This is a genomic window from Vibrio sp. ED004 (assembly GCF_023206395.1).
Lineage (GTDB): Bacteria > Pseudomonadota > Gammaproteobacteria > Enterobacterales > Vibrionaceae > Vibrio.
The window spans coordinates 1-57,671 of the sequence record NZ_CP066149.1 but is presented as its reverse complement, the minus strand read 5'-3'; the positions used below and the strand labels follow the sequence as shown (position 1 = coordinate 57,671).

General features: G+C 45.6%; 50 protein-coding genes, 2 pseudogenes and 1 riboswitch (1 of these 53 running past the window's edge). Of the genes and pseudogenes, 31 read left to right on the top strand and 21 right to left on the bottom strand.

The features are described from left to right. Window positions 1–337, top strand: the 3' portion of a protein-coding gene (locus ITG10_RS00260; protein WP_017632522.1) for a LysE family translocator. Its footprint begins 299 nt before the window's first position; only the last 337 of its 636 coding nucleotides appear in the window; its start codon lies off the left edge, out of view; it ends in the stop codon at window positions 335–337. Window positions 338–469: 132 nt separating this feature from the next. Here ITG10_RS00260 and ITG10_RS00255 read toward each other — a convergent pair whose 3' ends face one another. The 4 genes and pseudogenes from ITG10_RS00255 to ITG10_RS00240 form a co-directional block, all read right to left on the bottom strand. Next, a complete protein-coding gene (locus ITG10_RS00255; RefSeq protein ID WP_017632523.1) occupies window positions 470–1,948 on the bottom strand; it encodes an aerolysin family beta-barrel pore-forming toxin in 1,479 nt (492 codons plus the stop codon). A 551-nt stretch (window positions 1,949–2,499) separates the two neighbouring features. After that, window positions 2,500–2,961 (bottom strand): hypothetical protein, encoded by a 462-nt coding sequence (locus ITG10_RS00250; protein ID WP_123286931.1) that lies wholly within the window; start codon window positions 2,959–2,961, stop codon window positions 2,500–2,502. After that, a pseudogene (locus tag ITG10_RS00245) lies at window positions 2,958–3,779 on the bottom strand (winged helix-turn-helix domain-containing protein). The gene ITG10_RS00250 and the pseudogene ITG10_RS00245 overlap by 4 nt, the downstream one beginning before the upstream one ends. Window positions 3,780–4,171: 392 nt before the next feature. Next, window positions 4,172–5,542, bottom strand: coding sequence for a sodium:alanine symporter family protein (locus ITG10_RS00240; RefSeq protein WP_017631341.1), 1,371 nt, complete (start codon window positions 5,540–5,542; stop codon window positions 4,172–4,174). A gap of 130 nt (window positions 5,543–5,672) precedes the next feature. After that, window positions 5,673–5,792: riboswitch (glycine riboswitch) on the bottom strand. A gap of 607 nt (window positions 5,793–6,399) precedes the next feature. Here ITG10_RS00240 and ITG10_RS00235 point away from each other — a divergent pair. Continuing rightward, window positions 6,400–7,134, top strand: coding sequence for a hypothetical protein (locus ITG10_RS00235; protein WP_017631340.1), 735 nt, complete (start codon window positions 6,400–6,402; stop codon window positions 7,132–7,134). 323 nt (window positions 7,135–7,457) lie between these two features. After that, window positions 7,458–7,634 (top strand): hypothetical protein, encoded by a 177-nt coding sequence (locus ITG10_RS00230; RefSeq protein WP_017631339.1) that lies wholly within the window; start codon window positions 7,458–7,460, stop codon window positions 7,632–7,634. Window positions 7,635–7,749: 115 nt separating this feature from the next. Here ITG10_RS00230 and ITG10_RS00225 read toward each other — a convergent pair whose 3' ends face one another. From ITG10_RS00225 to ITG10_RS00200, 6 genes are all read right to left on the bottom strand, one after another. Continuing rightward, window positions 7,750–9,291 carry an alanine/glycine:cation symporter family protein gene (locus ITG10_RS00225; RefSeq protein WP_026084300.1) on the bottom strand — a complete coding sequence of 514 codons (1,542 nt, stop codon included), beginning with the start codon at window positions 9,289–9,291 and terminating at the stop codon, window positions 7,750–7,752. A gap of 581 nt (window positions 9,292–9,872) precedes the next feature. Then, complete coding sequence (locus ITG10_RS00220) at window positions 9,873–11,078, bottom strand: ABC transporter permease (RefSeq protein WP_017631271.1); 1,206 nt, start codon at window positions 11,076–11,078, stop codon at window positions 9,873–9,875. Next, window positions 11,075–12,331, bottom strand: a complete 1,257-nt coding sequence (locus ITG10_RS00215) for an ABC transporter permease (RefSeq protein ID WP_026084291.1) — start codon at window positions 12,329–12,331, stop codon at window positions 11,075–11,077. Before ITG10_RS00215 ends, ITG10_RS00220 begins: the two co-directional genes overlap by 4 nt. Window positions 12,332–12,338: 7 nt before the next feature. Continuing rightward, window positions 12,339–13,313 (bottom strand): biotin/lipoyl-binding protein, encoded by a 975-nt coding sequence (locus ITG10_RS00210; protein ID WP_017631273.1) that lies wholly within the window; start codon window positions 13,311–13,313, stop codon window positions 12,339–12,341. A gap of 3 nt (window positions 13,314–13,316) precedes the next feature. Then, the gene (locus ITG10_RS00205; RefSeq protein ID WP_017631274.1) at window positions 13,317–14,756 is read right to left on the bottom strand and encodes a TolC family protein; all 1,440 of its coding nucleotides are present in this window, start codon (window positions 14,754–14,756) and stop codon (window positions 13,317–13,319) included. Between the two features lie 214 nt (window positions 14,757–14,970). Beyond that, window positions 14,971–15,198, bottom strand: coding sequence for a hypothetical protein (locus ITG10_RS00200; protein WP_008220782.1), 228 nt, complete (start codon window positions 15,196–15,198; stop codon window positions 14,971–14,973). 618 nt (window positions 15,199–15,816) lie between these two features. Between ITG10_RS00200 and ITG10_RS00195 the strand changes: the two genes are divergently transcribed. From ITG10_RS00195 to gnd, 5 genes are all read left to right on the top strand, one after another. After that, entirely contained in the window at window positions 15,817–17,469 is a 1,653-nt protein-coding gene (locus ITG10_RS00195) for a sensor histidine kinase (RefSeq protein WP_248386605.1), read from the top strand. A gap of 68 nt (window positions 17,470–17,537) precedes the next feature. Then, window positions 17,538–18,233: a response regulator gene (locus tag ITG10_RS00190; protein ID WP_017629468.1), complete on the top strand. Its 696-nt coding sequence runs from the start codon at window positions 17,538–17,540 to the stop codon at window positions 18,231–18,233. Between the two features lie 442 nt (window positions 18,234–18,675). Then, window positions 18,676–20,178, top strand: a complete 1,503-nt coding sequence (zwf, locus tag ITG10_RS00185; protein WP_017629467.1) for a glucose-6-phosphate dehydrogenase — start codon at window positions 18,676–18,678, stop codon at window positions 20,176–20,178. After that, window positions 20,175–20,891 carry a 6-phosphogluconolactonase gene (pgl, locus tag ITG10_RS00180; protein ID WP_017629466.1) on the top strand — a complete coding sequence of 239 codons (717 nt, stop codon included), beginning with the start codon at window positions 20,175–20,177 and terminating at the stop codon, window positions 20,889–20,891. Before zwf ends, pgl begins: the two co-directional genes overlap by 4 nt. A gap of 29 nt (window positions 20,892–20,920) precedes the next feature. Continuing rightward, entirely contained in the window at window positions 20,921–22,369 is a 1,449-nt protein-coding gene (gnd, locus tag ITG10_RS00175) for a decarboxylating NADP(+)-dependent phosphogluconate dehydrogenase (RefSeq protein WP_017059712.1), read from the top strand. Window positions 22,370–22,491: 122 nt separating this feature from the next. On the opposite strand, the gene ITG10_RS00170 is transcribed toward gnd, so the two are convergent. Then, window positions 22,492–23,652 (bottom strand): HD domain-containing phosphohydrolase, encoded by a 1,161-nt coding sequence (locus ITG10_RS00170; RefSeq protein ID WP_026084096.1) that lies wholly within the window; start codon window positions 23,650–23,652, stop codon window positions 22,492–22,494. A gap of 428 nt (window positions 23,653–24,080) precedes the next feature. Between ITG10_RS00170 and ITG10_RS00165 the strand changes: the two genes are divergently transcribed. Then, window positions 24,081–24,494, top strand: coding sequence for a VF530 family DNA-binding protein (locus ITG10_RS00165; protein ID WP_010438513.1), 414 nt, complete (start codon window positions 24,081–24,083; stop codon window positions 24,492–24,494). Window positions 24,495–24,679: 185 nt separating this feature from the next. Here ITG10_RS00165 and ITG10_RS00160 read toward each other — a convergent pair whose 3' ends face one another. The 5 genes from ITG10_RS00160 to ITG10_RS00140 all read right to left on the bottom strand — a co-directional run bounded on the left by ITG10_RS00160 (window position 24,680) and on the right by ITG10_RS00140 (window position 29,334). Continuing rightward, a complete protein-coding gene (locus ITG10_RS00160) occupies window positions 24,680–24,871 on the bottom strand; it encodes a hypothetical protein (RefSeq protein ID WP_017629464.1) in 192 nt (63 codons plus the stop codon). A gap of 257 nt (window positions 24,872–25,128) precedes the next feature. Next, entirely contained in the window at window positions 25,129–25,887 is a 759-nt protein-coding gene (locus tag ITG10_RS00155; RefSeq protein ID WP_017629463.1) for a sulfite exporter TauE/SafE family protein, read from the bottom strand. A gap of 195 nt (window positions 25,888–26,082) precedes the next feature. Further along, the gene (locus ITG10_RS00150; RefSeq protein WP_017629462.1) at window positions 26,083–27,603 is read right to left on the bottom strand and encodes a tripartite tricarboxylate transporter permease; all 1,521 of its coding nucleotides are present in this window, start codon (window positions 27,601–27,603) and stop codon (window positions 26,083–26,085) included. Window positions 27,604–27,613: 10 nt separating this feature from the next. Beyond that, window positions 27,614–28,114: a tripartite tricarboxylate transporter TctB family protein gene (locus ITG10_RS00145; RefSeq protein WP_017629461.1), complete on the bottom strand. Its 501-nt coding sequence runs from the start codon at window positions 28,112–28,114 to the stop codon at window positions 27,614–27,616. Between the two features lie 248 nt (window positions 28,115–28,362). After that, window positions 28,363–29,334, bottom strand: a complete 972-nt coding sequence (locus ITG10_RS00140; RefSeq protein WP_248386604.1) for a tripartite tricarboxylate transporter substrate binding protein — start codon at window positions 29,332–29,334, stop codon at window positions 28,363–28,365. A 582-nt stretch (window positions 29,335–29,916) separates the two neighbouring features. On the opposite strand from ITG10_RS00140, the gene ITG10_RS00135 reads away from it, so the two are divergent. The 10 genes from ITG10_RS00135 (at window position 29,917) to ITG10_RS00090 (ending at window position 42,543) form a co-directional block, all read left to right on the top strand. Further along, window positions 29,917–30,636, top strand: a complete 720-nt coding sequence (locus ITG10_RS00135; RefSeq protein ID WP_026084285.1) for a GntR family transcriptional regulator — start codon at window positions 29,917–29,919, stop codon at window positions 30,634–30,636. 37 nt (window positions 30,637–30,673) lie between these two features. Then, entirely contained in the window at window positions 30,674–31,570 is an 897-nt protein-coding gene (gene prpB / locus ITG10_RS00130; protein ID WP_017631236.1) for a methylisocitrate lyase, read from the top strand. A 147-nt stretch (window positions 31,571–31,717) separates the two neighbouring features. Next, complete coding sequence (gene prpC, locus ITG10_RS00125) at window positions 31,718–32,932, top strand: 2-methylcitrate synthase (RefSeq protein WP_017631235.1); 1,215 nt, start codon at window positions 31,718–31,720, stop codon at window positions 32,930–32,932. Window positions 32,933–33,010: 78 nt separating this feature from the next. Continuing rightward, entirely contained in the window at window positions 33,011–35,665 is a 2,655-nt protein-coding gene (gene acnD / locus ITG10_RS00120) for a Fe/S-dependent 2-methylisocitrate dehydratase AcnD (RefSeq protein ID WP_248386603.1), read from the top strand. A 9-nt stretch (window positions 35,666–35,674) separates the two neighbouring features. After that, window positions 35,675–36,847 (top strand): 2-methylaconitate cis-trans isomerase PrpF, encoded by a 1,173-nt coding sequence (gene prpF / locus ITG10_RS00115; RefSeq protein WP_017631234.1) that lies wholly within the window; start codon window positions 35,675–35,677, stop codon window positions 36,845–36,847. Window positions 36,848–36,962: 115 nt separating this feature from the next. Next, window positions 36,963–38,867, top strand: coding sequence for a propionyl-CoA synthetase (locus ITG10_RS00110; protein WP_017631233.1), 1,905 nt, complete (start codon window positions 36,963–36,965; stop codon window positions 38,865–38,867). Between the two features lie 162 nt (window positions 38,868–39,029). Further along, window positions 39,030–39,476: a hypothetical protein gene (locus ITG10_RS00105; RefSeq protein WP_017631232.1), complete on the top strand. Its 447-nt coding sequence runs from the start codon at window positions 39,030–39,032 to the stop codon at window positions 39,474–39,476. A gap of 236 nt (window positions 39,477–39,712) precedes the next feature. Beyond that, window positions 39,713–40,114, top strand: a complete 402-nt coding sequence (locus tag ITG10_RS00100; protein ID WP_017631231.1) for a glycine zipper domain-containing protein — start codon at window positions 39,713–39,715, stop codon at window positions 40,112–40,114. 186 nt (window positions 40,115–40,300) lie between these two features. Beyond that, entirely contained in the window at window positions 40,301–40,780 is a 480-nt protein-coding gene (locus tag ITG10_RS00095) for a GNAT family N-acetyltransferase (RefSeq protein WP_017631230.1), read from the top strand. Window positions 40,781–41,130: 350 nt separating this feature from the next. Continuing rightward, entirely contained in the window at window positions 41,131–42,543 is a 1,413-nt protein-coding gene (locus ITG10_RS00090; RefSeq protein ID WP_248386602.1) for a phosphatase PAP2 family protein, read from the top strand. A 79-nt stretch (window positions 42,544–42,622) separates the two neighbouring features. Here ITG10_RS00090 and ITG10_RS00085 read toward each other — a convergent pair whose 3' ends face one another. Beyond that, entirely contained in the window at window positions 42,623–43,432 is an 810-nt protein-coding gene (locus ITG10_RS00085) for a Cof-type HAD-IIB family hydrolase (protein WP_248386600.1), read from the bottom strand. 185 nt (window positions 43,433–43,617) lie between these two features. Between ITG10_RS00085 and queE the strand changes: the two genes are divergently transcribed. Continuing rightward, window positions 43,618–44,286: a 7-carboxy-7-deazaguanine synthase QueE gene (queE, locus tag ITG10_RS00080; protein WP_346962598.1), complete on the top strand. Its 669-nt coding sequence runs from the start codon at window positions 43,618–43,620 to the stop codon at window positions 44,284–44,286. A 62-nt stretch (window positions 44,287–44,348) separates the two neighbouring features. Then, entirely contained in the window at window positions 44,349–45,044 is a 696-nt protein-coding gene (queC, locus tag ITG10_RS00075; protein ID WP_017630622.1) for a 7-cyano-7-deazaguanine synthase QueC, read from the top strand. On the opposite strand, the gene ITG10_RS00070 is transcribed toward queC, so the two are convergent. From ITG10_RS00070 to ITG10_RS00055, 4 genes are all read right to left on the bottom strand, one after another. After that, on the bottom strand, window positions 45,004–47,037 hold the full coding sequence (locus ITG10_RS00070) for a diguanylate cyclase (RefSeq protein ID WP_017630621.1): 2,034 nt from the start codon (window positions 47,035–47,037) through the stop codon (window positions 45,004–45,006). The two genes, queC and ITG10_RS00070, sit on opposite strands and share 41 nt — an antisense overlap. A 163-nt stretch (window positions 47,038–47,200) precedes the next feature. Continuing rightward, window positions 47,201–47,551, bottom strand: coding sequence for a DUF2750 domain-containing protein (locus ITG10_RS00065; protein WP_012603863.1), 351 nt, complete (start codon window positions 47,549–47,551; stop codon window positions 47,201–47,203). Window positions 47,552–47,687: 136 nt separating this feature from the next. Beyond that, window positions 47,688–48,305: an OmpA family protein gene (locus ITG10_RS00060; RefSeq protein WP_017630620.1), complete on the bottom strand. Its 618-nt coding sequence runs from the start codon at window positions 48,303–48,305 to the stop codon at window positions 47,688–47,690. Further along, a complete protein-coding gene (locus tag ITG10_RS00055; protein WP_026084220.1) occupies window positions 48,305–49,612 on the bottom strand; it encodes a TolC family outer membrane protein in 1,308 nt (435 codons plus the stop codon). The genes ITG10_RS00060 and ITG10_RS00055 overlap by 1 nt, the downstream gene beginning before the upstream one ends. A 402-nt stretch (window positions 49,613–50,014) precedes the next feature. Here ITG10_RS00055 and ITG10_RS00050 point away from each other — a divergent pair, with 402 nt between their 5' ends. The 10 genes and pseudogenes from ITG10_RS00050 (at window position 50,015) to ITG10_RS00005 (ending at window position 57,642) form a co-directional block, all read left to right on the top strand. Continuing rightward, window positions 50,015–53,296: an immunoglobulin-like domain-containing protein gene (locus ITG10_RS00050; RefSeq protein ID WP_248386599.1), complete on the top strand. Its 3,282-nt coding sequence runs from the start codon at window positions 50,015–50,017 to the stop codon at window positions 53,294–53,296. Next, window positions 53,235–55,185: pseudogene (locus tag ITG10_RS26415) on the top strand (immunoglobulin-like domain-containing protein). Before ITG10_RS00050 ends, ITG10_RS26415 begins: the two are co-directional and overlap by 62 nt. After that, window positions 55,148–55,333 carry an immunoglobulin-like domain-containing protein gene (locus tag ITG10_RS26410; RefSeq protein WP_348983563.1) on the top strand — a complete coding sequence of 62 codons (186 nt, stop codon included), beginning with the start codon at window positions 55,148–55,150 and terminating at the stop codon, window positions 55,331–55,333. Before ITG10_RS26415 ends, ITG10_RS26410 begins: the two are co-directional and overlap by 38 nt. Next, window positions 55,290–55,448: an immunoglobulin-like domain-containing protein gene (locus tag ITG10_RS00030; RefSeq protein ID WP_248386595.1), complete on the top strand. Its 159-nt coding sequence runs from the start codon at window positions 55,290–55,292 to the stop codon at window positions 55,446–55,448. Before ITG10_RS26410 ends, ITG10_RS00030 begins: the two co-directional genes overlap by 44 nt. Further along, window positions 55,445–56,041 (top strand): immunoglobulin-like domain-containing protein, encoded by a 597-nt coding sequence (locus ITG10_RS00025; RefSeq protein ID WP_248386594.1) that lies wholly within the window; start codon window positions 55,445–55,447, stop codon window positions 56,039–56,041. Before ITG10_RS00030 ends, ITG10_RS00025 begins: the two co-directional genes overlap by 4 nt. Then, complete coding sequence (locus ITG10_RS00020) at window positions 56,038–56,388, top strand: immunoglobulin-like domain-containing protein (protein WP_248386593.1); 351 nt, start codon at window positions 56,038–56,040, stop codon at window positions 56,386–56,388. The genes ITG10_RS00025 and ITG10_RS00020 overlap by 4 nt, the downstream gene beginning before the upstream one ends. Then, a complete protein-coding gene (locus ITG10_RS26405; protein ID WP_348983562.1) occupies window positions 56,385–56,522 on the top strand; it encodes an immunoglobulin-like domain-containing protein in 138 nt (45 codons plus the stop codon). Before ITG10_RS00020 ends, ITG10_RS26405 begins: the two co-directional genes overlap by 4 nt. Next, a complete protein-coding gene (locus ITG10_RS00015) occupies window positions 56,479–56,640 on the top strand; it encodes an immunoglobulin-like domain-containing protein (protein WP_248386592.1) in 162 nt (53 codons plus the stop codon). Before ITG10_RS26405 ends, ITG10_RS00015 begins: the two co-directional genes overlap by 44 nt. Then, entirely contained in the window at window positions 56,637–57,413 is a 777-nt protein-coding gene (locus ITG10_RS00010; RefSeq protein ID WP_248386591.1) for an immunoglobulin-like domain-containing protein, read from the top strand. The genes ITG10_RS00015 and ITG10_RS00010 overlap by 4 nt, the downstream gene beginning before the upstream one ends. Then, window positions 57,370–57,642 (top strand): immunoglobulin-like domain-containing protein, encoded by a 273-nt coding sequence (locus tag ITG10_RS00005; protein WP_248386590.1) that lies wholly within the window; start codon window positions 57,370–57,372, stop codon window positions 57,640–57,642. The genes ITG10_RS00010 and ITG10_RS00005 overlap by 44 nt, the downstream gene beginning before the upstream one ends. Window positions 57,643–57,671: the final 29 nt, after the last annotated feature.

The following is a 57,671-nucleotide window of genomic DNA, read 5'->3' as shown; positions in this document are numbered from 1 at the left end:
GTTGAAGGTTGGCGAGCAAGCTCATCAAGCCTACAGTGCCAAACGTTCTTTGCGTGAAGGTTTCTTATCGAATGTGCTAAACCCGAAAACGGCGGTTTTCTATTTGGCTTTTCTTCCTCAGTTCGTAAACCCTGAAGGCTCGCCGTTATTACAATCTATGTTGATGGCTTCGGTCCACTTTATGATTGCGATGGTGTGGCAATGTGGCTTAGCTGGCGCGCTTAACTCGGCTAAAAACTTGCTAAAGAATGCGAGCTTTATGAAGTGGATGGAAGGTGTGACGGGCATGGTGCTGGTGGGGTTGGGCGTTAAGCTTCTGATGGAAGAACCTGTGTAGTTCACCGTTTCCTAATTGAATGTATGAAAGCCCACGACGTGTCGTGGGCTTTTGCGTTTTATTGCTTGTAGATCTGTGTGCCGTTCTTATGAAACAACCTAGTTCTTCACAGAGTAGTTATTTACAATCTAGTTATTCGACGACACTAATGTTCATCTCAGCACCTTCGAAACCTAAGTCACTCAACTCATCAGCATTAAAGTTGGTGGTAACTTCAATATCGCCAATGCGTTCAGTCGTTTCATTGACGGAGTTGGTACTTCTTTTGCTGCGTAGATTGTTGGTAATCGGTGTTGCTTGGCCAATCTCAATGGTGCCTGCAAATTGAGAGTCCGCGTAGAAATCACCCGATACGTAAGAGTGGAATGGACGTAAGCTTCCGCCTGTTGCGTATTGCATGCTAGATAAGCCCGCTTCTTTGATTGCCCAACCCCAATCCCACCATTTGGTTTCACCTGGAATGTATCGGTGATCCCATTGATAGCGAATGTCTGCAGATTTCTCACCACCGCGACCCATAGTGAAGGTGTGAGCTTTGTAAGGGCGGTTGTCCGGATGTGTGTGCCATGCGTTGCCACCCCAACGAAGGAAGCCGTTAAACTCCACATCGTAGCTAATGTCGGCGTTGAATCGGTACGGATAGGAGATACTTGAACGGTACAACTCAACTCGAATCGGCAGCTCTGAGTTTGCTGGAACCATTGGGCGCGCTTGAAGTGTCACTTGCTCGCTCGTAGAGCCACCATTGGATTTAGAGAAGCTTTGGTTCGCTTCGAACTTAATGGTGAGCTTAGTTTCGCCAACAAGAGGCCACTTAAACGTATTCTCTGTTTGAACACTTTGTGAGAATCCGTAGCTGTTCGTTTTGGACCAGTTTGTTGATTCATCCACTTTCAGGTCGACAACCACTTGCTGAGCGATATTACTGTTGTTCCTTGCAGTCGCGTAAACCGTCTTCACTAGTTCACGGTCTGATTCGATAACATCGCCATGCCAAAAGTTGTCGTCGTTAACGGTGTAGGCAAAGTTGTCGACGGTGATTTTAGTTTTTTCCCCACAGCGATAACCGGTACAAGAACCACCATTGTTTCCTTGTATCACCCAGCTGTCGCCAGAGCGGCTGATCGTCATGTCTTCACCCACGTACTGGCTATTGTTGCCGCCGACCCATGCGTAACCTAGGTTGTGAGCCAAATAGCTTAACGGACGCACAAAATCATTACGGTTATTCACCAGCTCATATTGAACATCCAACTCGCTGCCTTCTGGAACCGATTTAGCAGAGTAGTTTGGAATTTCAGACTGGTCATTGTTCGGATAACAAAACGTTTTGCCGTTGGTTGTGTCTTGTTTAATAAGGCCATTGTATCCCGGGCCCATGATCACCCAGTTTCCTTTTAAGCCAGTGATCTGCCAAGTGCCCATCCTAGCCAGCAAAGCACTCTTTTGCTCTTCGGCTTCAAAACGATCTAACGGGCGATAGCCAGAGCGACATACATCGTCACCAAGTTGGTCATGGACTATTTGGTCTGGGTAAATTTTTGCGTTTACGCCAGTAGATAGAACAGACAACACTGCGGTTGCTAAGAGACTTCTGTTTATTCGGATCATTAACAATTCCCTCATTTGTAATTTTTCTATTTTGATAATGTTTTTTGTGCCGTGCAGTTAACAAGACAAGTTCACTTTTTCATGTTGATAAATAGATAGATACTGAAAAGGGTTGAATTAAATTCCTTTTTTAATTCAATGGCTTGTATTGTTTTATTTGTTTATTCGGTGAAAGGGGCTGTAACTGAAAAGAAAATGTTTGATAGGGCTCAAACCGTTTTTAGAAAAATGAGGCGTGATGAATGATACATTCACGTCAAATAGTTTTTAACGTGGTCTATCGCGGGTGAAATGAATGGTTAAGTACGAGAGGAGACATATTATTCACATCGTTTTTATTTGATGTAAATATCAACAGGAGAGCGATAAATGAGACTTGGATTTAAAAGTTTAATCCAGTGTTTTAAACATTCGATGAATTTGAATGCTCAAAATACAAGAGATGTTTATTGATGCAGTAATAAATATAACCATCCATTTTTTATGTGTAATATTCAGAACGGTGTTAATTAAAATGAAGTGGATTCAGCTGGTGGCTAAACGAAGATAAATTATCGTTTAGCCAAAAGTTGTGTTCTTCCTGTATTACATGTTCGGATGATGGCAAATAAATCATTTGAACTTAATATATCAACCTTCAATGTTAAAGGGTCATTGTTGATAAGTAGGTAGGGCGACAATAAGCTGTCATTCATAGTTTTATTTATTTTTTGCACGGAGACTAAGTCGATAGTGCCAGCTATTGAAAAGAATAGGGATTGAGAAGGACCAGCTTCTCCTCTAAATCGTAGAACAATCGGGTCGGGCATGTTGTCATCTTGGACGGACATAAGATGCAGAACTTTGTTATCACTTATTTTGGTGAGCCCATCGGTTCGTAATACATTTCCATCTAGCACAAGATCTACCACGCTATGTTGATAACGGTGCTCTTCTTGGGGCGGAGATGAAGGAATACTCCATATACCAATCAATAACGCTAACGAGGAAAACAGAGCTACAAATGGCATCATAATTGGCCTCTCTTTAGGAATAATTCTATCTCTTGACTGGCTCGATCTAATTGCGTGGCGGTGTAGAAGATATTGATGGACTGACGTGTTGTCTTGTTGAGCATGGAGAGTTCTGAATAGCCGGGCTCATCGCTGATGTAGGCTACGCAATCGCATTGGTATTTGTAGAGAATGGCCTCGAGTTCTGGGCTCAAAGACATCTCTGTTTCCTGAAAAACTTGTACCTGCCCAACCCATTGTTCATTAAGTCGGTTAAAGGGGGTGATATCACCAAGGCTTTTATCGTGAACCTTAGCAAAAGCCAACAGTGCCGAGGACAACAGCAAACAGCCCGTTATGAAGTAACACAGCTTGTTTTTGTATAAGCTGACTTGAGAATAGCTAAGTGGGGAATAGGTAAGTGAAGCCGATTTGGACTCAGGTGTATCGTTGCTCGCAATAGAGGCCGCAATATTACTTTGACCGAGCGGGACTTGGTCACTCACAGGAGTGAGAGGAACAGTAGTTTCGCTTTGTGGTTGCGAGTCAATAAAGACGCATTCATCAATAAGTCGGTAACCGACCTTTGGCACCGTGACGATGGGTGTTTCTCTGATGCCAAGCTTAACGAACCCTTAGCGAAGCAAGCTGATACACTTCGCCAGTGACGTATCTCCAATGAACTCGCTTCCCCATGCGAAACTAATAATATCTTGTTTGTTCACAATTTCGGGTGAGTTTTTAAGTAATAACTCTAAAACACGAGTCTCACGATATCCTATTTTAATAGAACGTTCGTCGTTATAAATACGGTTTTTAATCGGGTCGAATCTGATCATATAGCCAACGTTTTATTTTTATTATAATTCTCTCAACAATTTAGATGACTATAAACTGACTATTATATGAATTAAAGTCACATGTTTTATTCTGGTGTGTTTTTGAGTGGTCAAAACAAAAGCGTTCATTATTTGTTTATGAAAGAAATTCTGCCATTTAGTCATAATCTGTTAAATATAAGTAATATCTAATTAAGGGTTGGTTTTATTAGTGAGCTTTTAATTGGAGATTTTTGGATTAATCTTTGTCTATGAATTAATTAGAACATCGGTCTAATTAAAATCTTATTTTATTTGTGGGTATACGATAGTAATAATTTAGTCAGTTTAAGTATCGTATGGATATAAAAAAGCCCGCATTTGAATGCGGGCTTTGGTTCAATCAGTTCTGATTATGCTTTAACAGCTTCACAATTGTTTGAAGACGTTAAAGGTTTGAAGAATAGCTTTGTTTCTTCGATAACCACGTGGCGTAGCAAGATAAGGCCGATCAGGTTTGGAATTGCCATCAGGCCGTTCACGATATCTGCCATTATCCAGATCATGTCGAGCTTCAAGAATGCACCAGAAGCCACCAACCCAATGAAGATGATCTTGTAAGGTAGGACTGCTTTTGTACCTAGCAAGAAAACAACACAGCGCTCGCCGTAGTAGTTCCAACCTAAAATCGTAGTAAACGCAAAGAAGATTAGGCCAACAGAAACCAGCATTGGGCCAAGCGTGTCTGCGTTCAGACCAACAGCAAATGCATGAGTGGTCATCGCAGCACCTGAAAGGTCAGTCTGCCAGGCGCCGGTTAAGATAAGTGCCAAACCTGTCATCGTACAAATGATGATGGTGTCGAAGAAAGTGCCTGTCATAGAGACAAGGCCTTGCTTTACACATGAATCTGTTTTTGCAGCCGCCGCAGCCATGGGTGCGCTACCTAAACCAGATTCATTAGAGAATACACCACGAGCAATACCCGATTGGATAGCAAGCATGATGCTCGCACCAAAGAAACCGCCTGTCGCCGCTGTATTAGTAAACGCAGAGGTAACAACAAGGGTAATGGCATTCAGTAGTTGGTCTGTATTTGAAACCAAAACGCTCAAACACGCGACAATGTACATAACCGCCATGGTCGGAACCACTTTTCCTGCAACCTTAGCAATAGATTGAATACCACCAAGCGTTACCACTGCCACCAATATCGTTAGAACAACAGCAGACATCTCACGTGAAGCGCCAAATGAGATTTCAGTAGCGTCCAAAATAGCGTTAACTTGTGGGAATGTACCAATACCGAAGCACGCAACACCCAAAGCGAACACAGCGAACATCACCGCCAAGATTCTTGAGCCAACACCGTATTGAAGGTAGTACATAGGGCCGCCAACCATTTCGCCATTGCTATCGGTTCTGCGGTATTTAACAGCAAGTAGGCATTCTGCGTATTTGGTCGCCATACCAAATACAGCGGCAAGCCACATCCAGAATAGGGCTCCAGGGCCACCAATCTTGATTGCGGTCGCTACACCAACGATGTTACCTGTACCAATGGTTGCTGAAAGTGCGGTACACAAAGCGGCAAAACTTGATACGTCACCCGTACCGGATTTGTCTTTGCTGAATACCATTTTTAGCGCGGTTGGGAGGTGTCTAAACTGGAGTAAGCCTAAGCGAAAAGTAAAGTAGATACCTGTACCCACTAGCAGAATAAGCAGTGGTGGTCCCCAAACGAATTGATTGATGGTTTGTAGTGTAGCTTGTAGGTGGTTCATAGATTCCCCTTAATAAATTAAAAAATTTAAGGAGAAGAGGGAAGGCAGTGCAGATCGCAGGGATCGGTAGCACTACTTAATACATACGGATTTCTAGATAGAATTCTTTTGTTAATTAAGGCTTGTTGCTTTCCACTCCTCTGTCCTTTTGCCTGAGAGTTTCACTTAGCGAATCACTTATAGATAAGTAACGGGCACTAAGCTTGCTCCTTCGGCGACCGATCTAACGGTTCTCTCCAGAGGTTCCTCCAACGACAGTCCTCACTTTTCTGGATTTCTCCAGCATAAAGCACCTGAAAGATTCACTTCTTCGGCGGGTCAATCTAACTAAATGTTAAAATTTAGTTAAAAACCACTCTCCTGCAGTCTTCATCGGAACAATTACCTAAATAATTAGGTAATCTGTAGGCGTATCCTAGATCATATAAAATGTGATGTCAGCTACAAAATATCTGTTTGCACAAATGTTGTTCAACTAAATGATCAAACAACGCGACTCTGACGTAACTTGCTTATTTAAATGGTATAAAATAGGGAAACAAGGAGGAGTTATGACTCGACTAATAGCGATTGTTTTTTTATTGGCTTTGGCATTTGTATTGTTTCGTTACCGGACCAACGAAAAACTGCAAAAATGGGTAGTGATAGTTATCGTTAGCAGCTTCCTTTTGTATACTGCCAGCTTGATGATTTCGGAGTTAACGCGTTAAACCGTTTGTGAGCAGATGGGATGAACGTGTTAGTAAAGCTCAAGTGCTTCTGACTTGAGAGACAGGTTTAACTGAACCTACAAATCAGTATTGGCATTCGTGCCAGTGACCGCGTAACGTTAAACATATTTTGGGGAGTACCCGCTAGTGAACCAGCAATCTGGACAAAGCGAACAAGATGAAGTGGTTGTTATTGAAGAACGCGATAAGCGCAGTCAGCTCTATATCGGCATTGCTGCGGTTATAGGTTTAGCACTGGGTGGCTTAATCGGTTCGACAGTGACGGCTTCGAAGTGGGAGTCCACTTATCAGGTACTCGAAACCCGTTACCAAGAAGTGCGCGACAGTAAAACAGAATTGATGACGTCGGTTGAAGCTAAGGTGGCAAAAGTCGATACCGAGATCGACGAAAAAGTGGAAGTCGCACTAGTAAAACAAGCGGAAGAGCACCAAAAAGAGCTCCAAGAGTTAGCGAAACAATCTGCGGTTTTAGAGAAGGCTAACTACTCGTTAGAGCAACAGTTAAACGATCAAAAGCAAACGCTAGACAAAACAGAGCAAGATAACCAAAAGCTAAACCGTCAGGCGGATATGCAGTCGACCTTGTTTGAACGCTCTCGTGAACTGTTCCGTAAAGAATTACAAATATCTCAAGAACTTGAAAAGCTTGAGAAGGAAAGAGACGAACTCGAACAGAACCTTGGTTCGCTTAAGAAAGCGTGTGATGTGTTCTTAGATGGCACTTCATGGGATGCGAAGTCTGACGCGTGTGAGAAGCAAGATAACGCGAACTCTCGTCTAAGTGACATCAGACAAATGATTGAAGTCCACACCATGGATCTCAAGCAAATCAAAACGCTAACTGAAGAGATGGGTTTATAAACTCAAACCTTTAATTCATTGTCTTTAGCTATAACTATTCCAACGCCCACATCATGAAAATGATGCGGGCGTTTTTCGTTCCAGATGGCTTATTTCTACTGCTAATTGGTTTCGTAGCATGGTTAAGAACCGTTTTCACACGATTACCAAGCTATTCGTGATTAGAGCCGTAAAGGGTTTTAATATGTAATTAATTGAATACTTGGTGACTTTGCACGCATATTTATAGGGTTGAGAAACAGCATAATAGCGGTGTTCTAGGATGAACACGCGGTCTGTTGTCATTCTGTGATTAGACCATCTCAATGGACAGGGATTAAACCATGAATGAATATCTGTGTGAGAACTGCACCGTAGCCTATTGTTTTGATGATTGTAATTCGCCATTAGCGCAACGAGATATGATTGAAGTAGAAGAGCTGGTGGATCGTAAAAAAGTAAGCCAAGATCCTGAACGGCTTGAACAAGAAAATCCAGATACAAAAATCCCTACGAGCTAAACCATAGCCAGTAGGGATTTTAGATTAATTGCAGTACTGTTCTCGCTTTCTCAAGCAAAGGGTATTACAAAAATTTTTAGAACAGTGTTATTTGACGATAAGCACTGAAGAGAAGTTATTTCTCGTAAGTTTTGATTTCGCCAGATTTCACGCGAGCAACAAATGATTGCAGTTCTTTCTTAACAACAGGCATCAAGAAGTATAGACCTAGGATGTTAAAGATAGACATTGCAAAGATAGCTGCATCAGAGAAGTCGATTACCGCACCAAATTGAATGGTTGCACCAATCACAACGAACACACAGAACATCACTTTGAAAATAAGCTCTGTTGTCTTGCCTTCACCGAATAGGTAAGTCCATGCTTTAAGACCGTAGTACGACCAAGAAATCATGGTAGAGAACGCAAACATGATAACGGCTAGGGCTAGTGTGTACTTGAAGAAGCCTGCTGTTTCAGTGAATGATGCCGCAGTTAGGGTTACACCCGTTAGGCCTGTGCCATCGAATGGACCTGTGTTTAGGCCTGCGATAGTGATAACCAATGCTGTCATTGTACAAATTATTACTGTATCAACGAACGGTTCTAATAGTGATACTAGACCTTCAGTGATTGGCTCTTTTGTTTTAACTGCTGAGTGAGCAATAGCTGCTGAACCAACACCTGCTTCATTCGAGAACGTTGCACGTTTCAAGCCTTGAATCAACGCACCAATGAATCCACCAACGACACCTTCGCCAGTAAATGCACCTGTAAAGATTGCACTGAACGCTGGACCAACTTGATCAAGGTTAGAACCGATAACAATCACAGCCATACCGATATATAGCGCAGCCATCCAAGGAACCACTTTTTCTGTTACCGATGCAATAGAAGGCATACCACCAACAATTACAGAGAAAACTAAAGCAGCGAGCACAAGACCAGTGATAACGCCGTATTCGCTAGGAATATCAAAAGCATAAGTCAACATTGCATGAGCTTGGTTGGCTTGGAACATGTTACCGCCACCCAAAGAACCCAAGATACACATCAGTGCAAAGCCGATAGCCAGCACCTTACCGAGTCCACCTAAACCTCTTTCACCAAGACCTTGGCTTAGGTAGTACATAGGACCACCTGAAACAACGCCCGACGGTAAGATAGTTCGGTATTTCACACCTAAGGTACACTCACAGAACTTAGAAGCCATCCCGAGGATGCCACACAAGATCATCCAGAATGTTGCCCCAGGACCACCAATCGCAAGTGCAGCACCCACACCTGCAATGTTACCAAGACCCACCGTTCCTGAAAGAGCGGTTGTCAGAGCTTGAAAGTGAGAAACCTCGCCATCTTCTTTCGATTTAGGGTCGGTGTACTTACCTTTAATGATGTCGATAGCCATGCCGACACGTTTAAATTGAACGAAGCCAAAATAAACAGTAAAGATGAGTGCAGCAAGTAATAGCCACCCAACAATAATCGGGAAGTTGGCTTCACCTACTGGCACGCTTTTAAATATTAATCCAACGAACCATCCTGTGTACTCGTTGAAAAATCCATCAACACTTTGGCTTAAGTTGCTAATGGCTTGATTAAATGATCCTTCTTCTGCAAATGCACTGGAACTAAACAATAATATAAACCCAAAAAATAATTCTCTTATGTTTTTCATGGTTTTCCCTGCTTTTTATTAAATTATGTTTGTTGCTGTTGTGTTTGTTTTGTATTTCAATAGCTTATATATTTCTTTGGTAGCGACAAAAGCTCTGTTGCTAAGTCAAAATGCGAAATAAATATAACTACTAATCACGTTTTATATGGAGATCCTTTCGGTACGTCCATCAATCAGACTATGATATTCGGCTTATCAAGTCTTGTTGATAACCCTATACATAAAAATAATGTCATCAAAGAAATTTTTACAATAAATTTACAATTATTCGGGTTTTGTCATCATTTTGGAATAAGTCGATGATTTTCGAGTTTGAAAAGGCATATGCAGTGATGGCAATAGCGGCAGATGCATTTTGTTAGGAAGGCGGTTTATCCTTGTTTAAAACGATTCCTTAGATCTTGAGGTGTGATTCACGATCAAATCGCTCTAAACCTGATGGAAGAGAGTGAAGGAAGTTTGAATACTTGATATGTTTTTGGCGGATTCTAATCATTCGATAGTTAACGAGCTTGAAACTTGAAGGCATTAAAAAAGCCCTTTGTCAGAGCTTTTTTAATGGTTTTCGATGAATAAACAGCTTAATGACTGTTGCTGTTGCTGTTGCTGTTGCTGTGGTTGATGTTGGTACTCGTATTACTGATAACGACGCTTTTACTCGACTTGTGGTAGAGCTTCAGTGCAAGCAACGAACCCCAAAGTACAACTTGTCCCCATAACAGCGTCCATTGAGGTGCTACTTCTTGCCAGGAAGCACCCATCTGATTCAGCGCCAAGAAACCTTGAATCGCAGGGGTACTTGGGAATAGCTCTGATAGCAGTACCAACCACTGTGGCATCATTTCAACAGGCCAAATAAATCCAGACGAGAAGATCAGTGGCATTGAACTAATTAACACCACAACCGTGACTAGCTCTCTTCTTGGTACTAACTCACCGATAAAGATTCCGATTAAACAACTGGCCAATAAGAAAGGCAGCAGCAGAGTTAGAATTTGAGCCATAGAGGCGAGCAAGTTAATCCCGTACATCGAGAAACTAGCGCCGAAGTAGTACATGGACAGCAAATAATAAATGCCGACTAAGGTACAACAACGAGCAAGGATCAGTTTGTCTGGTGGCGTTTTACTCCAATATCCAAATGTCGATTGAGCATTTTGCGTTGCGCCAACTAAACCAGAAGCCATGGCTAGGGTTTGTTGCAGAATCAACACAAATACAGCAGGCACAACATAATCGATGTATCCCATGCGGCTATTGAAGGTTGGCTTTAGGTTCAAGCTAAACGCACTATAGCCTTTGGCTGCGGACTCTAACGGCACACCTTCGACTAGCAAGTGGCTGACTTTTACTTGTGCGGCTAGTGTGCCTCCAGCTTTGGCAAGCCCTTCAACAATGGTTCCGTAAACCAAGAAGTAAGACGCATCACCCGCATAAGAGAGCGTAGGGCTTTTTCCTAGCAGTAGATCTTTATAGAAGTTTTCAGGAATGACGATGAACCCACCAATCTCTTGGTTCAGAACAGCTTGTTTCGCATCTTCGATGGTGGAATCTCGACGAACCAAATCAATTTGAGAGGTCGCATCGACCATTCTTTCTAACTGGTCGCTGCTTTGGCTCTTATCCAAATTCACCACCGACGCTTTCAATTGTTGAGGGACTTGATTTGCGTAAGGTAGCGGATACAAGAATGAATAAAAGACCACACCACCAAACACGGTGAGCAATACAACTGGGTTGCGAAGTACCGCTAACAGTTCTTGTTTCAGCAGTTGAGTAAAGCTCATTGTTTTACTCCTTGTTGTTCTGCTTCTGCTTCTTCTTCAGCTTTAGCTGAGCATGGTAGCTGCGCTAGATGTTTCTTAATTAACAACATAACCGCCAATGCAGGAACTGCATACCACAACATAGAAGTGAGGCTGATTAGTGATTGTGCTGCGCTCACGCCATAACTGGACTGAGCCGTTTGTACTTCGATGTAGTGACTTACAGGCAATAAGCTTCTCCAAACTTGAGCTGCCGTGTTCATGTCAGTTACTGGGAAAGTAATCCCCATGAAGGCGAAGCTTGGTGCTGTGAAGGCACCGGCGAAACTCATCGCCCTTGCTGGATCGAGTGTTAAAAAGAAGAACAAGCAACCCATGATGATACAACTGATAACCGTGAGTAGCTGAGCAACCGTCAATGCCATAAAGCTACCGTTAAATGGCCAGTCGAGTAGGCGATAGAACCAAAAGCTAAACGCAATACCAAACGCTAAAAACAGAACCACGTAAGGGGTTAACGTTGAGACTAACGACTTCACAGGAGAGTGTGACAACCAAGCTTTTAGCCCACGAGATCGAACGTTTGCAGTCAATACTAAGATCGTGCCGACCACAATCATGATTTGCCATAAAGCAGGAATAACTGCAGACACCAAGAACTGTGCGTAGCTGGTGTTCTGGTTAAACAATGGCGTGATCTGACTTTGTACCGTGACTGCTTGGCCTAATGCCGATTGGACCGTGGTATCACCGTGTGAAAGCTGTTTAACCACTTCAAGCTGCGCGTTAAAAGTCCCTTGAGCCTGCAACAGTGCTGAGTTGACCAGTTTACCTATCAAGATGAATTGACTGTTGTAGAACACAGACACTTGCGGGTTTAAGCCTAGGTAGAGATCACGGTCGAAGTGTTTTGGTATCACAACGTAACCGTAGATATCGCGCTCGATCATCGCCTTAGCTGCTTCGCTCACTGAGCTGTATTTCTGCGTCACTTGTAGGGTAGGTGACGCATCAACAAGACGAGTGAATTGTTGCGAGATTTGGCTATGTTCAAGATCAACGACTGCAACGGGTAAATCGCGGGCGATACCTTGCGAGAAAATCAGCCAAATACTTGCTGCAAGCAGCAAGGGTATCCAAGTTAGGCACGACAACAACCACTTGTCTTTGCGAACTATCGCCCACTGCCTCAGCAAGGTACTCTTCGCTCTATGATGCTCAGGTGGTTGAGAGGCTGTAGATTGTGCTCCTGTAGATCGAAAATTAGCAGACATAAGTCACCTAAAGCTCAACCACAAGGCTCATACCCATGCGCAATTTTTCGTCTGTGTCGACAGGGCGTGCTTCTACTTCGAATGTACGTAAGTCAAAGCCTTGCGCTGCATCGGTTGAACGCCAAGTCGCAAAATCGCCCATTACGGCAATATGAGTCACTTTAAAGGTCAGTGATTTGTCTAGAGCAGGAAGATAAGCGTCAAATTGCGTGCCTTTCTCAAAGTGCTTCAACATGTCTTCACGGACGTTAAGTACCGCCCATGCGTCTTGAGTATCGATAACGGTGACAACAGGGAAACCTTGTGGCGCCAGTTCACCACTGCTTAGCAATACTTGAGACACTTCACCACTGAACCAGCTGTGGATCTGTGTGTCTTTTGCGTAGGCTTCAACTTCTGCCACTGCACCTGCAGCCATTAACGCTTTTTGAGTTGCGGCTACTTTGGTTTCATCACGAGCACCTTCTTGCGCCAGTTGGTACATCTGGAAGGCAGCACTTTCTGTGTATTTCGCGGCTTGCCATTGTGTTTTGGCTTCATCACGTTTTTGTTCAGCGACAACACCATCGTTATAAAGGTTGTTTACACGTTGGTAGGTTTTGTTCATCAGATCGGCAGCAGCTTTAGCTTTTAGCCATTGGTCTTTAGCGGCTTGGATCTGCTGAGTACGCGCGCCATTTTCGGCTTCTTGAGCTAATGCCCCTGCGGCTTTCTGGCCTGCTTTCGCTTGTTCTAATTTAGCGTCGATCTCTGGGCTAAGTAGAGAGAAGATCAATTCACCTTTCTCAACAGAGTCGCCTTTGCGCACGAATACTTGATCAATTCGGCCAGGTATTTTAGAAGAGATGCTGTATTGCTGTGCATCAATTTGGCCTTGAAGCTTAACCGGTTGAGGCTGATACGCTTGGTAAAAACTGTATCCGACCCAGCCAATAATGCCGATACCAACTATAGATAGAAGAAGGGGCTTAATAGGTTTCATGAATTATCCTTTTGACTGGCTAGCGGTGTCTGTTTTTGAGTCGAAATCAGACGTAACAGAAGAGGTTAAGTAACTTGAGTAAGCATTCATTTCGCTGGTAAGCGCCAAAAGCTTGTTGAGAGAGATAAGGTATTTGAATCGCGCAGCAGATTGCTGTGTCTTAATGCTTGCAAGGTATAGTTCAGCATCAACCACTTCTAACGAGTTAGATAAGCCTTGTGTGAACGCTTTTTTGCGAAGTGATAGGTTCTCTTGAGCTAACGATAAGCTAGAGTTGAGCCCTTGAACTTCTTCAATCGCTTGCTTCGCTTCAAGATAGGTCTTTTGTACCAACACGGTTAAGTCTTGTTTGGCTTGCGATTTAAGGAATTGAACCTGTGAAACCGCACTGTGCGCAGCGGCTACTTTATCAGAGCGACCAGAAGTATCGATCAGCGGTACGTTCACACCAATGCCGACTAACCAATCTGGTTTCATTTCACTCGCCAGCGAGTCGTCTTCATAAAGGCTGTAATCACCGTAAAGGTACACTTCTGGATAGTATTTTCCTTTTTCAGCTTTGATTAAGCTGCTTGCTTGTTTCTCTTTCGCATCAAGGATCTTAAGGCCGGGATAGGTCATCAATGTTTGGTCAATGAACACATCCATATGAGGTAGGTTCTTGTTGATGAACAGTTGTTCTGAGGGTTCAACACTCTGGCTTTGGCCAAGAATTTGAGTCAGTGCTAACTGAGCAATTTTGAGATCATTTTCAGCCTTAGTGCGTTCAACGACCGCTTTATCTAAAGAAGCGTCTGCTTGTAGGCGTTCAACTCTTGCGATTTGCCCTTGTTGTTCCATCTTGATGGCGAAATCTCGGTGCTGAGTTAAGCCAGCTTCTACGGCTTGACGCGTTTTCACAACGTCTTCCGCTAAGATCACTGAGAAGTAGTATTTGCTTAAGTCTTCGTAGCGAGCCTGCTTTTCCATCAAGAGTTGGCTTTGCGCTTCTTCGCTTTTACCTTCAGCTGCCGTTTGTGCTGCATTAATTCGTCCGCCCGTAAAGATCGGCCAAATTGCGCGAATAGAAGAGCTGAAGATGTCTTGCTCGGTGATGGTTGATGTTACTCCGCCAATTAATGGTCGTAGTATTGCAGACACGGTAGGGTTTACACTACTTAAGCTATCGCTGAACTGTTCGCCATTGATGGTCACGTCGCTATCAAGGTGAGTGTAGTTAGCGCCAAGCGTCACAGAAGGTAAGTTAAGGCTTCCAGTTGCATTTTGGAGATGTTGATAACGCTCAACGTTAGCTTGTTGAGCCGCAAGAGAGTTGTTGTTCTCTTGGAGTATTTGCCACGCCTCAGAAAAAGTGAGCGGGGCAGCATAGCTTGGCGAACTGATAGCACCGATAAGAATACTGGCAATCGCAAGGCGTCGGAATGTCGGTTTGGTCATCTGCATTAAATACCAAATTAGAGTATTAGCTCTAATGTTAACAGGGGGATAATCATTTGTCTTGAATAGATTATCTCATATGAACAATTAGCATAGCCGCTCGTTAATATAATGTGAATGCTATTAAGGGTTTAATGGCTGGCGCGAAGAAACAAAAAGAGCACTACGAATCGTGCTCTTTAAGTTCAGTATAGAAGAGGTTACTACAAATTGATTGGTGCTATTTAAAGCTTGGACAATGGTGATCGGCGCGCCACACCAATTGTCTTGAACCTTGCATCGTTTGTAATAAATCTCTACCTGACATTTGCGGGAAAGCTAACAATACTTTTAGATCGAGCGGGGATGTCTCGTTCTTCTCATATGCTCTGACATGAGTGAAAGTAGATTGTAAGTTTTTGAACAACATAGCCTTTGTTAGGCAGATTCCAAAATTATCGCGTTTCATTGCCTGGTTTCCTTTTCAACAATGTTTATACGTTATGTTTTTTATCCTGTTTCTATTGGACGTTGCCACTGATCGATACTTCCTGCTCATCAATGCTTTATTATTGGGTGCTGCTTTTTATCAGTCACCTCTTCGTTGTCTAACTAGCCGAATGTGAAATCGCGATGGATGAATAGGGGAGAATACTTAATCCGTTTGTTCATCATTCGTAACGGCGAGCGCGCAACTTTTACTTATCGATACGTCCAGTGAGTGAAGAGTTGTTGCTTTTGTGTTAACCGAAATTCCGGTTTAAAACGCTGTCTTAAAATTGCAACGTATAGCTTGGCAACAATAAACTCCTTCATATGCAACCATTGTAATTGTATTTATTTTAAACAACCTAAAAAACACCTAAAAGCTTAGTGATCTAGCTCAATGTTTATTCGTTTATTTGTCTTTTTAAGCTAATCCGTTCTAAAAGTGAGCGATTGTTTGGGCCGTATAACGTAAAGGAATATCAATTAATAATCTGGTCAATTATTTAGTTGAGTAACAGTCACAAATTCGTATAAGCGCAAAGGTCATAAGATTAACTTGGTGTTAACATTAATCGTTAAGCACTAGGGACGGTTTTATATGAAATGGAGTAGCATCAGTTTCCGTAAAAGGTTACTGATTATCATGACGGTCACTGGCCTCGTTGAGCTGTTGATACTCTCAGCGGCAGGTTTTTCTTATATCAAACAATCTCAAGAGCAAGAGATGGGTTTGAAAGCACTCGGTGTGGCTGAATTTCTCTCCGAATCACCACTTGTCACTCGAATTATTCAAGAAAATGGAACCTTGAATGCTGATGGCATTCCTCACGTTTTATCTGAAGAAACCCAAGTTAAGTTTCGAAACCTCACACAGTTAATTGGTGCGGCGTTTATTGTTGTCGGTGATGAGAAAGGCATTCGCTTAATTCACCCATACGACGACAGGTTGGGGAAACCCATGCGCGGTGGTGATAACCAGAAAGCATTGGTGTTGGGTGAGTCTTACGTATCGACGGCAAAAGGTTCACTCGGGTTTTCGGTACGTGGTAAATCGGCCGTCAAAGATTCGAATGATGCTGTCATTGGTGTGGTATCAGTGGGTTATCTCTTAGATTCACTGCAAGACAGAATCGAACCTTATTTAGCCTTTTTGATCGTGATGGCCTTGGTGGTGGTTGCGGTTAACGCTCTTATTTCAAGTTACGTTTCTCGTCGTTTCCAACGTGCTATTTTGGGCTTTGAACCAGAAGAGATAGGTCGCTTATACGTTGAGCTTGATGTGACCATGAGTACCGTGAAAGAGGGCATTTTAAGTATCGATAAGAACGGTATTTTGCGTTCAATAAACAAAAGTGCTTGTGACATATTGTCTATTGATAGAGATAAAGCGCTCAACCAGCAACGTCTTTCAGATGTATTAGCTGGCAGTGATTTAGAGCAGCTGTTATCGACCGGTGATACCGACCATGATGTTGAGCTTTACCTGAATAACAAACGAATCATTGCTAACCGTAGTCCGATTATTGTGGCTGGTGAAGTGGTTGGTGCGGTGTCCAGTTTCCGTTTACGAGATGAGATTAACGACTTAACGGATCAGCTATCTCAAACTAAAGAGTATGCGGATCTGCTGCGTTCACAAACTCATGAACACCAGAACAAGTTGAATACCATTAGCGGTTTGATTCAAATGGGTGAATTGGAATCTGTTCAGCAGTTGATTGGACAAGAAACGGCTCACTATCAAAGCCTGATCGAGTTCTTAAGAGAAACGGTCAAAGACCCACTGATCGCGGGCATGTTGCTAGGTAAAACTGAGCGCGCACGTGAGATTGGTTTAGAGCTCAAAGTCGAAGAAGGTTCGAGGCTTGAGGCGCTACCAAGCCGTTTAAACGCGGATGACGTTGTCACTATTCTCGGTAACCTGATCGATAATGCGTTTGATGCCACCATGATGGCGATTAAACAAGAAGGGCAAATAGCCCCTGCGCGCCGCGTGATTGATGTGTCTATCAGTGATTTTGGCAATGAAATCATTGTTGAAGTAGAAGACAAAGGCTGTGGTTTGCCCAAACACTTGGCAACCAATGACCTGACTGAAAAAGGCGTATCGAGCAAAGCGAAACAGAATCGTGGTGTCGGTTTATATTTGATTAAGCAGTTAGCCGACCGCTATCAAGGGCAATTAGAAATGGTTGATAACCCTGACTTTGGTTCACGCATGACGGTGTATCTACCAAAAGAAGAACAATAATAATTAAGCACGAAACGATCGAGTAAAGATCATCGTGACGGAATACAATGGTTAAAGGAAGAACATAAATGAACGCAATCACGAGAGTCATGGTCATTGAAGATGATATTGCGATTGCAGAGCTTCACCATCGTTATTTAGAACAGATGGGAGGCTTTGATGTGGTTGGCATTGCGACCACGCAGTCTGAAGCCTTAATGCAGCTCGATATCTTGAAGCCAGACTTGGTGCTTTTGGATGTTTATCTGCCGGATGGTTGTGGGCTCGATATCCTCAATCACGTTCGCGGCAGCAATCAAGGCTGTGATGTTATCTTGATTACCGCAGCACGCGATGTCGACACTTTGCAGCAAGCAATGCGTGGCGGAGTTGTCGATTATCTACTCAAACCCGTGATGTTTCCTCGTTTAGAAGCGGCGCTGAAAAAGTACCAATCACAACAGCAAGAGTTTGAAAGCGTGTCTGACCTTAACCAAGGCTTGGTCGACAAGATGTTGCAAGCCAATGCGAAAGCAGACTCAGCGAAAGTATCGACGTTACCTAAAGGGATCGACGGTGTAACGCTCGATAAGATTCGTGCGATATTTCAACAAGCGGATACGTCGAATATTACGGCTGATGAAGCAGGTGAGCGTATTGGTGCAAGCCGAACCACTGCCAGACGCTACCTGGAATTCTTGATCACGACCGGTGAGTTGGTTGCCGATTTAAACTACGGCACCGTTGGTCGTCCTGAACGTTGTTATAACAAAGCGAAAAGATAAGGCAATACGAAAAGCTATATTCATCCGAAGACGCCTTTACATTCCCAATAAACTGTAAAACCAGTTGAATAAGCTGGTTTTAGTTTCCTTTTTAACATCCACAAGTCACTCCACAGACCAGATGCCATTCTTTCTTGACTACAATGTTTGAGAATGCCGATTTGCTGCTATTTCTACCTTTGTGAACTCAGCTATCGATTAGAATTTGTTCGAAATGAGTCAATATTTAATCGATTGCTTTCACAGTGGTTGATGTAAATCAAATACTCATAGACAATACTGTCCCGAATAGAGGTGATAGCATTCACCCTCGTTTACCAAACGCATTCTCAAGTGTAATAGGCACTCGCTATTGATGTAATAGCTAAGACCTATTATCTATTTTCGTATGTCGCTGATACCGTTGGCGAATACTAAAAACCTTGTTTTTATAGGAAAGATGATGGTAATACCTGAAAACAGCAGCATCGTTATTTTTGGTGCGTCGGGAGATCTAACTTACCGCAAGTTAATTCCTGCTTTGTACCACCTGTATGCTAGCAATCAACTACCAGAATCCTTTGCGATTCTTGGAGTGAGCCGTACTGAGTACAGCGATGAGTCTTACCGTGAGAAGCTGAAGAAGTCTCTTCAGGAAATGGAACAAACTGAACCTGAGACGCTGAATGCATTTATTGAACATTTGCATTACCAAGCGATCAACACTTCAGATGTCGAAGATTACGCTCGTTTAGCACAACGTCTAGACAAGCTTGAGCAAGACTACCAATTCGAAAACCATAACACACTGTTCTACTTGGCAACGCCGCCAAGCTTGTACGGTGTGATCCCAGCAAACCTTGCTGCGCATGGCCTAAACGATGAAAGGAACGGCTGGCGCCGTCTGATCATCGAGAAGCCATTTGGTTACGACCTAGCTTCTGCTCAAGCGTTAGATGAAGAGATCCATCATCACTTCCAAGAACACCAGATTTACCGTATCGACCACTACCTTGGTAAAGAAACGGTACAAAACCTTCTAGTGCTTCGTTTCTCAAACGCGATGTTTGAACCTCTGTGGAACCGTAACTTTATTGAATACGTTGAAATCACAGGTGCTGAGTTCCTTGGCGTTGAAGAGCGTGGCGGATACTACGACGGTTCTGGCGCAGTTCGTGACATGTTCCAAAACCACCTGCTACAAGTGTTAGCAATGGTTGGTATGGAACCACCTGCTCAAATCAATGCTGATTCTATTCGTGACGAAGTGGTTAAAGTACTTCAGTGTCTGAAACCTCTTGAGGAAGATGACCTACGTAAAGATCTCGTTCTTGGTCAATACACAGCTTCAGACGTTCGCGGCCAGCACTTGCTTGGTTATCGTGAAGAGCCGGGTGTAGCAGACGATTCTCGTACTGAAACGTACATTGGTCTTAAAGCACACATCAATAACTGGCGCTGGAATGGTGTTCCTTTCTACGTTCGTACAGGTAAACGCCTACCAACGCGCGTAACGGAGATCGTGATTCACTTTAAGAACACGCCACACCCAGTATTTGGTCAAGATGCACCAGAAAACAAACTGATTATCCGCATCCAACCGGACGAAGGTATTCAGATGAGCTTTGGCTTGAAAGAGCCGGGTGCAGGCTTCAAAGCAAAAGAAGTGAAAATGAACTTCTCTTACTCTGACTTGCCTGAAACTCAAATGCTAACGGCTTACGAACGTCTTCTTCTTGATGCACTTAACGGTGATGCAACTCTGTTTGCACGTACTGATGCAGTAGAAGCGTGTTGGAAGTACGTTCAACCAATCTTAGACTTCAAGCAAGATCCTCAAGCACTGTTTGGCTATGCTTGTGGTACTTGGGGCCCACAGGAAGCAGATGAACTGCTGCAACGTGATGGCCGCGCATGGCGTTTCCCATGCAAAAACTTAACAGACACGGATTACTGCGAACTATGATCAATCACAAGATCTTTGCAACGCCAGAATTGGTTGTTGAAACTCTAGCAAATGAAATGAAAGCGTACAGCGAGCAGGGTAAACCTGTTCACATTTCATTGTCGGGTGGCAGCACGCCAAAAATGCTTTTCAAGCTTTTAGCTCAAGCACCATACGCTGAAGGCATTCAATGGAATAACCTTCACTTCTGGTGGGGCGACGAACGTTGCGTTGCACCAGACGACGCTGAAAGCAACTTCGGTGAAGCTAACGCGCTGTTGTTTACTCAAGTGAACCTTCCTGCTGAAAACATCCACCGCATTCGTGGTGAAGATGAACCGAAAGCAGAAGCAGAGCGTTTCGCAAAAGAGATGGCAGACGTAATCCCAACAGAAAACGGCACGCCAGTTTTCGATTGGATTCTGCTAGGTGTTGGCGCAGACGGTCACACAGCTTCACTATTCCCGGGTGCAACCAACTACCAAGATGAGAACCTGTCTGTACTGGCTTCTCACCCTGAGTCTGGTCAAATCCGTGTTTCTAAAACAGCAAAAGTTTTAGAAGCAGCTAAACGAATCAGCTACCTAGTACTGGGTGCAGGTAAAGTTGAGATCGTTAAAGAAATTCATACTACTCCTGCTTCAGAGTTGCCTTACCCGGCAGCGAAAATCCAGTCTAAAACTGGCGAGACAGAGTGGTTCCTAGATTCAAATGCAGCAAGTGCTATCGCATAAGTGCGAATAGCCGCAAGGAGATATAAATAATGAAAGGTGATATCGGTGTAATTGGCCTAGCAGTAATGGGTCAGAACCTTATCCTAAACATGAACGACCACGGCTTCAAAGTTGTGGCTCACAACCGTACTGCTGCGAAAGTAGACGAGTTCCTAGAAGGCCCAGCTAAAGGTACTAACATTGTTGGTGCTTACTCTCTAGAAGAGCTAGTTGAGAAGCTAGAAGCGCCACGTAAAGTGATGCTTATGGTTCGTGCTGGTGACGTTGTAGACACGTTCATCGAAAACCTAATCCCACTTCTAGACGAAGGCGACATCATCATTGATGGTGGTAACACTAACTACCCAGACACTAACCGTCGTGTAGCGCATTGTCGTGAGAAAGGCATCCACTTCATCGGTACTGGTGTTTCTGGTGGTGAAGAAGGTGCTCGTTTCGGTCCTTCAATCATGCCAGGCGGCGCGGCTGAAGCTTGGGAAGCGGTTAAGCCAATCTTCCAAGGTATCTCTGCAAAAACTGACGCTGGTGAGCCTTGTTGTGACTGGGTTGGTAACGACGGTGCTGGTCACTTCGTTAAGATGGTACACAACGGCATCGAATACGGTGACATGCAGCTTATCACTGAAGCATACCAGTTCATGAAAGATGGCCTAGGTATGTCTGCTGACGAGATGCAAGCAGTATTCGCTGACTGGAACAAGACTGAGCTAGACAGCTACCTAGTTGAAATCACTGCTGACATCCTTGGCTACAAAGATGAAGACGGTGAAGCGCTAGTTGAGAAGATCCTAGACACTGCAGGCCAAAAAGGCACTGGTAAGTGGACGGGTATCAACGCACTAGACCTAGGTATCCCACTAACTCTAATCTCTGAGTCTGTATTCTCTCGTTGCCTGTCTGCTCTTAAAGACCAACGTGTTGAAGCTGAAGCTTTGTTTGAGAAAACAATCACTCCAGTTGAAGGCGACAAGCAAGAGTGGGTTGATGCACTACGTCAAGCTCTACTGGCTTCTAAGATCATTTCTTACGCTCAAGGTTTCATGCTAATGCGTGAAGCGTCGAACGAAAACGGCTGGGACCTAAACTACGGTAACGTAGCACTAATGTGGCGTGGTGGTTGTATCATCCGTTCTGCATTCCTAGGCAACATCCGTGATGCGTACGAAGCAAACCCAGACATCGCGTTCCTAGGTTCTGACGAGTACTTCAAAAACATCCTACAAGGCAGCCTAGTAGCATGGCGTAAAGTAGCAGCGAAATCTCTAGAGTCTGGTATCCCAATGCCATGTACGATTTCTGCGCTATCTTTCCTAGACGGTTACACAACAGCACGTCTACCAGCTAACCTGCTTCAAGCTCAACGTGACTACTTCGGTGCTCACACTTACGAGCGTACTGACCGTCCACGTGGTGAATTCTTCCACACAAACTGGACTGGTACAGGCGGCGACACTGCTTCTACAACTTACGACGTATAATCGTTAGTTAGAATCAGTAAGAACGTGTTTGTTCTTTAAGCTGTAAATAGAAAAAAGGATGCCAATAGGCATCCTTTTTTGTTGGCTTCGATTTAGCATAAGTCATTCGAAATTCACTCAGGCTAAGCCATCATAGCTTGAGGTTTTACATCGTCGTTGTATTGCTCTCGAATTGCCATAAAGTCGTCTAGGTTCTGTTTAAGGGCCTCAACACATTCAGGGTCGAACATCGAACCGTTGTGCGCTTCAATGTACTCCATGACTTCCTCCAGTGACCATGCGTGCTTATAGGCTCTTTTACTCATCAGCGCGTCAAACACATCCGCGAGCGTTACAATTCGTGCTTCAAGCGGAATCGCAGTATGACTCAAACCATCGGGTAACCCCGAACCATCAAACCGCTCGTGGTGATGACGCACAATATTCTTAATAAACTGAATTTCATCAGAACACATAGAGCAATGATGGGAGAGTGACACCACATCGTTAATCATCTCTTCACCATACAAGGTGTGGTTGTTCATTATGGCTCTTTCTTCTTCTGAGAAACGCCCCGTGCTGAATAACACGTTATCTGGGATTCGGTACTTACCAATGTCGTGAAATGGCGCATATAAGCGAATACGGTGAACGAACTGATGGGTAATCGAATTGTTACTGTGCGAAAGCGTACGTGCGAGCTGCTCGCTGTATTTTCCCATGCGAATCAGATGTTCTTTGGTTTCAGGGTCGCGCGCATGTCCCATGTTTAGAGCGACCGCTAAAGAGGATTGAAAATGACGCTGACGTTCGAATAGTTGTACAAACAGGTTCGAAATCGCTTGAGTGAGGTAGGCGATGTCGCTTTGGATTGTCTGCTTAGCAAAAAAGTCAGTGCATGATGCGTTGATGAAAACGAATCCGAGGTTACTCTCTTGGTAGTGGATTGGAGTTGTATAGCTACTTTGGTGACCGAGCTCGAGTAGATGAGAGATTTGCTTCGTCGGATTGATCAAAGAGAGGTCATCAACAATTCTAGTCTCCAATGATTCAGCCAGACGACTCAAAGCGGAGTTGGGTTTGATTTCTTGTTCGATGTAGTGGTGCTTGACGTTTTGGCACAGTGAATCTGATACAAAATAATTAGATGCTTTATTTTCACTGCATAGCACCACGGATAGCCGAGATAGTATGGGGTAGTGTTCACGAGCTAGCTGAAAGAGATCATCGACTATGGCGACGATGTCTTTGTCTTGGGCCGCTGCTCTACTGAAATGTGAGTAGTCAAACATTTGGCAAGCCAACCTTTACTTATAATTATGTCATTGTTTAATCCGGTCTTTTACCGTTTCGATATTCAATAAAACCATAGCATTGTGTTATTAAGATGTAATACTGCGTACTGAAAAACTTTAATGTCATCACTAAATACATGGATTTTGCATACGGTTACTATAAGTTTTGTTAGGTTAAACCAGTCTCATATCTTTTGCGGGGGAGTTTTGTTTGAAGAATGTCTTAGTCTGTATAGCGAGCTAAGGTAGGGTGTTAAGTGACCAATTCGAAATTAATTTCAAAGATAAATAGGATAACGAGTATGCTTTATGCCATCATAAAGGCATAAATAAGGGCAATGGATGTAATGCCCAAGTGATTGAGCTAGAAATGGTCAGTGATGACGGTGTTCTAGAGTAAATTCAAGGCCTTTAGTTGCCTTGATAAAGGTAATGTTATGACTGAAGAAGAAAGAATCGAACTGCAACAAAATAACCCGTTACATGGCTTAAAGCTTGAAACCATGATCACTGAATTAGTGGACCATTATGGTTGGGAAATTTTAGATGCGGCAATGCGTATGAACTGCTTTAATACTAAGCCTACAGTGGCAAGCGCAGTTAAATACCTGAAGAAAACCGAATGGGCTCGTGAAAAGGTTGAAAACTTCTACCTTTACCGTTTCAAGCGCATGCCTAAAGCATCGGACATTGAGTACCAGATGCCTCCGCGTTCACGTACATTCCGCCATGGGCTAGAACCTCGTGAGCCAATGGAACTAACGGTTGAGTCTATCCACGCTTCTCAAGCTAAAGCTGCGTCTGCGTTTAAAGAGCGTCGCGGCGGTAACGGTCGTAACTTTCGTCGTTAATAGATAGGCGTCGCTAGTAAAAGGGCGTCGTTAATAGAAAGGTGCCGCTAATAAAAGGGCGTTGCCAACAGAAAAGCGTCGCTAGAAAAACCATCGAATAGCCTAATCAGCTAAAGCGATAAGCATAAAATACAAAAGGAGCCTAAGTGCTCCTTTTTTAATGCGTGAAGCTTTAGTCGTTCGTCTTAAGCTTCACGGTTCTTTCTTTGATTCTTCCAAAGGTCAACGCTATAGACAATGGCGCTGATCAGTAAGAATAGCGCTGACACAGAAAACAGAGCGGGCATTTTTAGAATCCACGCGAATGTGGCAGCAAGAAAAGCGACAAAGCAAATGAGTCGACTTGATGACATGACATGACCGAGTTTAATGTTCATAACGCCTCCTAATGAAGTCTCACTTTCGACAGGAGAATTATCCTACTTTCCGTAAAAGAAAGGCTAAAAAACAGTCTAAATTGTTATCAAATTTACTAATTAAAGGACTCGTCTCACATATTGTGCTCTGGCTATTTTATAAGCAATAAAATAGCGAATCAGGTATGAGAAGGGTGCAGTCTTTTTGCTTTATCTTTCCAGTTGCAAGCCTTATTGAACCGAATGTCTAGTTAGCATAAACCTAGTAGGCATAGAATCTAGTTGGTATAAAAAAAGTAAGCGGTGATCAAAAAGCTCGCGATGATCACTGTGGTACGAACATATTGTTGAGGAATACGGCGAGAAACTTTTGCTGAATAGTAACCACCGACCAATGTCCCAAACAAAACGGCCATGCCTGACGGCCAATCAATCGAACCATTCACAACAAAGAACACGATTGCCGCGAGTGACGCGCATGCCGACACCAACAATTTGATGCCATTCATCACGTTGATATTGGTATATCCTGCCAGTGCCAAGTAGCTCAAGGTCACAATGCCTAAGCCTGCATTAAAATAACCACCATAAACACATACGATCAAAAGTAATACGGCGGAAAAGAACGCGCCTGCGCTGGTGGCGTGCTTATGTTTAGCGGTTACTTTCTTTAGCCATTTATTGAGTGTGCCACCAAAGGTAAAAAGCAGAGCGGCGAACAGCAATAACCAAGGAACGGATTGAGTAAACAACGCTTCTGGCGTGTGTAGTAGTAAAAATGCACCAATGCCGCCGCCAATTACACATAGCCCAACAACGAGTTTGAGTTGTTTGGTACCAGACTGAATTTCATGGCGCAATGCATAAGCACCACTGATGTAACCAGCGCATGAAGCAAAGGTATTGGTCGCGTTGGCCGCAATCGGAGGGACGCCGGCGAATAACAAAGCGGGGAAGGTGATGAAGCTGCCTCCTCCTGCAATGGAATTCAACACGCCACCGATCACGCCTGACAAGAATAGAATCAACCAATCCATAGTTTTAGAATCCAATGCGTTAACTGACTGGCTACCTTACTTGATTTTGTTATTAATATCAGAGCTGTGGGGCTTGAAAGTGCGAGTTTGTGAGTTTGCTATCATCTTAGAGCTGTGGTTTTTTGAAATAGCTGATACGAAAAAGGAGCCTGAGGCTCCCTTTATTTCGTTTTGTTTTTCTAAGCTAAGCCAAGTTTACACTTCAACAGGCTTTGCTCTAAAGCTCTTGAACAGCTTAACCAGAATCGGACTAGAGAGAACCAATACCGCTAAAATAGTGAAGGTCATGGTGATAGGGCGTTCCCAAAGGAAGCTGAGTTCACCATCACTGATCATCAGCGCGCGTCTCAAGTTCTCTTCCATCAAACCACCTAATATGAAGCCAAGCAGTAACGGTGCGAGCGGGAAGTTGGCCAGCCTTAACGCTATCGCCGCCATTGCCACAATTAGCATCACAAACACATCCATCGTGTTGAAAGACACCAAGTACACGCCTGTGATTGAGAAGAAAATAATCATTGGCAGTAGTACCGTTCTTGGTACCGCTAGCAGTTTAGAGATGTAAGGGATCAACGGTAGGTTTAAGATAACCAGCACGATGTTGCCAAAGTACATCGAGATAATCACCGACCAGAATACATCTGGATGCTCAACGAACAAGCGAGGACCCGGCTGAATACCGTAGGCAATCAATGCACCGAGCATGATTGCTGTAGTACCAGAGCCCGGAATACCGAGTGTTAACAGCGGTACAAATGAACCACTTGACGCTGCGTTGTTTGCTGATTCAGGAGCCACAAGACCACGAATGCTGCCTTTACCAAATTCTTTCTGCTTGTCTTTTGGTGCTAGGCTGCGTTCCATGCCGTAGCTTAAGAAAGCAGCGATAGTCGCGCCAGCACCCGGAAGCACGCCAGTAAAGAAGCCAAGAATTGAAGAACGAATCGAAACGGGCGCGACTTCTTTGAACTCTTCTTTGGTCACTTTCATACTGCCAATATCGGACATCTTTTTGCTTTCTTCAGCGCTGTTATCTTGCTCAGGCTTAAGAATGCCCATTAAGGTCTCACCCAATGCGAACGTCGCCATCGCTAGCAATAGGAAGCTGAATCCGTCCATAAGATCCGTTAGACCAAATGTGAAACGTTCTACACCGACACCTTTGTCGATACCCACTGTTGATAACATCAAACCTAAGATAGTCATCATCCAAGCCTTGATTACCTGACCTGGGCCTGCAAACGCCGCTACTGCTGATAAACCTAATAGCATCAGTGCAAAGTAGTCAGAAGACTGGAAGCTTAATGACACGCTTGCTAGAGCTGGTGCGGCGATCAACAACATAATTGCAGAAAGCGTACCACCAGTAAAAGAAGAATAGGCTGCAAGGGCAAGGGCTTTACCAGCTTGGCCTTTTTGCGCCATTGGGTAGCCGTCGAATGCTGTTACTACCGTAGAAGAACAACCCGGAGCATTGATTAAAATTGATGACGTTGAACCACCAAATACTGCGCCGTAGTAAACACCGGCCATCAAAATAAGACCAGAAGATGGGTCTAGGCCATAAGTGATAGGGATCATCAGAGCAATGGCTGAGATTGGACCTAGCCCCGGAAGCATCCCGATGAAGGTACCTACGAAACAGCCTACGATTACCATCATGATGTTCATTGGCATCACAGCGGTAGAAAGTCCTTGTAAAATTCCGTCTAACATAATGTTATCCCTACCAAAGAGTGAAGATTAAACCAGGCTCTAGGTAGATATCTAAGCCTTGAGTTAAAAGAAGAAAGAACGCGATAACGAAAGGAAACGACGCGCCAAACAAGATAGATTTACGGCGCTCACCCAGTAGGTAAAAGCCCGCCAATAAGAAGAAGCTTGTTGCTAGAACGAAGCCAAGATATGTCAGTCCAACGCCATAAAATGCCATCAGTACTAAGAAACCAATCAGTAGCTTCCAGTTTAAAGGTGCGGTGTCACACTTGAGCTTTTTGTCTGGCTGACCAGTCATAAGCAGAATCAGCGACAACCCGATACCGATGAAAGTTAGCAGGGTAGGCAGTGTTCTCGCGGTAAAGGGTTCATATTCATCACCGGGAAACAGCGGAATCAGGGTGGTTTGGTAGCCGTAGCACAAGCACGCCAGCATAAAGATCAAAGCTCCGAGACGATCGCCTGAAAGCAAAGATTCTTTACTGAAAAATTTGGTTGGTAAGTCCGACATATCCAACTCCATTTGGGTGGTGTAGAAAAGTAAAAAAACCGTACATGAGCGAGTCAATGAAATGTCTGGGATCACTAACCGAAGGTAAGCGAATTACGATGCTTGAACTTAACAAGCCACTTGCATTTACAACGAATCAGCAAGCGTGAGTAATACGTCTACGAATAAACAAAGGAGTTTGAAGTTAACTCATGTACGGCGAAACAAGGAAAGAGTGAGAGGGCACAAAGTCCCTCTATCGTTGTTGGTTATTTCAAGAAACCAAGCTCACGCATTAGGTCGCCCATTTGTTTTTCTTGATCTTCTAGGAAGGCGTAGAAATCTTTGTCCGCTTTGTAGTTATCGATCCAACCGTTACGGTCACGAACTACTTGCCACTCATCGGTTTTGTACATTTTCCCTAGAGCTTCATTCCACTCATCGATTTTTGCTTGGCTAGCATTTGGAGCCGCGAAAAATCCACGCCAGTTAGCAAATACAGTTTCATTGCCGTATTCAGTTAGTGTTGGAATGTCTGGCGCTGCCTCAAGACGTTTTGGTGCCGTTACAGCCAGTACTTTTACCTGTCCAGACTTAGACATCTCTAGTACCTCACCAAGGCCAGTTGAAAGCAGTTGGGTTTCGCCAGAAAGCAGTGCAGCCATCGCTTTACCGCCCGCATCGTAAGCAATGTAGCGAACCTTTTTCGCATCAAAACCTTCGCCCTTGAACGCCGCAGCAACTACAAGGTGGTCCATGCTGCCACGAGCTGAACCGCCAGCAATTTTTACTTTACGAGGGTTTGTTTCGAATTCTTTTACCACGTCTTCCCACGTGTTGTATTTAGAATCAGCAGAAGCAACGATTGCGCCGTAATCGGCAATGGTTGCAGCAACAGGTGTAAGGTCACGGAAAGACTGTGGGAAAATACCCGTTAGAGAGCGCACAACGATAGGTGTTGAGTTCACCATCAGCGTGTCTTCTTGGCGTTGAGCCGTTTCAATTAGGTGTGCAATGGCTTTACCGCCGCCGCCACCAGATAGGTTTTGGAAAGAGACATTTTCTACGATGTCTGATTTCACCAGTACATCACCAGTACCACGAGCTGTCATATCCCAACCGCCACCAGCGCCGCCAGGGATTAGGAAGTGGATTTTCTCTACGTCAGCAGCAAAAGTGTTGAAAGAAAAGGTTGCTGCGATGATAGAAGCCGCAAGAGTAGGTTTCAGTGCCTTGAACATGGTTCACGTTCCTTATGTAGGGGATCTCTTCAATGGAGAGAAACTTATGTTTATATCCAGCTACTAAACACACGAGTAGGGTATTGCTTAGTAGATGAATCTAAAGTTAACGGTGTGTTAATGAATTGTCTGTAATGCGGCGATATTGAGGATAAAGAACATTGGGTGAATAAAGTTCATAAAGTTCACGGGGAGCGACTCATGCGACTATTCGCTGAAAGGCATAAAAAGAAGAGCACATCAGCCGTCTTCTTTGTATCCGTTTCTGGATGAGCAGAGGCATATCCACATAGAGACCTGAATTTGAAAAGTTGACTGTCAGTTGTCGACACATTGTTTTAGAGTTAATTTTAGATGGGTAAGGGTTTGAAGCTTACTTAAGATTTAACTCAATGAATAACATCTATTTATTTCCCTTTGTTGCCTCGTTTTACTACTTCTTCACCGGTTAATGAAAATACTACCTTAGTCTAAATTGTCGACAATTGGCTTGATTGTCGACAATTTAATCGTGTATTTTATATTCATGTTATGAAATTGTTGACAATTAACGTTAAGCAATCAGAAGTGAGCAGCGTGAATATGAATACTGCGATAAAAGATTTCACCTTAAGTACGAATACGAAAACTCGTGTGAGCGATAAAGAAAACACCAAGTCAGAAAACTTAACGGAATACCTCGTTGAGGCGATTGTTAATGGTGAATTACCTCCGGGCAGCAAGATCTCGGAGCCTGAGTTGGCTAAACGCTTTGAGGTCAGTCGTGGTCCTTTGCGTGAAGCTATTATGCGTGTCGAAGGGTTAGGACTTATTGAGAGAATTCCTCATGTTGGCGCCCGAGTGATTACCTTTTCTGCTGACAAGCTACTTGAGCTATACGCGGTTCGAGAGGCTCTAGAAGGTATGGCTGCGCGACTCGCAGCAAGACACATCACACAAGAAGAACTGATCGGCCTTGAAGCATTATTGTCGACACACTCCAAACATATCGATGAAGTGGAGGGTTCTTCCTACTTCCATCAACACGGCGATTTCGATTTCCATTACCGAATCATTAAAGCCAGCCGCAACAGCAAACTTATTTCTCTACTGTGTGATGAGCTTTATCACTTATTACGCATGTATCGCTACCAATCGCCTAGAGCGCAGTCTCGACCAAAAGAGGCGCTTGATGAACATAAATATATCCTACAAGCAATCCGCAACCGTGATGAAGAGCTAGCAGAGATGCTGATGCGACGACACATCTCCGGTAGTCGACTGCTTATCGAACAACAAATTCAATCCAAAGATATGGATTAACAGTCTTACAAATAAACAATTAACAGGGAGCGTCATTATGAAGTTATCAGCGGGAGCAAAGTTCCGACAAGCTGTGCAAGACAACGATCCACTGCAGATCGTCGGCACGGTAAATCCGTACTGCGCGATGATGGCAAAGAACTTGGGTCACCAGGCCATTTATTTGTCTGGTGGAGGTATCGCCAATGCGTCTTACGGTTTGCCTGACTTAGGCATCACTACATTGAACGATGTGTTGGTGGATGTGGAACGCATTACCAACGCGTGTGATTTACCTTTACTGGTGGATATCGATACGGGATTTGGCGGTGCGTTCAATATTGCACGCACTATTCGAGCGATGGAAAAAGCGGGCGCTGCTGCTATTCATATGGAAGATCAAGTGGCCCAGAAACGCTGTGGTCATCGACCAAACAAAGCGATTGTTAGCCAACAGGAAATGGTCGACCGAGTAAAAGCGGCAAGCGATGCGAGAACTGATGAGAGCTTTGTGATTATGGCTCGTACCGATGCTCTGGCCGTAGAAGGCATAGATAGTGCGATTGAACGCGCGATTGCGTGTGTTGAAGCCGGTGCGGACATGATTTTCCCAGAGGCGATGAATCAACTCGACCAATACGTGAAGTTCTCGGCGGCGCTGAAATCAGCAACCGGTAAGCATGTGCCTATATTGGCTAACATCACCGAGTTTGGACAAACACCGCTCTACAACTGCAAAGAGCTGGCGCAATCTCATGTCGACATGGTGCTTTATCCACTCAGTGCATTCCGTGCGATGAACAAAGCCGCGGAGAATGTTTACAAACATCTGTTAGTTGAAGGCAATCAAGAAGCGCTATTGGATTCAATGCAAACTCGTAAAGAGCTTTATGAACATCTGAATTACCACGACTACGAGAACAAGCTTGATCAGTTGTTTTCAAGCGAAGGGTAAAACCAGTTTCAATTAATTAAAAATCAACTTAATCCAATAACGTGAAATGGTTAGTCGCCATATCCAGTATCGATGATAAAGATCATCGGACATATAAACAGGCAGCACCAAAGAGTGCAGGCGACTAACACAGAAAAGGAGTTCACCATGTCTGTATCTTTGAGTGATAAAGCAGCTGTCGATAAGGCTTCAACAGAAAACCATCAACAAAGCGAAAACCCAGCAAGTTCACCAAAAGGCGCACCTGCAATCGGTGGCGCTGGTCTACGTGGCCAGAGTGCGGGAACCACAGCGCTATGTACGGTAGGAAAATCAGGAACTGGCTTAACCTACCGTGGATATGATATTACCGACCTTGCTAATCATGCTCAGTTCGAAGAAGTGGCGCATCTGTTACTGAGAGGCCATTTACCAAGTGAAAAAGAGCTAGACGACTACAAAACATCGTTGATTGGTTTACGTGGTTTGCCTCAACCGTTGAAAGCCGCTTTAGAGCTTATCCCTGCAGACGCTCACCCTATGGATGTGATGAGAACAGGCTGCTCAATGTTGGGTAACTTAGAGCAAGAATCTGACTTCTCTGAGCAGCTATCAGCAACAGAACGTATGCTTGCACTTTTCCCTGCCATTATCTGCTATTGGTATCGCTTCAGTCATGATTGCGTGCGAATTGATACACAGGACCAAAGCGAATCATGTCTGGGTGGTTACTTCTTGAAGATGCTAACGGATAAAGCGCCGAGTGAACTTCATAAGAAGGTCATGCACTGTTCGCTAACGCTTTACGCAGAGCATGAGTTTAATGCTTCTACCTTTGCGGCTCGTGTTTGTGCATCAACACTGTCGGATATTCATTCGTGTGTGACAGCGGCGATTGGCACACTAAGAGGTCCTCTACATGGCGGTGCAAATGAAGCGGCAATGGAAATGATCCAAGATTGGAAAACCGCCGATGAAGCTGAAGCGAACATCATGAAGATGCTTGCTAATAAAGACAAAATCATGGGCTTCGGTCATGCCATTTATCGAGAGAGTGACCCACGCAACGCGCTAATTAAACGTTGGTCAAAAGAGCTAGCGCAAGAAGTGGGAGACGAGCAGCTTTACGCGGTATCTGAGCGCGTTGAAGCGGTAATGAAGCGTGAAAAAGGTCTTTTCTGTAATGCGGATTTCTTCCACGCCTCTGCCTATCACTTCATGGACATCCCAACCAAACTGTTTACACCTATCTTTGTGATGAGTCGTCTTACCGGTTGGACAGCGCATGTGTTCGAGCAAAGAGAAAATAATCGCATCATTCGCCCAAGTGCAGATTACACCGGGCCTGAGCATCAAGATTGGCTACCTATTCATTTACGTTAATCCTTCTGTCTCAAGGCGACTCATCTATCGAGTTGTCCTTGAGAGCCAATGAATAGAATTTTAGATAATGGTGGATGTATGTCTGATGTGAAAATTGAGAATAACCCGAACCTTGATAAAAATGCAGGCCTTGAGAATAGCCAATACAGAAAGGCTCTATCGGGAACTTGCTTAGAATATTTCGATGCCCGTGAAGCGGTAGATGCGATATCTCCGGGCAGCTATAAAACCTTGCCGTATACGTCGAGAGTATTGGCGGAGCAATTGGTAAGACGCTGTGATCCAGCAGCTCTTGAAGGTAGCTTGAAACAAATCATTGAGCGTAAGAGCGACTTAGACTTTCCTTGGTATCCCGCGCGTGTCGTGTGTCATGACATTTTAGGTCAAACTGCTTTAGTAGATTTAGTGGGCTTACGAGATGCGATTGCTGACCAAGGTGGAGACCCTGCCAAAGTAAACCCAGTAGTCGAAACCCAACTGATTGTAGACCACTCTTTAGCCGTGGAACATGCTGGGTTTGATAGCGAAGCGTTTGATAAAAACCGCGCGATTGAAGAGCGTCGAAACGAAGACCGTTTTCATTTCATTGAATGGTGTAAAACGGCGTTTAAAAACGTCAGTGTGATTCCTGCGGGTAACGGAATTATGCACCAGATTAACCTGGAAAAAATGTCTCCGGTTATTCAATCCAAAGCAGGTATCGCGTTCCCAGATACCTGTGTTGGTACCGATAGCCATACTCCTCATGTTGATGCGTTGGGCGTTATTGCCATTGGTGTGGGTGGCTTGGAAGCGGAGACGGTAATGCTCGGTCGCCCGTCGATGATACGTTTGCCAGATATTGTGGGCGTTAAACTTACCGGTCAGCGACAAGAGGGCATTACAGCAACCGATATTGTGCTCGCAATTACCGAGTTTCTTCGTAATGAAAGGGTGGTTTCAAGCTACTTAGAATTCTTCGGTGAAGGCGCGCGTGCACTCACTATTGGCGACCGTGCGACTATCTCAAACATGACGCCTGAGTACGGTGCGACGGCTGGCATGTTCTACATAGATGAGCAGACTATTCAATACCTTAAATTGACAGGTCGTGATCCTGAGCAAGTTGAGTTAGTCGAGCTTTATGCTAAGCAAACCGGACTGTGGGCGGATGACCTTGATTCGGCTCAATATGAGCGTGTGCTTGAGTTTGATTTGTCGAAAGTTGAGCGAAACCTCGCAGGACCTTCGAACCCTCATCGCCGCTTACCAACCAGTGAACTTGCCCAGCAAGGCATCAGCCAAGCTTCTTGGAAAGAGCAACATGCTGAGCATTATAGTGATGACCAAATGCCAGATGGTGCGGTGATTATCGCAGCGATTACCTCATGTACCAATACCAGTAACCCAAGAAACGTAGTGGCGGCAGGGCTAGTAGCTAAAAAAGCCAATCAACTTGGTTTGGTTCGTAAGCCTTGGGTTAAAACGTCATTTGCTCCGGGGTCTAAGGTTGCCAAGCTCTATTTAGAGTCAGCAGGTTTACTTCCTGAACTGGAACAGTTGGGTTTCGGCATTGTCGGCTATGCATGTACGACTTGTAACGGTATGAGTGGGGCATTGGATCCTGAAATCCAACAAGAGATCATTGACCGCGACCTCTATTCCACCGCTGTGTTATCGGGTAATCGAAACTTTGATGGCCGAATCCATCCTTATGCCAAACAAGCCTTTCTAGCGTCACCGCCATTGGTGGTTGCTTATGCCTTGGCTGGCACGATTCGTTTTGATATTGAGAAAGACAGCTTAGGTACAGACAACAACGGTAAGCCAATTTACCTGAGTGACTTGTGGCCAAGTGATGCGGAAATTGATGCGGTTGTTGGCGAGCATGTTAAACCACAACAGTTCCAACAAATTTACGTGAAAATGTTCCAGCCAGATGATGAACAGCTAAGCAGCGAGCCGCTGTACGATTGGCGACCTAAGAGCACTTATATTCGTAGACCGCCTTATTGGGAAGGTGCGCTGGCGGGTGAACGAAGCCTTTCTGGTATGAGACCTTTAGCGATCTTAGGTGACAACATCACCACCGATCACTTATCGCCATCAAATGCGATTCTAGCTTCAAGTGCGGCAGGTGAATACCTCGCAAAAATGGACGTTCCTGAAGAGGACTTTAACTCGTATGCGACTCACCGAGGTGATCATTTAACGGCACAAAGAGCCACCTTTGCTAACCCTAAACTGTTCAATGAAATGGTCACAGAGTCAGGAAACGTGGTGCAAGGTTCATTGGCACGAGTTGAACCCGAGGGACAAGTAACTCGCATGTGGGAAGCGATAGAAACCTACATGAACCGTAAACAATCTTTGATTGTGGTTGCAGGCGCAGACTATGGACAAGGTTCATCACGCGACTGGGCGGCTAAAGGCGTGCGATTAGCAGGTGTTGAAGTGATTGTTGCTGAAGGCTTTGAGCGAATCCACCGAACCAACTTAGTGGGTATGGGCGTCTTACCTCTGCAATTCAAAGAAGGAACAGATCGTAACACCTTACAACTCGATGGTACTGAACTTTACGATGTGTATGGCGACATCCAAGCGGGTTCCGATTTAGCGTTAGTCATCACTCGTAAAAGCGGTGAAAAGCTTGATGTGCCAGTGACCTGTAGATTGGATACGGCAGACGAAGTGAATGTGTATAGCGCTGGTGGCGTATTACAACGCTTTGCCAAAGACTTTCTCGCGCAATAGGAGCCTGTGATGAATATGAAACAGATAAAAGTCCCGGCAACCTATATGCGCGGAGGGACCAGTAAAGGTGTTTTCTTCTGCTTGAATGATCTACCAGAAGCGGCGCAAGTTGCGGGACAAGCGAGAGACGAGTTATTTCTGCGTGTGATTGGCAGTCCTGATCCTTATGGTAAGCAAACCGATGGCATGGGCGGTGCGACGTCCAGTACCAGTAAAACTGTGATTGTTTCGAAGAGCAGTAGAGCCGATCACGATGTTGATTACCTTTTTGGTCAAGTGGCAATAGACAAGCCATTTGTCGATTGGAGCGGTAACTGCGGGAACTTGTCTGCTGCGATTGGCCCATTTGCTATTCATAGTGGCTTAGTCGATTCAAACCGTATTCCGGAAAACGGCGTGGTCGAGGTGCGAGTATGGCAAGTAAACATAGAGAAAACCATTATTGTTCATGTGCCTATCGTGGATGGTGAAGTTCAAGAGTTGGGGGATTTTGAACTCGATGGTGTTACTTTCCCTGCAGCTGAAATCCGAGTTGATTTTCTGGACCCGGCAGACGCGAGTGGATCGATGTTTCCGACGGGAAATGTGGTCGATTTCTTAGATGTCCCGGAGTTAGGTTGCATCAAAGCGACTTACATTAATGCAGGAATTCCAACCATTTTTGTTGATGCAGAATCGGTGGGCTATCAAGGCACAGAGCTTCAATCGGATATCAACAGCGATTCAAAAGCCTTGGCATTGTTTGAATCCATCCGAGCACATGGCGCAGTCGCGATGGGACTTATTGATTCGTTAGAACAAGCTGAATCACGCCAGCACACCCCAAAGGTTGCCTTTGTGGCCAAGCCTCAAGCGTATCAAGCTTCGAGTGGCAAGGCAGTTACCGTCGCTGATACAGAGCTGTTGGTCCGTGCTTTGTCTATGGGGCAGCTGCATCACGCCATGATGGGCACAGCTGCGGTTGCGATCGCTTCAGCGGCCAGTGTTCCGGGTACGCTAGTGAATTTGGCGGCGGGGGGAGGCTCTCGTGACTTTGTGACCTTTGGTCATCCATCAGGAACCTTGAAGGTTGGTGCTAAAGCGCATGAGACAGAAAGTGGATGGAAAATTGAGAGGGCGATTATGAGTCGCAGTGCCCGAGTGATCATGGAAGGTGCCATTCGTGTGCCTTTTCCCAAGTAAAGCGATTGTCGTGAGCGGTTGAATGTTCCGAAAACAACGCTGAGAAAAGAGTGCACCAAGTGCTAGTGCCAAAGGCTAGGCGCTTGGAAAATGGATTAATCATGGAGGAGGCACTATGTCTGCTACAAATCGAATGACTAGAAAAACGGATTACATCACCGAGTATCAATGGGCAAGGGAAGACCCAAAATCGTTCTGGGAAACACAATCACAAGCCATTGATTGGTTTGAGTCTCCAAAAACGATATTACAAACGGACGATAACGGTATTGAACGCTGGTTTCCTGATGGGGTGATGAACACTTGCTGGTTGGCGTTGGATTATCATTGTGAAAATAGCCGTGGTGATAAGGTCGCACTGATTTACGACTCGCCAGTTACGGGCATCAAGTCGTCTTACACCTACAATGAGCTTCGCGAGCAAGTGGCGAAGACCGCTGGTATGTTGGCAGAACAGGGCGTCACCAAAGGCGATCGTGTAGTCATCTACATGCCAATGATTCCTGAAGCAGCTATGGCAATGTTAGCCTGTGCTCGGTTAGGAGCAGTGCACTCTGTGGTGTTCGGTGGATTTGCTCCGCATGAGCTTGCGGTTCGAATTGAAGATGCTGAACCTAAAGTATTGATCACCGCCTCATGTGGCATCGAAATCAACAAGGTTCTACCGTATAAACCAATGGTTGACCGCGCAATCATGGATAGCCGTTGGAAGCCAGAGAAGGTAGTGGTCTTTCAAAGAGAGCAATGTCTTGCAGAGTTAAACAACGATCGTGACTTGCATTGGCAACAAGCCGTTGCTAGCGCTGAGCCTCATGAGTGTGTACCTGTTTTAGCAACTGATCCGTTATATATTTTGTATACCTCGGGCACGACAGGTAAGCCAAAAGGCGTGGTCCGTGATAATGGCGGTCATGCGGTCGCGATGAAATACTCGATGAGTACCATTTATGACATGCCGCAAGACGGCGTATTTTGGGCGGCTTCCGATGTGGGTTGGGTAGTTGGGCATTCCTATATAGTCTACGCACCACTGATTCATGGCTGTACGACGATTCTGTTTGAAGGTAAGCCTGTGCGGACGCCTGATCCGGGCGCATTCTGGCGTGTGTGTGAAGAATATAATGTCGATGTTCTATTCTCGGCGCCAACTGCATTCAGAGCGATAAAGAAGGAAGACCCAGAAGGTGAGTTGCTGACCAAGTATGACTTATCATCACTCAAGTCGATCTTTATGGCCGGCGAGCGTTTAGACCCGCCAACATTGGATTGGGTTGAATCTCATACGAGTAAACCAGTAATTGACCATTGGTGGCAGACCGAGACGGGTTGGGCTATCTCAGCTAATCCTACAGGGCTTGAGTCTTTACCGGTGAAAGCGGGTTCTTCAACTAAACCTGTGCCGGGCTATCAAGTGGCGATCCTCAATGAGTTGGGTGAGCCTACACTCGCTAATCAACAAGGTTTCGTGGCACTCAAACGACCACTTCCACCTGGCTGTTTGCCGACGGTATGGCGCAACCATGATAGGTTTGAATCGGGTTATTTAAGCCAATTTCCAGGTTATTACGTCTCGGGCGATGGTGGTTATCTCGATGAAGACGGTTACCTATTTATCATGGGACGAATTGATGATGTGATAAATGTCGCGGGGCATCGTTTGTCTACTGGTGAAATGGAGGAGATTGTTGGTGGTCACCCTGCCATAGCTGAATGTGCCGTGGTTGGTATTCACGATGAATTAAAAGGTCAGCTTCCTCTCGGGTTAGTGGTTCTGAAAGATGGCGTGAAAGTGGATGGCGAAGACCTTCAAGCTGAGCTTGTTGGTAAGGTTCGAAATGAGATCGGTGCAGTCGCATGTTTTAAGCAAGCCTTGGTAGTCGAGAGGCTTCCTAAGACGCGTTCCGGCAAAATCTTACGCAGAACTATCCGACAGATAGCCGAAGGTGAGCAATACGTGGTGCCTTCAACCATTGATGACCCAACAAGCTTAACGGAAATTGCAGAAAAGCTCGGTAAATAAAGGCTAGGTTGAATCTGAGTTGTGGCTTGGCTCTTTAAATAGCACTTAGTTTGATGAAGTATAACTAGGCGTGATGCTTCATCTAAACTCTGCTTTATTCATCTCCCAACGCATCGCATTTACTATGACCTCATTATGAAATACAAATAATGAGGTCTTTTTATGCGAGCTTACTTTTTGTTGATTACTTTACTTGTTAGTGGTGTCGCCAGCGCCGGTATTTCAAAGGATGAAGCGAGTCGAGCGCTGCTGGAGCCTTTAAGCCACCCTAAGATATTTAAATGTGCCTCCAAGACGGGTGTCGACTTGTATCAAGCCGTGTTTGATATTGGTGTTGGCTATGAGGCAGACCCAATTAACTCCAAGATGATTGTGAATTCAAGGAAAGGCCGCTTTGAGTATCAAATTTTAGGCGCAGTGAAATCACAAAGAGCAGGTGAAACCGTCGTGCTGACTCGACATGTAGGAGACGGTGTTCAAGTTGCCGCCATGATTGATGAGGAAAATGGCAAGATACTTGGGATAGGCGATAAACATCATTATCGAGATTGTGGTGCAAGGCCGCCTGTTAGCGTCGCGGATATGCAGAACTTTTGGTCGCAAGGTTAAAAGCCAAATCTGAACCTGAATGTTATAAATAAGAACTATCAAGGCGGCCTTAATGGTCGCTTTTTTGTTTTGGGTGGAGCAACTCGTATCAAAGGCATATGTCACGCTTCAACTATGTGTTGGTTGAATGATACATAGCTGAACATTATGTATCGTCTAAACTTGGCTTTATTTATCTCGATAGCGCTTCTATTTAAGATGGCTTCATTCCAAACGAAGAACTAAGCGAGACTCCTATGAAATTCACTAAACCTTTCCTTTTAGCGACACTGATTGTGACTCTTTCTGGTTGTGCATCACCAGCAATGGATAACGAAAATGAAAACGCAGCACGTAACCGTGGCGCAGTTGGTGGTGCTTTACTAGGTGCGACAGCTGGCGCTTTGACTGGAGACGCGAGCCTAGCCGTGAAAGGCGCAGCGTTAGGTGGTGTGACTGGTGGTGTTGCGGGTTCGATGAAAGATACAGACGACGCGCGAAATGCTCAACGAACTCAAGTGACGGCAGACGGTCTAGCACAAGACAATCGTACTGACGCTGAAAAGCGAGTTGCAGAAGTCGAAGCAGAAATTAAGCTTATTGAACTGGAGCAGCAGCTTGCTGATCTCAAAGAAGAGAAAGACGACAACGGTGCATAACGTCAGCTTTCTGATTCACGCTTAATCAATTTAATCCAAATCAAAAATGGTCACTTTATGTGGCCATTTTTGTATTTAAAACCCCCAGTTCAAACAACGAATTAATTCAATAGCTTGTATAGATACTCACTGCAAGTAAACTAGACTCTGTTTAGATATTAATTGGGTTTTAGAAACGTACTTGTCATGAACGTCACTTTAAGGGCTGCAAAGCATACCGATCTCGAGCAACTTAACGAGTTAATGTTCGATCTTCACCACCATCATCACATTGCCTGTCCCGAGCACTTTAAAACAGCAGAAGAGATAGAGCAGGAGAAGAGTATAGCAAGATACTTGGATGACCCTGAATGCTTGGTGTATGTGGCGTTAAGAGGTGAACTGATTGTTGGTTTCATTTCGGGACATTTTTGTGAGCTAATTTCTACCGTGAGCAAACCGGTTCAAATGGGCAGTGTCGATGAACTTTTTGTTTTGCCTGAATATCGAAAAGCAGAAGTTGCCCAGATGCTGTTTAATCGTGTCGAGTCTACTTTTGAAGACTACGGAGTGACTCAGGTTTTTGTTGAGGTTTGGGACTTTAATTCACCTGCCAAGGACTTCTATCAAAAAATGGGGTTCACACCTCACATTCAATGGATGAGGAAGGCTTTGAATAAAACATAGACAGCGGTTTTGTGTGGATTTAATTACAATAGGGTCTGTTGACCTTCCGCGCTGATTTTTGCAGCACTTTGTGGAGTATTCATACAAGGCAGAGGCTTTGGCATCATAGCTAGGCTAGATGAAAACCGATAATGCATTAGAAATGAACCACAAATGCTGCCCGAAGGGTTCGGCTAAAACCGTTTTATTCTTTGTTGAAGACTATTTGCTTAGAATGACTAGGCTACATACTCTTCGCCGCGCCTAAAACGATTTTATCTCGAACAAAATCTCACCACAAAAGATCAGCAGACCCTAGGCTCGATGTATTAGCAGTCTTTATTTTTTTCTATTATTTTTAGGTAAATTCGTTGGTTATTCGATATTTATTAGTTCTTATTATTTCTCTTTTGAGCACTACTTCCGCTTGGGCGAGCAACACCTTGCCTGATCATATTGCGGGCGCCTTATGTGTAGTGCGTGCAGATAACCAAATTGTGTTGGTTGATGAACTGATCACAGGTCAATTATCTCTGCCGGGTGGCACAGTTGTTTCTGGTGAGCCGCCAGCCATTGCAGCGCAACGTGAAACTTGGGAAGAGGCCGGTTTGTCTGTCACAGTTGGTGATGTGTTAGGTTACACCGACAGCGCCGTTGTGTTTGATTGTGTCTCTGATTCTGAAGTAATCAGTTATCAAGCTCGAAATGAGCTAGGTGGTTTTGAACTTCCTATCTGGTTTGCTCCTCACTATGGAGTCGAGGTCAGCAGAGCGATGTTACTTCCTCCTACTGAGTTGGAAGCAAACCAATACCGTTACCCAGAACAATGGTCTGAGATTAACGAACTGTTTCTTTCCGCGACGGATCAGCCAGTGACTTATGTGACTGAGCTGGTGGGCGCTGCGCCGAAAGTTCATCAAGTTGAATTGAGCTGGATTGTTTCACTTCAAAACACGTTCGATAATTTACCGAGTGTGTTTTCTAATACGGTACTTTTGACTGACTTGCTCGCAAAGCCTTGGTTTTTCATCATCATATTGCCGTTAATTGCTTGGCATTTTGGCCGTAACTTTGCGTTGAAGTTTGGTTTTACGTTGATATCAGTAACGCTGCTTACGCTAATTGCTCACCAAGGCTTTGGCTTTCCACGCCCGCACGCTTATCTTCCAACACTGAAATTAGTGATGAGCAGTGGCTATAGTTTTCCAAGTCAACTAGCGGCTCTATGGGTTAGTTTAACTTTGTTGGTGCTTTGGAAGCTTAAACGCCTATTTGAACAAAAATCGTTGTTGATTGTGCTCGCAGGCCTGCTTTGGATTATGTTGTTTAAGTCTTACTCAGGTAGTGCTTTCTTTAGCGATGTCTTGATGGGAGGTATATTAGGTGCGCTAACAACGTGGCATATCGTGAGGTTAGACACTAAGCCTGATGTTGATATCAGTGTGTTATTGAGCTCTAAAGGTGTTTGGTGGGGGCTGTGCCTGCTATCAATTGTTCTAACCGTTATCTGGCCATTGCCAACCTTCTCATTCTGGGTGGCTATTTTGATGACGATTGCTTGTTTAGTGACGTTAACGGATTCAAAGCCTTTGGCCGGTCAGTTCTCATTTAAGGTCGTGGTTGGGGTTATTGCGATGTTACTTGCTGGTAACCTGTTGATCAGTTGGGCTGGGAGCTTTGTCTCTTTTAGTGGCATCGCTTCATTTATTGTTGAAACGCTACGTTTCCCAATCTTGATTCTATTTGGTGTTGTCGCATTCCGTCTGCCTTGGGCTAGGAAATAGTTAAACCACTCGTGTTAAATAAAAGAAGGCTGTGCACTGCACAGCCTTCTTTGCTTCAACGATACACTATCGAAAATGCTTATGAGTTGAAGATAAACTTTTCAATCGCAACAGCTACACCTTGGTCATCATTGCTTGCTGTAATGTAGTCAGCTAGCTTCTTGGTTTCTTCCATTGCGTTATCCATTGCAATACCAAGGCCCGCGTATTCAAGCATATGGTGGTCGTTCTCAGCGTCTCCCATACAGATCACTTCTTCGGCTTTAATACCCAAGTGCTTAGCAATCGCTTCAATACCCACGCCTTTGTTTGAATTTGGGTTTAAGAACTCTAAGAAGAAGGGCGCACTTTGCACGATGGTAAACTGAGTTTTAAGTTCTTGTGGCAACTTGCTGATGATTTCGGTCAACTTGCTTGGCTCAGCAACAATCATGGTCTTGATGATTTCGTGGTCGTCTTCTAGTTGAGAAAAGTCGAACTCGGTAATTTCTAAACCATTAATGCGCGCTTCAATGCCAGTGTATTCGTTGTTCTCTGGCGTAATCAAACCATGAACCTTGCTGAATGCATGAACGTAACCACCAAGTTGTTTAGCAAGTGCTGCGATTTCTTTCGCGGCTTTACCATTGCTGATTTCGCTGTGAATGATCTCTTTTGTCGATACATTCTGAACCATAGAGCCGTTGTAGAAGAGCACAAAATCATCTTCACCGTTGATTGATAGCTCATCTAGCTTACTCTGCATGCCTTCTAAAGGGCGACCAGAAGCCAGAACCACTTTCACACCTGCAGCACGAGCTTTAGCAATCGCGTCTTTGTTCTCTTGAGAAATCACTTTTTCACTGTTAAGCAGTGTGCCATCCATATCAAGAGCAATCAGTTTGTACATGTTGTTCCTTACTAAAAAATTAAAAGCTAACGAAATCTAATGGGCGAAAGGATAAGGGAACTTGAAACTTCAGGCTAGGGCTTTGATCAACTGATTTATCAGTACTCATTTGTTTGACCAAAAGAGGTAAGTGCTTTAAGGTCTGCGGTTGATTAATTTCATCAAATGATTGAGCTGAGGGAAAGTTGTACAAGATTAATGAAATGTTTGAAACCATCCAAGGCGAGGGCGTGTTTACTGGCGTTCCTGCTGTTTTTGTTCGTCTGCAAATTTGTCCAGTTGGCTGTTCTTGGTGCGACACCAAACAGACTTGGGATGCATTGCCAGAAGATGAAACTAGCCTTGGCGATATCATGGTTAAGACAGAGGATTCACCCACTTGGTCAGCCATTGATGCCCAAGGAATCGTCAATGAATACATCAAGCAAGGTTACACGGCTAAGCACATTGTAATTACTGGTGGTGAGCCGTGCATTTATGATCTTGTCCCTCTTACTGAAGCGTTTGAGCAACACGGTTGTCGTTGTCAGATTGAGACTAGCGGTACATCAGAAGTTAAAGCAACAAGCAATACGTGGGTTACGGTGTCACCAAAAGTAGCAATGAAAGCGAAACTGGAAATCTTAGACAGTGCCTTACGACGCGCTAACGAGATTAAACATCCAGTAGGAACCGGAAAAGACATCGAACAGCTAGATGGTTTACTAGAGCGAGCGGCTGTTTCGAGCGACACTGTGATCGCATTGCAACCGATTAGCCAAAAAGATCGCGCGACACAGCTTTGTATTGATACCTGCATTGAGCGCAATTGGCGTTTATCAATCCAAACTCACAAGTATTTGAGCATCGCGTAGTAGGTTAGATCGCATAGTCGGTTAGATTGTAGATAGCTCGTCAGTTTTAGGTAGGAATGAAAATGAAAAAAGCAGTGGTAGTATTCAGTGGTGGTCAAGACTCAACAACATGTCTTGTTCAAGCATTAAAAGAGTATGACGAGGTTCATGCGATTACATTTGATTATGGTCAGCGCCATAGGTTAGAGATTGAAGTGGCTGAGTCATTGTCAAAAGAACTGGGTGTGAAAGCACATAAAGTGATGGATGTGACTCTGTTGAATGAGCTAGCGATCAGCTCTCTAACACGTGACGATATTCCTGTCTCACACGAGCTTCAAGAGAATGGTTTACCGAACTCATTCGTTCCTGGTCGTAATATTCTTTTCTTAACGCTGGCAGGTATTTATGCGTACCAGATCGGCGCTGAAACTGTGATTACCGGTGTGTGTGAGACTGACTTCTCTGGCTACCCAGATTGCCGTAATGATTTCGTAAAAGCGATGAACTCTGCGTTAGTGCAAGGCATGGACAAGCAGCTTGATATCAAAACACCACTGATGTGGCTGAACAAGGCTGAGACATGGGCGTTGGCCGACCAATACTCAGCACTTGAGCTTGTTCGCAACAAAACCCTGACTTGCTACAACGGCATTATCGGCAGTGGTTGTGGCGATTGCCCTGCGTGTGAATTACGTAAAGTAGGCCTTAATGATTACCTCGGTGACCGTGAAAGCATCATGGCTGAGTTGGTTCGCAAACAGGCTGAGAATAAATAACATCAGGTAAGTCTATTGGGTCGTTATAGGCATCGATGATGCAGTTTCGGCCATTACTCTTCGCTTGATAAAGTGCTTGGTCAAGAACTGAGTACAAGTCATCAAAGTCACTTAATGCGTTTGAGGTTGCTAGGTAAGCAAAGCTCGCGGTCACATTAAGTGGCTTTTTGCTTTCTGATAAGAAGACAGTGCTTGATATGGCGTAGTGCAACTCCTCAACACGCTCCCGTACTTCAGAAGGCTTTGTATCGGTCAGCATGATGACAAACTCTTCGCCGCCTAAACGGCCAAACAATTCACCATTCATTAAGTGCTTTCTTATTTGCTGACTAACATGAACTAGTGCTTTGTCGCCAGTAGGGTGGCCATGTTGGTCATTTATCTTTTTAAACTTATCTAGGTCGAGCAAAACAAGCACGTGTTGCTTTTCCTTGCCTGGACAGCGTTTTACTCGCTTAATTCTTCGTATTATTTCGGTGCGGCCATATGCTTTGGTCATTGCGTCAATGGCTGCTTTAGCACGAACTGTTCTGTTCACCAATACCGTAAAGCTCGCAGCACATAACAACAGAATCACAATGATGTTGTACATCCACCTTTGATGCTCCATCTTTTCAATTTGAAGGCGGTCGAGTTTCGTCTGATGTGTCAGAAAGGAGCTTTCTAACTCTTGCTCATATTTTGCGTGCGTGAGGTCCAGTGCTTCAAAGGCTAATCGGTTATCAATGTCTCGTGCTTCCATCTGTATGGACGAGTAGCGTTGGTAGAAGTAAAACGCTTGCTGGTAATCGCCCAGTGATTGATGAATATCAGAAAGCTGAAGAAGAGCCCCTGCGATGTATTTATGTCTAGTAACTTGTTCAGCTAACTCTAACGCTTGTTGTGCATAATTGAGCGCTTCTTCCATTAGTTTTTGCTCTTCGAACATATCGCTGATTGCCAAATAAGCGTTGATTCGAATGACGTCGTTGTTGAGCTCGCTGGAAGCAGAAAGAGAGTCGACTAAATAGTTTCTTGCTAGATCATAGTCATTGGTTTGTGTGTAAGCCTTACCCAAACCAAGGTTGGTTAGAGCGATGCCGTAGCTATGAGATGATGTACTCAGTAACACTTTAGCTTGCTTAAAATGGGTAATCGCTAGATTACTTTGACCTTGATTTAGATACAGGTCAGCTAAGCTATGATGCACTTGAGCTTTCATTAAATCGGAAGCATCAGCCCTGAGTACCAGCGCTTCTTCTAAGTACTGCGCCGATTTATCGTATTGCTTTAGTTCTTTGAGTAAATTACCCACATCATTGTATATCCCTGAAATATCATGCCCTTGTGGGAATACATTAATCAATGCGAGGTAGGTGCTTAGCGCTGCTTGATAGTCACTTCGGAAATGGTGATTGTTGGCGATGACTCGATAAGTCCCAAATTTTGGTAATACTGGGTCAGCGATGTTATGCAGATCGGATTGAAGAGCGGAGCAGTAATAGTTCGCTTGATGATATTTTGCTTGTTCATTTAGGGATCGGCATAGTTGGTATTTCAGTAGCGCTCTTCCCGTTAAATCGCTGCGCGATTGCATCTTCGCTAACAGGGTCAAAAAGCCTTGTTGTGCCTCTTCATATTGACCTTTGCCGTCTTTCATCAGAGCAGAAATAAACGCTTCTTCAATTGCTTGATATTCGCTGTCATTTGAAGCTATACCATAGAATGGTTGGTCGCGATGAGTCATGTATTGATACAAAAGAGACGATAGGTAAAGTTTATCTCCGTAAACCGTTGAGCTCGTATAACGTGTTTGCAGCATGTTTAACGCACGCTCAGGAGAGTGGTTCAAAGTCGAGAGGTAAAGCGCATTCCAATCAGCGTTGGGAGTGGTGTTAGCGTCTAAATTGGAAGAATAAATGGATGACTTGTGGTCACGATCTGAAGTCGATACTTGGCTATAAGAATTAAAACTAATGAGAAGAAGAAAGGTAACGAAAGCAGAGTGAATCACAAGAAAGTATCAGTCAGATAAAGAACGATATTCTATGATTAATTTGATGTTGCTTCAATTTTTGGGCGACGTATGCAGGAGGTTGTGCGAGGTGGATCTCTAATTTAACGAGTATTATCAGAGGTATATCGGCCGTACGTATTCGCACGACCGATATTTGAAATTAGATGTATAATTTCGCTAGATCAGAAGGCTCAAGCTCTTTGCCTTCTAGTGTTGCATTCCAGTTAATACCAACAAGAACGCCATCTTCAGCAAGAGTCAGTAACCAATCTTCTACAAAGATATCTAGTGGAATTTCTAGTACTTCAAAGTCAGCCCACTCTTCAACGTTGTGAGTTTGAGCGTCTTCTTTCGAAGACCAGAAAGGCATCACTTCGCTGTTTTCGAATTCACTTGAGTCACATGCTAGCCAACCTTCTTCATTGCGAAGGCCCCATACCAGTTTAGTTTCTTGTGTTTCAGAAACGAAAAGTTCTAGATTTGCTTGAGTATCAGCTGTTAGTTTGCTCATGGATTAATTCTCTATGTTGATAACGAGGCAAGATTAACATTATAGACGGCTTAGGTATATGCTATTCAAGGAATTATCACCATACTGAAACGTTAACTTAAGATAACGTTTCAGTATGGTAAAAGTAGTATTGAAGCTACTTTTTAATTTTAGTGAAGATATGCCATTCTTCTTTGATGTTACCTTTGAATCCAGCCACAGAAGCGACCACTTTTCGGTGAAGTGCATGGTTGATTTCGGTGTCATCACTACTGAACTCAACATCACCATGACCAACGATGTTGACTCTCGAAGGCTGAATGCCGTTACTGATCAGTGCGCGCCTTACATTCGATGCTCGTTGTTTAGATAGCTTCAAGTTGTGTGCGGCATTACCCACCTTGCTGGCATAACCTTGTAACTCGATGGTCGTACTTTCATAGCGCTTCAAAAATGCAGCCATCTGGCGTATCTGGGTAAGGAAAGCCGGGTTAATTTCCGTAGAGTTATTGGCGAAGAGTATGTGGAGCTCTTTCTTCTCCGAGGATTCGAAATATGAACCACAACCGTCGTTATCTATCTCAGCACCAATTTGTGTATCGGGGCATAAATCACGTGCATTGATTACACCATCGTTGTCATCATCTTGCAGATCGTAAATTTGAGTGACAGGCGGGAGAGCGCGATATTCAAATTCGTCTTCATTGTTTTCAGCTAAAGCAGTGGTAGATACAACCATGAAGCAAAGCGATAATACTGTGTTTGTAAGCTTCATTAATATTCCACCTTCTCATTCCATTCTTCAGGGATTTCAACTCGCAAACCGATCAACAGGTTGCCCGTTGCGTTCATTACGCGATATTTTGCGTATTGTTCGTCATACTTAGCATCCAAATAGCCTTTGCGAGCTTCAAACAACTCATTCTCAGTGTTAAGTAAATCGAGAAGGGTTCGCTTACCGATTCGGTATTGTTTCTCATACGAGATAACCGTATCTGATGCTGAGTCTACGTGGTCAGATAGGAACTCTTTTTGCTGAACGGTCAAATCCAATGCGCTCCATGAAAGACGCAAGCTCTCTTCTACATTGCGGTAGGTACTCTCGCGAAGATCTTTGGCCTTGTTGAGTTGGTAAGCGGCACTTTCAGCACGGTCTTGATCAGACCCACCGTTGTAAAGGTTATATCTTAAGCGAACCATGGCAGAGAATTCATCACTGCTACCTTCTGTACCACCGGCATCATCACGCCAGGTTTGAGCCGCTTCAAAAGAAACGGTCGGGTAGTTGGTGCTCTTCGATTGTTTATATTGAAACTTCGCAGAGTCTACATCGGCTTGTGCAATTTTAATCACGGGATGCTGGTTAAAAGCCTTGGCAAGGGCTCCATCGACTGTGTATGGAATAGCACCTGCATCTGCGCGAGGGAAGGTGAGCCCTAGCGGAGATTGACCAACAAGTCTCTTGAATTGAGTGTGGGTATCAAACAGGTTATTTTGAGCCGCGAGTAGGTTGCCGTGTGCTTTTGCAATACGAGCCTCTACTTGAGACATATCTGCTGTTGAGCCAATACCTGATTCAACGCGTTTACGAATATCGCTGTATATCTCTTTGTGTGTCGCTAGATTGTTCTCTGAAAGCGAAAGCACTTCGTATGCTTTGACTGCATCGAGGTAAACTTTAGTCACTTCTAATGCGATATCTTGAGCATTAGACAGCAATTGGTAACGCACAGATTCTGCATCAGCTGCGGTACGATCTATATCATTTGATGTATTCGCGCCATCCCAAATCAGTTGGGTTAGCGTAATCGTGGCTTCTTTTCGAGTAAGGTCTGTCGTGTCTGCATTAGTTGCTAGGTCGGTATGCTCATAACCAATCCCACCATCTAAATCGATACTTGGACGGTAAGCTCCGCCAGAGGCATCGTTCAGATAGCGTTTACTAATGTATTCATTGTAAGCACTTTTAATTTCAGGGTTACTTTCTAAAGTAAACGCTACGGCCTGCTCTAAGGTTTGTGCGCTCGCCGGTAAACTCAGCGATATCGCCAATCCTAATGTAGTCGTTTGAATCCAGTTCAATTTCCATCTCCCCAAAATAGGCCAGTATCTAAATCTGTAGCTTGGTCGCTTGTATACAAAATTCAGATGAACCGTCAAAAAAATCACGATCGCTAAAATTGCTGCCGTAAATAGTTGTAAAATTGTTAACCGATCGCTGTGCGTTTTATGATGTTTTTGAGCACTTAAATCTTACGTTAATATTCGAATTATCTTGCGCTAACACAATAACTTATATTGATTGATAGAGCACCTATATTGTCACTTGATGTGATCATTGTCATTACCCTGTATCTGATGTTGTTAAATAGTCTATTCATAACTATGAATTATATGACTTTCGATGTTATATTTTAACTAATATTATAAATATGATGTCACTATTTTGACGTTAATGACAAAAATGGGTTTTTAGAGGTTTATATGGATATGACAACACTGAATTTGGCTGGTGCTATAGCACTCGGCCAGCGCATTGTTATCTCGGTAGATGGTACGATTAAAATCCTAGATGAAGGACAACCACTCCAAGCAGGGGATGTTGTTCTTGAATCCTCAAACGAATCCGATAATCCTCAGGTATCAGTGAAACGCTTTTCACTAGAAGAAGGGGGGGAAGTTGAACTTGACCAAGATATCGCAAATATTTTTGCTGCATTAGAAGAAGGCGAAGACCCAACAGAACTCGGTGAAGAGTTCGCGACTGCTGCAGGTCAGAATGGTTCAAGCTTAGGTACTAGTGGAACGATCGAGCGTGATGGTGAAGAATCTATTCCAGGTACCGAATTCGTAACCACAGGTTTTGAAGCGTTAGGTATGTCTCGTACTCAAAGCCTCAGTCTCCTCGATGCCTTCCGTTCGTTTGAACAACCTAATAATGAACCTACTTTTGTTGATAATAATAACTCTCCATCCGGTGACACTGTCTCTTTTACAACAAATGAAGACACACCAGTAAACGGAACACTTTCAGCCTCAGACGAAGATGGTGATTCTCTATCTTTCACCAAAGCGACAGATCCATCAAACGGAACTGTCGTCGTCGATGACAATGGCGACTGGACTTACACACCTAATGAAAATTACAACGGCGATGACAGCTTTACGGTTGTTGTATCCGACGGCCAAGGTGGTACGGATACAATCACGGTTAACATTGGTGTTGCTCCTGTCAATGATGCCCCTGTTGGTAATGATGTTTCAGTAACCACCGACGAAGACATTCCAGTAAGCGGCACGCTAAACGCAACAGATGCAGACGGCGACTCGCTAACATTCGCAAAAGGTACAGAACCGTCAAATGGCTCTGTAATTGTCGATGAAAATGGTAATTGGACCTACACGCCAGACGAAAACTACAACGGTTCTGACAGTTTTACAGTCGTTATCAGGGATGGTGAAGGCGGTACGGATGTTGTAGCTGTTGATGTTGGGGTTACGCCTGTTATCGATACCACCACAGTGAGCTTGTCAGCGGATGCGTCAGTCACCGAAGGCGAGAACATCACCTACACGGCGACACTGACGAATCCTGCGGATGGCGCGGTGACGGTCACGCTAAGCAATGGTGCAACGATCACTATCGCTGATGGCGCGACTTCAGGAACCACGACGGTTCCAGCAAGTGATGATGTATACGTAGGCGGCGATACGGCTTCCGCGACTATCACTGATGCAACGGGCGGCAACTTCGAGAGCTTGGTGAAAGACCCAACAGCAGCAACGACGACCATCAATGATGACTCAGACGTGACCACAGTGAGCTTGTCAGCGGATGCGTCAGTCACCGAAGGCGAGAACATCACCTACACGGCGACACTGACGAATCCTGCGGATGGCGCGGTGACGGTCACGCTAAGCAATGGTGCAACGATCACTATCGCTGATGGCGCGACTTCAGGAACCACGACGGTTCCAGCAAGTGATGATGTATACGTAGGCGGCGATACGGCTTCCGCGACTATCACTGATGCAACGGGCGGCAACTTCGAGAGCTTGGTGAAAGACCCAACAGCAGCAACGACGACCATCAATGATGACTCAGACGTGACCACAGTGAGCTTGTCAGCGGATGCGTCAGTCACCGAAGGCGAGAACATCACCTACACGGCGACACTGACGAATCCTGCGGATGGCGCGGTGACGGTCACGCTAAGCAATGGTGCAACGATCACTATCGCTGATGGCGCGACTTCAGGAACCACGACGGTTCCAGCAAGTGATGATGTATACGTAGGCGGCGATACGGCTTCCGCGACTATCACTGATGCAACGGGCGGCAACTTCGAGAGCTTGGTGAAAGACCCAACAGCAGCAACGACGACCATCAATGATGACTCAGACGTGACCACAGTGAGCTTGTCAGCGGATGCGTCAGTCACCGAAGGCGAGAACATCACCTACACGGCGACACTGACGAATCCTGCGGATGGCGCGGTGACGGTCACGCTAAGCAATGGTGCAACGATCACTATCGCTGATGGCGCGACTTCAGGAACCACGACGGTTCCAGCAAGTGATGATGTATACGTAGGCGGCGATACGGCTTCCGCGACTATCACTGATGCAACGGGCGGCAACTTCGAGAGCTTGGTGAAAGACCCAACAGCAGCAACGACGACCATCAATGATGACTCAGACGTGACCACAGTGAGCTTGTCAGCGGATGCGTCAGTCACCGAAGGCGAGAACATCACCTACACGGCGACACTGACGAATCCTGCGGATGGCGCGGTGACGGTCACGCTAAGCAATGGTGCAACGATCACTATCGCTGATGGCGCGACTTCAGGAACCACGACGGTTCCAGCAAGTGATGATGTATACGTAGGCGGCGATACGGCTTCCGCGACTATCACTGATGCAACGGGCGGCAACTTCGAGAGCTTGGTGAAAGACCCAACAGCAGCAACGACGACCATCAATGATGACTCAGACGTGACCACAGTGAGCTTGTCAGCGGATGCGTCAGTCACCGAAGGCGAGAACATCACCTACACGGCGACACTGACGAATCCTGCGGATGGCGCGGTGACGGTCACGCTAAGCAATGGTGCAACGATCACTATCGCTGATGGCGCGACTTCAGGAACCACGACGGTTCCAGCAAGTGATGATGTATACGTAGGCGGCGATACGGCTTCCGCGACTATCACTGATGCAACGGGCGGCAACTTCGAGAGCTTGGTGAAAGACCCAACAGCAGCAACGACGACCATCAATGATGACTCAGACGTGACCACAGTGAGCTTGTCAGCGGATGCGTCGTCACCGAAGGCGAGAAACATCACCTACACGGCGACACTGACGAATCCTGCGGATGGCGCGGTGACGGTCACGCTAAGCAATGGTGCAACGATCACTATCGCTGATGGCGCGACTTCAGGAACCACGACGGTTCCAGCAAGTGATGATGTATACGTAGGCGGCGATACGGCTTCCGCGACTATCACTGATGCAACGGGCGGCAACTTCGAGAGCTTGGTGAAAGACCCAACAGCAGCAACGACGACCATCAATGATGACTCAGACGTGACCACAGTGAGCTTGTCAGCGGATGCGTCAGTCACCGAAGGCGAGAACATCACCTACACGGCGACACTGACGAATCCCGCGGATGGCGCGGTGACGGTCACGCTAAGCAATGGTGCAACGATCACTATCGCTGATGGCGACTTCAGGAACCACGACGGTTCCAGCAAGTGATGATGTATACGTAGGCGGCGATACGGCTTCCGCGACTATCACTGATGCAACGGGCGGCAACTTCGAGAGCTTGGTGAAAGACCCAACAGCAGCAACGACGACCATCAATGATGACTCAGACGTGACCACAGTGAGCTTGTCAGCGGATGCGTCAGTCACCGAAGGCGAGAACATCACCTACACGGCGACACTGACGAATCCTGCGGATGGCGCGGTGACGGTCACGCTAAGCAATGGTGCAACGATCACTATCGCTGATGGCGCGACTTCAGGAACCACGACGGTTCCAGCAAGTGATGATGTATACGTAGGCGGCGATACGGCTTCCGCGACTATCACTGATGCAACGGGCGGCAACTTCGAGAGCTTGGTGAAAGACCCAACAGCAGCAACGACGACCATCAATGATGACTCAGACGTGACCACAGTGAGCTTGTCAGCGGATGCGTCAGTCACCGAAGGCGAGAACATCACCTACACGGCGACACTGACGAACTCTGCGGATGGCGCGGTGACGGTCACGCTAAGCAATGGTGCAACGATCACTATCGCTGATGGCGCGACCAGGAACCACGACGGTTCCAGCAAGTGATGATGTATACGTAGGCGGCGATACGGCTTCCGCGACTATCACTGATGCAACGGGCGGCAACTTCGAGAGCTTGGTGAAAGACCCAACAGCAGCAACGACGACCATCAATGATGACTCAGACGTGACCACAGTGAGCTTGTCAGCGGATGCGTCAGTCACCGAAGGCGAGAACATCACCTACACGGCGACACTGACGAATCCTGCGGATGGCGCGGTGACGGTCACGCTAAGCAATGGTGCAACGATCACTATCGCTGATGGCGCGACTTCAGGAACCACGACGGTTCCAGCAAGTGATGATGTATACGTAGGCGGCGATACGGCTTCCGCGACTATCACTGATGCAACGGGCGGCAACTTCGAGAGCTTGGTGAAAGACCCAACAGCAGCAACGACGACCATCAATGATGACTCAGACGTGACCACAGTGAGCTTGTCAGCGGATGCGTCAGTCACCGAAGGCGAGAACATCACCTACACGGCGACACTGACGAATCCTGCGGATGGCGCGGTGACGGTCACGCTAAGCAATGGTGCAACGATCACTATCGCTGATGGCGCGACTTCAGGAACCACGACGGTTCCAGCAAGTGATGATGTATACGTAGGCGGCGATACGGCTTCCGCGACTATCACTGATGCAACGGGCGGCAACTTCGAGAGCTTGGTGAAAGACCCAACAGCAGCAACGACGACCATCAATGATGACTCAGACGTGACCACAGTGAGCTTGTCAGCGGATGCGTCAGTCACCGAAGGCGAGAACATCACCTACACGGCGACACTGACGAATCCTGCGGATGGCGCGGTGACGGTCACGCTAAGCAATGGTGCAACGATCACTATCGCTGATGGCGCGACTTCAGGAACCACGACGGTTCCAGCAAGTGATGATGTATACGTAGGCGGCGATACGGCTTCCGCGACTATCACTGATGCAACGGGCGGCAACTTCGAGAGCTTGGTGAAAGACCCAACAGCAGCAACGACGACCATCAATGATGACTCAGACGTGACCACAGTGAGCTTGTCAGCGGATGCGTCAGTCACCGAAGGCGAGAACATCACCTACACGGCGACACTGACGAATCCTGCGGATGGCGCGGTGACGGTCACGCTAAGCAATGGTGCAACGATCACTATCGCTGATGGCGCGACTTCAGGAACCACGACGGTTCCAGCAAGATGATGTATACGTAGGCGGCGATACGGCTTCCGCGACTATCACTGATGCAACGGGCGGCAACTTCGAGAGCTTGGTGAAAGACCCAACAGCAGCAACGACGACCATCAATGATGACTCAGACGTGACCACAGTGAGCTTGTCAGCGGATGCGTCAGTCACCGAAGGCGAGAACATCACCTACACGGCGACACTGACGAATCCTGCGGATGGCGCGGGTGACGGTCACGCTAAGCAATGGTGCAACGATCACTATCGCTGATGGCGCGACTTCAGGAACCACGACGGTTCCAGCAAGTGATGATGTATACGTAGGCGGCGATACGGCTTCCGCGACTATCACTGATGCAACGGGCGGCAACTTCGGAGCTTGGTGAAAGACCCAACAGCAGCAACGACGACCATCAATGATGACTCAGACGTGACCACAGTGAGCTTGTCAGCGGATGCGTCAGTCACCGAAGGCGAGAACATCACCTACACGGCGACACTGACGAATCCTGCGGATGGCGCGGTGACGGTCACGCTAAGCAATGGTGCAACGATCACTATCGCTGATGGCGCGACTTCAGGAACCACGACGGTTCCAGCAAGTGATGATGTATACGTAGGCGGCGATACGGCTTCCGCGACTATCACTGATGCAACGGGCGGCAACTTCGAGAGCTTGGTGAAAGACCCAACAGCAGCAACGACGACCATCAATGATGACTCAGACGTGACCACAGTGAGCTTGTCAGCGGATGCGTCAGTCACCGAAGGCGAGAACATCACCTACACGGCGACACTGACGAATCCTGCGGATGGCGCGGTGACGGTCACGCTAAGCAATGGTGCAACGATCACCATCGCTGATGGCGCGACTTCAGGAACCACGACGGTTCCAGCAAGTGATGATGTATACGTAGGCGGCGATACGGCTTCGCGACTATCACTGATGCAACGGGCGGCAACTTCGAGAGCTTGGTGAAAGACCCAACAGCAGCAACGACGACCATCAATGATGACTCAGACGTGACCACAGTGAGCTTGTCAGGCGGATGCGTCAGTCACCGAAGGCGAGAAACATCACCTACAATGGCGACACTGACGAATCCTGCGGATGGCGCGGTGACGGTCACGCTAAGCAATGGTGCAACGATCACTATCGCTGATGGCGCGACTTCAGGAACCACGACGGTTCCAGCAAGTGATGATGTATACGTAGGCGGCGATACGGCTTCCGCGACTATCACTGATGCAACGGGCGGCAACTTCGAGAGCTTGCGAAAGACCCAACAGCAGCAACGACGACCATCAATGATGACTCAGACGTGACCACAGTGAGCTTGTCAGCGGATGCGTCAGTCACCGAAGGCGAGAACATCACCTACACGGCGACACTGACGAAATCCTGCGGATGGCGCGGTGACGGTCACGCTAAGCAATGGTGCAACGATCACTATCGCTGATGGCGCGACTTCAGGAACCACGACGGTTCCAGCAAGTGATGATGTATACGTAGGCGGCGATACGGCTTCCAAGCGACTATCACTGATGCAACGGGCGGCAACTTCGAGAGCTTGGTGAAAGACCCAACAGCAGCAACGACGACCATCAATGATGACTCAGACGTGACCACAGTGAGCTTGTCAGCGGATGCGTCAGTCACCGAAGGCGAGAACATCACCTACACGGCGACACTGACGAATCCTGCGGATGGCGCGGTGACGGTCACGCTAAGCAATGGTGCAACGATCACTATCGCTGATGGCGCGACTTCAGGAACCACGACGGTTCCAGCAAGTGATGATGTATACGTAGGCGGCGATACGGCTTCCGCGACTATCACTGATGCAACGGGCGGCAACTTCGAGAGCTTGGTGAAAGACCCAACAGCAGCAACGACGACCATCAATGATGACTCAGACGTGACCACAGTGAGCTTGTCAGCGGATGCGTCAGTCACCGAAGGCGAGAACATCACCTACACGGCGACACTGACGAATCCTGCGGATGGCGCGGTGACGGTCACGCTAAGCAATGGTGCAACGATCACTATCGCTGATGGCGCGACTTCAGGAACCACGACGGTTCCAGCAAGTGATGATGTATACGTAGGCGGCGATACGGCCGCGACTATCACTGATGCAACGGGCGGCAACTTCGAGAGCTTGGTGAAAGACCCAACAGCAGCAACGACGACCATCAATGATGACTCAGACGTGACCACAGTGAGCTTGTCAGCGGATGCGTCAGTCACCGAAGGCGAGAACATCACCTACACGGCGACACTGGACGAATCCTGCGGATGGCGCGGTGACGGTCACGCTAAGCAATGGTGCAACGATCACTATCGCTGATGGCGCGACTTCAGGAACCACGACGGTTCCAGCAAGTGATGATGTATACGTAGGCGGCGATACGGCTTCCGCGACTATCACTGATGCAACGGGCGGCAACTTCGAGAGCTTGGTGAAAGACCCAACAGCAGCAACGACGACCATCAATGATGACTCAGACGTGACCACAGTGAGCTTGTCAGCGGATGCGTCAGTCACCGAAGGCGAACATCACCTACGGCGACACTGACGAATCCTGCGGATGGCGCGGTGACGGTC

What these genes read in the sequence shown, in the direction of transcription:
- ITG10_RS00160 (WP_017629464.1), bottom strand. Translation starts at nt 24,871, where the DNA reads ATGAACATTAAACTCGGTCATGTCATGTCATCAAGTCGACTCATTTGC.
- ITG10_RS00095 (WP_017631230.1), top strand. Translation starts at nt 40,301, where the DNA reads ATGAACGTCACTTTAAGGGCTGCAAAGCATACCGATCTCGAGCAACTT.
- ITG10_RS00065 (WP_012603863.1), bottom strand. Translation starts at nt 47,551, where the DNA reads ATGAGCAAACTAACAGCTGATACTCAAGCAAATCTAGAACTTTTCGTT.
- ITG10_RS00135 (WP_026084285.1), top strand. Translation starts at nt 29,917, where the DNA reads ATGAATACTGCGATAAAAGATTTCACCTTAAGTACGAATACGAAAACT.
- ITG10_RS00145 (WP_017629461.1), bottom strand. Translation starts at nt 28,114, where the DNA reads ATGTCGGACTTACCAACCAAATTTTTCAGTAAAGAATCTTTGCTTTCA.
- gnd (WP_017059712.1), top strand. Translation starts at nt 20,921, where the DNA reads ATGAAAGGTGATATCGGTGTAATTGGCCTAGCAGTAATGGGTCAGAAC.
- ITG10_RS00050 (WP_248386599.1), top strand. Translation starts at nt 50,015, where the DNA reads ATGGATATGACAACACTGAATTTGGCTGGTGCTATAGCACTCGGCCAG.
- ITG10_RS00195 (WP_248386605.1), top strand. Translation starts at nt 15,817, where the DNA reads ATGAAATGGAGTAGCATCAGTTTCCGTAAAAGGTTACTGATTATCATG.
- pgl (WP_017629466.1), top strand. Translation starts at nt 20,175, where the DNA reads ATGATCAATCACAAGATCTTTGCAACGCCAGAATTGGTTGTTGAAACT.
- prpB (WP_017631236.1), top strand. Translation starts at nt 30,674, where the DNA reads ATGAAGTTATCAGCGGGAGCAAAGTTCCGACAAGCTGTGCAAGACAAC.
- ITG10_RS00110 (WP_017631233.1), top strand. Translation starts at nt 36,963, where the DNA reads ATGTCTGCTACAAATCGAATGACTAGAAAAACGGATTACATCACCGAG.
- ITG10_RS00100 (WP_017631231.1), top strand. Translation starts at nt 39,713, where the DNA reads ATGAAATTCACTAAACCTTTCCTTTTAGCGACACTGATTGTGACTCTT.
- ITG10_RS00200 (WP_008220782.1), bottom strand. Translation starts at nt 15,198, where the DNA reads ATGAAACGCGATAATTTTGGAATCTGCCTAACAAAGGCTATGTTGTTC.
- ITG10_RS00060 (WP_017630620.1), bottom strand. Translation starts at nt 48,305, where the DNA reads ATGAAGCTTACAAACACAGTATTATCGCTTTGCTTCATGGTTGTATCT.
- ITG10_RS00255 (WP_017632523.1), bottom strand. Translation starts at nt 1,948, where the DNA reads ATGATCCGAATAAACAGAAGTCTCTTAGCAACCGCAGTGTTGTCTGTT.
- ITG10_RS00150 (WP_017629462.1), bottom strand. Translation starts at nt 27,603, where the DNA reads ATGTTAGACGGAATTTTACAAGGACTTTCTACCGCTGTGATGCCAATG.
- prpF (WP_017631234.1), top strand. Translation starts at nt 35,675, where the DNA reads ATGAATATGAAACAGATAAAAGTCCCGGCAACCTATATGCGCGGAGGG.
- prpC (WP_017631235.1), top strand. Translation starts at nt 31,718, where the DNA reads ATGTCTGTATCTTTGAGTGATAAAGCAGCTGTCGATAAGGCTTCAACA.
- ITG10_RS00215 (WP_026084291.1), bottom strand. Translation starts at nt 12,331, where the DNA reads ATGTCTGCTAATTTTCGATCTACAGGAGCACAATCTACAGCCTCTCAA.
- ITG10_RS00205 (WP_017631274.1), bottom strand. Translation starts at nt 14,756, where the DNA reads ATGCAGATGACCAAACCGACATTCCGACGCCTTGCGATTGCCAGTATT.
- ITG10_RS00250 (WP_123286931.1), bottom strand. Translation starts at nt 2,961, where the DNA reads ATGATGCCATTTGTAGCTCTGTTTTCCTCGTTAGCGTTATTGATTGGT.
- acnD (WP_248386603.1), top strand. Translation starts at nt 33,011, where the DNA reads ATGTCTGATGTGAAAATTGAGAATAACCCGAACCTTGATAAAAATGCA.
- ITG10_RS00085 (WP_248386600.1), bottom strand. Translation starts at nt 43,432, where the DNA reads ATGTACAAACTGATTGCTCTTGATATGGATGGCACACTGCTTAACAGT.
- ITG10_RS00140 (WP_248386604.1), bottom strand. Translation starts at nt 29,334, where the DNA reads ATGTTCAAGGCACTGAAACCTACTCTTGCGGCTTCTATCATCGCAGCA.
- ITG10_RS00230 (WP_017631339.1), top strand. Translation starts at nt 7,458, where the DNA reads ATGAATGAATATCTGTGTGAGAACTGCACCGTAGCCTATTGTTTTGAT.
- ITG10_RS00105 (WP_017631232.1), top strand. Translation starts at nt 39,030, where the DNA reads ATGCGAGCTTACTTTTTGTTGATTACTTTACTTGTTAGTGGTGTCGCC.
- zwf (WP_017629467.1), top strand. Translation starts at nt 18,676, where the DNA reads ATGGTAATACCTGAAAACAGCAGCATCGTTATTTTTGGTGCGTCGGGA.
- ITG10_RS00225 (WP_026084300.1), bottom strand. Translation starts at nt 9,291, where the DNA reads ATGAAAAACATAAGAGAATTATTTTTTGGGTTTATATTATTGTTTAGT.
- ITG10_RS00190 (WP_017629468.1), top strand. Translation starts at nt 17,538, where the DNA reads ATGAACGCAATCACGAGAGTCATGGTCATTGAAGATGATATTGCGATT.
- ITG10_RS00220 (WP_017631271.1), bottom strand. Translation starts at nt 11,078, where the DNA reads ATGAGCTTTACTCAACTGCTGAAACAAGAACTGTTAGCGGTACTTCGC.
- queC (WP_017630622.1), top strand. Translation starts at nt 44,349, where the DNA reads ATGAAAAAAGCAGTGGTAGTATTCAGTGGTGGTCAAGACTCAACAACA.
- ITG10_RS00155 (WP_017629463.1), bottom strand. Translation starts at nt 25,887, where the DNA reads ATGGATTGGTTGATTCTATTCTTGTCAGGCGTGATCGGTGGCGTGTTG.
- ITG10_RS00240 (WP_017631341.1), bottom strand. Translation starts at nt 5,542, where the DNA reads ATGAACCACCTACAAGCTACACTACAAACCATCAATCAATTCGTTTGG.
- ITG10_RS00165 (WP_010438513.1), top strand. Translation starts at nt 24,081, where the DNA reads ATGACTGAAGAAGAAAGAATCGAACTGCAACAAAATAACCCGTTACAT.
- ITG10_RS00210 (WP_017631273.1), bottom strand. Translation starts at nt 13,313, where the DNA reads ATGAAACCTATTAAGCCCCTTCTTCTATCTATAGTTGGTATCGGCATT.